A 44106-nucleotide genomic window follows, 5' to 3' on the forward strand; every position below is an offset into this window, starting at 1 on the left:
TTGCACCGCATGCTCAGGGATCCCGGCCTCGAGCCCATACTCCACGATATTATATGGCGCCGCAAGTGTCGGGACAAGGAATGTTCCCCTTTCAAGCATCATATCGATTGCTTCATCATCCAGGTAAATTCCATGTTCTACCGTTGTGATGCCGGCACGGATCGCATTTTTGATTCCCTCCACTCCCTGTGCGTGCGCTGCTGTTGTTTTCCCTGCGTTCGATGCTTCTGTACAGGCGCATCGCAGTTCATCTTCGCCAAGCTGAGGGGAGTTTGGATCAACACCGGGTGTCATTACGCCTCCGGTTGCCATCAACTTCAGAAGGTCTGCCCCTTTTTTCAACTGGGTACGAGCCGCTTTCCGAACCTCGTCGACTCCATCTGCTTCAATCGCCATCGTATGCCCATGGCCGCCTGTCATGACGATGGGTTCCCCTGAAGCAACGATTCTCGGTCCCTTGACGACCCCTTTCTCGATCGCATTACGAAGCGCAATGTCCACATTGTCTTTGGAGCCGACGTTACGGACCGTCACGACCCCGCTCTCGATTTGCTTTTGAGCATTGCGATAAGCCTTATAAGCATCGTCCGCTTCTGTATTTCCGAGGCTGTCAACAAAAGGATCTGCATTTCCGTCCATTGTGAGGTGAACGTGGCAGTCGATCAAACCGGGCACACAGGTTAAGCCTTCTCCATCGATGATCTGATCTGCATCCGCATTCTGCGCCAGATCACCGATTGATAGAATTGTTTTATTATTAAAGAGAATAGTCGTTTTTGTTAAGGTGGAGCTTTTCCCATCGAATAGCTGAATGTTGGTTATTTTTGTTTTCATAGTTACCTCCAGTAGTTTAAGAGTTTTCGGGACAGAGGGACAGGTTCATTGTCCCTGGGACACGGGACCTGTCCCCTTGTCCCGGTTATGATAGTGTCCCCATAAGCACGCTTGCAATAACAATGGATGCGATGGTAACAGTCGTAAATCCACCTACCAGCATTGGAGATAAGATTTCATTAAAGATATGCTCCTGCTCTTCTTTCGTTTCTCCCACACTTCGGCTGACCTCTTCACACACAAGGTAATCTCCAGGGAATCCGTACATGGCTGTCAAGGCAACCGGGATTCCTTTGTCTGCATCCCATTTGACCAGCTTCGCTCCAAGGAAACCTCCAAGGATGATCCCTGCGGAACCAATTACTAGAATCATGGCCACAGCCGGCAGGTTTTGTAAAAACAAGCCGAACGTTACTTGATTCATAGAAGGAATGATAACGAAGATGACACCGACCATCCCTACCCCGAAGGAATTGGCCCGCTCCATCATTTTATCGCGGTAGAAGCCGCTCAACGTTCCAACTAAACCAATGACAAGCGCCCAGATACTGTAGTGAATTCCTGTAAGGTTTCCGGCAACGACCGCAATCGAGCCGCCCAAAAATAATTGAAATAATAGAATAGAAGAAGTTGCATAACGATCAGGAATCCAGCTCTTCTTCACAGGCTCTTCTTCAGCTTCTTCTGCTTTGTCAAATGGTTCTTGTTGAAGAGCAGCTTCACTTGCTGCAGCAACATATAGCTGACTTCCCATCTGCTCCTTTACTTTAACTGCATAACGACGCAGGAAGTAAGTCGTCAACGGTAGTCCAATCAAGCTTTGAAGAGAAAGGACAAGAACCGGGATCGTTATAAGAGCTGTTAAGCCTAATGCCTGTAATTTTTCAGAAGTTACAACAAAGGCGATGATTCCGCCGGTAAGAGGCCCGGTTCCTGCCGCCGCTGTGTTATAGCCGAAGATCGGAGAAACCGTCAGCAGGATGGTCCCGGCAGCAATAACGATTCCGAGCAGGGCAATAACGACCGATTTATACTGCTGTCTGATGATCTTCATAGGAATAAGTGTCCCCATATGTACAATTAATGGTGCGATCAACACTGCTCCAACCGTGGAAAAAGTGGAGTTTGCAACAAGTTCTTTCGGAATGACACCGACCCACATTAAGACAAGATACCCTAACAACACAACTAACAGCATCGGCACCCTTGCCCTGGTCTTAATGGAGATGACTTCCCCAACCGCAATCAAAGCAAGAATGAACATCGTGGCTACAACTGGTTCATTTAACAATTAAATCCCTTCCTCTCCATAAATTATTGGGGCCGTCATTCCCTCTGGACTTAGACTAGTTCTGTTCTTTCTGCACGGCCGCAATGTCTGTGTATCTTTTGCAGCCGGCATATACCTGTTTTACTAGCAGAACAGCAATATCTTCCGCTGGATTTCCGTCAATGACGATTAAGTCTGCTAGCTTCCCAGTTTTTCATCAGCTCAAGTTCTAATACATTCCCGCGTTGGTAAACAGCATCACAGTCCCCCATTCCTATCAATTAACAAACCACCTCTTTAAATAATCTGTTTCGCCACCCCCTATTTCTGAATTATTTAAATTGTTTGTAAGTTTATCTTATTTCGATAGAGGGGGTCAATGGTTTTTTTAAAAAAATAAAAATATGACGTAGAAACAGGTCCATTATCCCCGTTGGGACACGGTGGGAGGTTCCTTGGAGGGACACGGGGACAGGTTCCTTGTCCCGCCCCGGACAGAGGGCCTTCTCCCGGTAAAAAAGCATGGTCTACACTGGCTGATGCTTTTTTCTTTCATTCAGTCTCTGTTCCTGGGACAAGGGGCCTGTCCCTACCCTTACAAATCTTTGCTGCACTTTCCTACGACGCTCCTGGATACATATCTCCTCCCAAAAACCCTAACTCATGTATCCACACCACGCTCCTGGATACATATCTCCTCCCAAATCTATCAACTCATGTATCCACACGACTCTCCTGGATACACATCTCCTCCCAAAAAACCTAACTCATGTATCCACACCACGTTCCTGGATACATATCTCCTCCCAAATCTACCAACTCATGTATCCACACCTCGMTCCTGGATACACATCTCCTCCCAAATCTATCAACTCATGTATCCACACGACGCTCCTGGATACATATCTCCTCCCAAAAAACACAACTCATGTATCCACACCTCGATCCTGGATACACATCTCCTCCCAAATCTATCAACTCATGTATCCACACGACGCTCCTGGATACACGTCTCCGCTTAAAAAACACTGGTACCCGGGGACAGGTTCATTGTCCCACCACCGGGTAAAAGGAACTTCTCCCTGTAAAAATCAGGATCCACATTGGCTGATGCTTTTTTCTTACACTCAGCCAATGGGACACGGGACCTGTCCCTCTGTCCCCTTAAAATTTTGAAGAATTATAAGTGAGAGCCCTCTACTATTATTTTCATAGAGAAACAGCAGGGACATGGGAAGAAATCTCTGTCCCGGTTTCAGGCAATAAAACTAATTTCCGCACCCAAAACTTTCCACTATTTGCTATAATAAAACTATAACTGACAAAAAGTTACATAGCATTCCGGCAAAATCAAAACTTCGAAAGCGGGGTAAAGAATGTCTTTTCTTAAAAATGTCCTCAATGTCCTAACGGATAAAAGAGAACTAAAAGAACCCAAAATTTATAAACCGTTTAATGAGAATTCCTCTATAATTACGGCACTAACCCGACTGTCAGAAGGAAAGGATCCCTCCGTCGACCTAAAAAAAGCACAAAACCACTTGAAATTATTCACTATAGGTCAAACAGGAGAGATGAATGTATTATTTGAATTGCAGCATTCTATGCTCCCGTTGGTGATTCTGCACGATGTCTATATCGAGTATAAGGATTATTCCGCTCAATTAGATTTTGTGGTTCTGACCCATAAATTCATCATGATCATTGAAGTGAAGAAGTTGTTTGGCAATATACAAGTTACGGATAAAGGCGAATTTCAACGAATTATTACGAAGAACAACAGAGTGGTCAACAAAGAAGGAATGTACAGCCCGATTAATCAAGTAGAACGCCACGTAAGCATCATTGAAAAGCTGCTTAAAGAAGAAGGAGCAATAGAAAACTGCCCTGTTAAATATGCTGTTACTTTTGCCAATCCAAAAACGATATTACAAGTCTCCAAGAATGCCCCGGCAAATATCCAATCCAATGTTCTGCGCTATGACCAAATCAAGCACTTTATAAAAAATGAATTAGAGAAGAAGTCACCCGTATTCATGTCCGACCAGCAGCTATATGGAATAGCCGATACGATCCTAAAATTCAGCAAAGAAAAAGTGTTTAACCAGGAGGATTACTTGATAGAAAAACCTCAGATATCACCGCAGGTTGAATCTGCCACTTCTCCTTCTGAAAGGATGAACAACCCAAAAGAAGATACCTTAAAAGCAGCTCTGACAGAATTCCGCTTAACACGTTCCAGGGAATCCAATGTGAAACCCTATCATATTTTCACTAACAAAATTCTTGACAGCATGCTTGAGAAAAAACCACTCACGACCGAACAGCTTTTAGAAATTGAAGGCATTGGCCCTAAAAGAGTCGAGGAATTCGGTAAGGAAATAGTATCGATCATCCAGTGCCACAGCACCGGAAATTTTTCAGCAAAAGAACCACCCACCAGCGTAAAAGCAGCTGTTCAACCAAAAAAACAAAGCCCTGAACAAGTCAGATCAGCTCTAACCCAACTCAGAACAACCCGTTCAAAGGAATTGAATGTTAAACCATACTATGTCTTCACAAATAACACCTTAGAAATGATTCTTGAAAAGAAGCCGGTCACCATGGATGAACTTTTGAAAATAGACGGAATCGGACCAAAAAAAGCAGAAGAATTCGGTCAGGACATTATTAATATACTTCAGAGGAAATAGGTGCCGTGGTTGGACAAGTAAAACATCCCTGCCGAAAATCTAAACGATTTCAAACCTGTTCTATCGTTTAGTAAGAGGTATTAATTTTTGAAGCATTAGGATTCTAAACTGAAAAATGGTGTTATTTGTAATAGATAAATTTCAAAAGGGGTTGAGGATATTGGGTGCAAAAAATAGAGTGATTGCCGGTGACTATGAAGGAAGTATGATTAGTTCAACATTTGGAGTTATCACCCTTTCTATAGGATGGACAAAATCTATTGAATTGGACAAAAAGAGTATTGAAGATTATGAATTAATCAATGAAAAAAGTAGAAAGAGTGCCACAAGTGCTGTGGGAAGAGCTTTTGTTGGCGGAGTGGTATTGGGACCTGTAGGATGGCTGGCTGGTTTATCTGCAAAATCTAAAGGAACACACGTTGTAGCAATTCAATTTAAGGATGATAAAAAGAGCCTTATCGAAATTAACGATAAAATTTATCATGCACTAGTAAAGAAACTGTTTTAATAAGGCTCTTTTCGCATATATTGCTGCTTTCGAAAAAATCCTAAAAGCCGGACTTTCACTTGCTACTATGGCTTTTCGCTCTGAACGAGCGAGAAGCTCTTTTTCTCTCTTGCTAAAAAGGTTATTCTGGTTCATTATGCGCTATTTTTAGAAATTAAGATCCAAAAGCCACAAAGTAGATTACGAGAAGAGCCTTTAATAAAGGTAGAGTGAGCAATTCACATCTCTTCATTTTAGCTGTTTCTCAAGGCCAGGTTCCCCTTTGTTTCAAACCAGAAATACCCATCAAAAGAATTCTCGCCACCTGCATTTGCGAGAGCCCTCAATCCGCTTCTTTCCCTAGTGCATCCTATCCCTCTCCATCTACTAGGCGGGAGGAACCTGTCCTGTCCTGTCCTCACATCTCGGGGTGTCACTTAGACCAACTTATAGAGACATGGTAAGGAGGATCAGGTTCATTGTTCTCTATTACTCTTCCTATGAGTTTTAAAAGAAAATAGAAGAAACTGTTGATTGGAATTATTCGGAAGGACAAGGAAACTATCCCTGTACCCCCTTACCTAAGTAATGTTGGATTAATCGTTTTCCCCCCTTAAATATCTTTCGAAAACCTCAATCATTTCATCTTGATGTTTTTGAGCAAGTTGATCATTCCATATCTCATTTTTATAAATTATATCCATTTTTAATGAATCTACTTTATCACGGTTATAATTTAAAAAGCGTTGTCTTTTTTCATTGAATGGCAGATTACTATAGGATGAGTTTATACTTCTGGATACCAATGCCAAATTTCCAAAACAATTGATCATGTATCCTGACACCGTATTCCTATCCGCAGGCTGCTGCGTTCTAGGAGAAATATGTTCAACTGAATTCTTGGCGGTGATTTTAAATTCTTTCCACTTTTCTTTCTTTTTATCAGAGGTCTCCCACAAAATAAACTCAAGTTTATAAAACCAGTAATGTGGAAAAGAGACTCCTCTTGGAGACTTTAAGATGTTCGTATCAAACGGTACCTTACGCCATGGAACTTCTATAAATCTTTTTGTCCTTACTATTAAGGATTCCTTCTCATCAGAACAGAATAAGTGATTATCCAAATGTTTTAGGTATTCAAAGCTTTTTTGTCCATTGTTATGTACCAGATAGTTTAAGTATGGTGTGAGCCAATAATGGGTTGTTATTTGTTGGGAGTGGTACAGCATACTTTGCAATAATGCTTCCCCCTCATTCCTATTTGAAATGATACGTCTCATATAAAAACGTTTATTACTTTCATATTTATCTATCTTACAAATTAAATGAATCTCATCCTCATCTTCTTCAACCCATTTGATGACATGTTTATCAAATAGATAACGAACCTCCCATAACAACTCAATAAACTCCTTTACTTCTTCTTCCCCAACTAAACTTAGTTGAAAATGAGTTGAGAAAATAGATAACAATTCTTTATCCAATATCTTATCTATGTCCTTACTTCCATTGCTCGCAAGAAAAATACGTAATGTATGCTGAAGAAGCATAGGAAACGTAATGATGCTTCTCGCCCTATTCTGCGGGCTCCCAACATCTGGGGTCTCGTCGTCTCTATCCATAACAGTTTCTTCTTCTAAAAGGATTTGTTTAAGAGACATGTGATCAAACGAATTCCTTTTTTTATACTCCATGGCTTGCAGTACCTTTTTTGGATCTTTTAAATTTTCTTTTCCTTCTTTTGCCGAAACTTTATCATACAATTTAGATGTATTTATCTTAGCTGCGTCTTTAATGTTTGTCTCCACATATTTATTCATATCAGAACAAGCGGTCCATAGGTGCCCGTATTTTAGTTTTTCTTCATCAGATGAAAGTTTTTCTAATAGCCTTGCTTTCAAAATTTCATGATGCTGAAGCTGCACCCCTCTGTTATTAATAACCTCAAAAAGTTTGTTCAAATCTGTTTGCTGGGGAACCTCTGTCATAATGAGGTAAACATTCTTATAGATAAAAGAGGCGATTTCACTCAAAATTTGTTGATTCATAAATCTTCTTTTATAATTTTCAATGACGGCTAGGGCCCCTTTAATATGCTCTGTCGCCCCATCATCCTCTATTTGGGTACTGATATATCTCGAAAAAAAGTGGTTAACCTCTTCTCGTATTGCAAAGTGAATCCTATTTCTAGTTCTATTATTTTCTGCTATCGAAATAAATGGGGCTAACTCATTGGAAAACACAATGGCTATCATCCAAAGTGTGGTGAAGCGTTGTTGGCCATCAATTAAGTCATACACTTTTACATCTTCTGTTTTCTGATTTTCTACAACTAAAACACTTCCTAAATAAAACGACTTTTTTTCAGCATAGGAGCTTTTAATATCTTCCAATAAGGTTACCACCTGTTCTTCTTCCCAAACATATAATCTTTGGTATATAGGAATCTGAAAGAACTGATGATGTTTTACCAATTCATCTAAGGTTACCTGCGTCGACTTAATCATTGTACCTTCTCCTTAATCCAAGTTTCCTTCCCAGTAAAATCACTTTTTCCATAATAAGCGAGTACCCGGTCCTTATACATACCTTGAACACCTTTTCCTCTGACACTCTCGTCGGATAGGTAATACTTCAAACGACTTCTGGCTTCTTCCTCTAAGAATCGGATCACTTCCTCCGGTGTAAAGGAATGACTGATGATATCCAGCAAATTATTTTTTCCTTTCACTAAAAAATTCATCGCTGTCTCTTTAAAAACTAATTTTAATTCCAGACGAATGGAGCCCAGGACATGATCTAACCATAAAGCAAATTCCAATAGCTTTTTGGATTGAAACTTTTCAAAGTACATAATAGATGCGAGAACAAATATTTCCCTTAGATATTTTGAAGTTTTTATCCATACCTTTTCGTAAAAATATCGGTATGCCTTCAATTCATGGTCTATTTCCTGATCAAAATACATTCTCTGAACGATATCAGCATATTTTTCAGAATAAAGAAAAAAGCCAAGTCCTTTACTGATTGGTTGTCTCATTGCAAAAGGCATATCTGCAGGATTTTGGCCCATCATCACTGACCCTATATCCAGTTTAAGTGATCGGTTTTCTGTTAGCATAAGTTGCTGACCGAAAACATTACTAAAATTGGGATACAGAGGGACTTCGCTTTCTTGTTCTGTTTTGATCGTATTTTTCATAAACTCACTCAATATATCGTCATAAGATTCTTTTCGAATCACTTCTTTATTTTGACCACGCCAGTATCTAGCCCGCCATAAAATACTTGAAAACAAATCCGGCATAAAATACTTTTTATTCCTAACTAGAGGATGTTCATTATGATTTTGAATTCTTTCCCAGTTCGACGCACACCTTTTTTGAATAAACTCACTTGTAATCTCTCGTAAATGATAGGCTTTTAGTAGATCAGTCGCATTGAGCTTAACACCGCGATTATTTTGTGTATCAAAAAATGTAAAAGCCAAGTCTTCTGAGGACGTAATAATAAAAGTGAATTGGATCTCGTTTAGTAATGTCGAAGGTAACTGCCAATATTGGATACTCTCCCTTAGATAGGTTTGGATCTCTTGAATATTTTTAATTGACAGAGCTGAGTTAAATTGTATATTCAATTTGGTTTCGTCTATAAGGGTACCAGTAAGTACATAGTAAAGAATACTTAACGTGGTTATTCGCTGCTGACCGTCAATGATAAATAACATTTCCTGTTCTGTATTTTCATGTAATAAGATACTTCCCATATAATAGGGGGTGTCTATATTACTATTTATGTAATCTGATAGATCCCTCACTAGATCCGTAACCTTTTCCTTATCCCACATGTACGGACGTTGATAAGTATCTATTGCAACAGGGTAATTTGCATTCTTTGTAAAAAAAGATTTGAAACTATCAACTCGAACTCTTACATCTTTAGCCGAACTTGTTACAGGCATAATAAAAAATCTCCTCTTTCAAATGGTGTAACTTCAGTATAGACCATTTCGCTCCAGCATATGGAATATTATGTATGAAACGAGTATATTTATTATATTGTTCAGATGATTATATTAAAAAGGGAAATGTATTCGAATGATGAGACAATCTTTGGCCCGTAAATATTTAACTCGTCTGAGGATGAAGATAACAAGGAGGATGCTGTTCAGAAGCGGCCGTTAGGATATGGAGCCTATGCCCACTAAATGCTCTTATTATCATGGAGCCAGTGTAAATTGGGGAAACAAAGGACAGTTTTTATACAGTATAAGAACCGCCCCTCTACTCTTTTATTCAAACGGATACTTCAACCCCCACTGCCCGCGGATACTGTCCATCAGTTTCATGATTTCTAACGATTCATCCAGCGTCATTACCGGACTTTCTGTCAGCCCTTGTCTCAGGCATCTTCCTACCTCTTCTATCTCAAACGCATAGCCCTTCGATTTCCGGTCATCCGTGAAGGTCTCTGCTTCCTTGCCGTCCTTGTATAGGGTGGCTGATTTCGCACTTAAGAAAGAAGGAATACGAATAGACCCTTTTGTTCCGTGTATGGAAGCTTCCTTGCCTAATTCCACTCTTAAGGCTCCATTTAGGGTGGCGGTTTTTCCAGAAGCATAGGACAGAATAACCGAAAACTGTTCGTCCACACCTGTTTCACCAATATGAGCCGTACTCAGGATTTTTTCAGGGGCTGTGCCAAAAATCATAGAGGCAAATGATATAGGATAAATACCTACATCCAGCAGCGCTCCTCCTCCAAGATCCGGATTAAGCAATCTCCACTGAGGATCCCAAGGTGCACGGAATCCTAAGTCACCTTTCATTAAAAGAACTTCACCGATCTCTCCATTTGCTATCCATTCTCTCACCTTCACGATTGGAGGCAGAAAACGAGTCCACATCGCCTCCATTAAGAAAAGCTTTTGATCTCGCGCAAACTCAATGATTTCTTCCAGTTCTCCGCTGTTCACGGTAAACGGCTTCTCGCACAGCACAGCCTTCCCCGCGCGAAGACACGCCAGCGCATTCTCTTTATGAAAAGGGTGCGGCGTAGCGATATAAACGGCGTCTACTTCCGAATCCTGCAATAGTTCCTCATAACTGCCGTAGGCACGAGAAACCCCGAATTCTTCAGCAAACTTTTCCGCACTCTCTAATGACCGCGAACCGACAGCCGTCCTTTCTGTATTTTCAGCAAAGGCTAAGTCTTTCGCAAACACACCCGCAATGCCGCCTGTTCCCAAAATGCCCCATTTGATTATTTTCTCGTTCATCTCTGCATCCGCTCCTTTAGTATTTTGCATCTAATCCTTCTGTCTCCCATTATCTCATTCCTTGTTTGGGTTTATATACATCTAGCTGTGAATTTGCCCATCTTCCTATTAAACGCTCATTTTAACAAGAAATTTTCAGCTCACAGTTCTAAAGGGTTATTCACCAACCATACCGTCCTTATCAGCATCGTGCATATAAGGGTATAACCAATGATCACTTGTTATCGGCATACTGAAACCTGCTTCTTTGGCTTCTTTAATGGTCACCTGTCCATTGCCGTTTGTATCAACACTGGAAATATCATTTGTGTGTGAACTGGTTTGATCAGAAGGCTCACTGCCTGTTAAACCGAGTGATTCGTTCACTTCATCTGGGTTCACATTTTCGAATGTATCAATGATCTCGTTACCCATTAAGGTATAGGTATACTGATAACTTGAAGGAATCTGCGTTTTTGTATCGGGATAGGTGATAATGGCTTCAAAATTAGTCGCTCCACCTGCGCTGCGGATCACTTCTTCCATATAGGCCTGATCACCATGCCGGTTGAGCGTACTGTCTTGTGGAGTAATATTATAAGCATTTGATACACCCCCGAGAGAATCAGCAATAATATGTCCTTCATCTAAAAGGTCACTTTCGACTCCAGGAACCTTTGCCTCATCAGAGTAGTATCTGCCTGAAGATAATACAGGTTCATTCCTATCATCTTGCAGGAGGATTTCGTCAGCTATTACACGTACAACCTGTCCGTATTCATTCGTAAATGCCCAATATTCACGGTCTCCATAACCAATATCAACAACGGCGTTGGGTTCACGATATCCTGATAAATCACCACCATCAACTTCAATAAGCTTGTATTCTGAGAAAGTTTCACTCTTTGGTTGTGCTGGTGGTGTTTCTTCTACTACTAGTTCATCAATGACTGTAGTGCCCGTTTCATTTTCTTCTATATTTATATCTGCAGCCACTGCGGCTGCTTCTTGTGAAACTGTTTTTCCACTTGTGTTGGATGGATCTTCTGCGTTTGAACAACCAATCATCAAGATGGCTGTTAAAAGGATCATTTTCTTTTGCATTTCAGAACTCCTTTGTAATAGTTACCCATTTTCCATTCTAAAAACAAGAATGGAATGTATTTTCAGTTGATATTCAATTCGAAGTCCACAGTACGATACTTCAAATCAAAACCACCAGTCTTACGGAAGGTTTTCACTGCGGCTGGAAGCCTTCCTTACCGGCCTCAGCCTTAAAAGCTTCAATGAATAAGCTTCTCTGACTCTTTTTTTTCACTAAAATTGGAGAAATAGGCGGAAATATTCCGCTTATTTAATTCCTAGCAGGAAAAACAGCTAAAATAAGCGGAGAAATTCCGCTTATTTGTTTGAAAAATGCGCAAATGGTTCGTTTCGCTGTGCTTAAGCGGAAAAATTCCGCTTATATATATCAAATCGTATTCAATTCCGAAGCTTAACCGGAAATATTCCGCTTATTATAAGGTTTATTCATATCCCTTACAAGGGATACCTCCTGCCAGAATGGAATGAAGTGATAGGGAACAGCTTTTCCTATCATAAAAGGTTATTCTTATACCAAGCTATAAGTTCTCTGGAATCCCCGGCATAGCCAGGTTTTCAGGAATAGGAATAAAGGATCGTGAAGTTGCAAATTGCAACTCGCATTAGTCAGATTTCCATCCTTAACCCTATCTCTTCTTTCAATATTTTATAGATCTCAATAACAATATCGTATTTCAAAATAAAGTCTGCAGCTAGAGTTGGATATATCAAGTTTTGTACAATTAAAGGAATAAAAAATCCCGTCTCATTATTTGAGCAGGGATTTCCGTTATTCAACAGCTTAGATAGGCTTACTGCAGGATAATAAACTATCTTTCACAAGCGTAATTATCTTTATCTCTGTCCATTTTAAGTTGATAGGCAGGATGATCAGAAGCTACGCCATTGGGATATTTCGTTCTCAGCTCAGTACAATTGGCAAAGACCTCCGATCCCCCAGTTGAAGCTGGGACGGCCTTCGCCTCTTCTGCTGCTTTTGCCTTGGCTTCCGCCTCTGCTTTTGCCTTCGCTTCCGCTTCTTCCTTGGCCTTGGCTTCCGCTTCTGCTTTTGCCTTCGCTTCCGCTTCTTCCTTGGCCTTCGCCTCCGCTTCTTCCTTGGCCTTCGCCTCCGCCTCTGCTTTTGCCTTAGCTTCCGCTTCTTCCTTGGCCTTGGCTTCTGCTTTTGCCTTGGCTTCCGCTTCTTCCTTGGCTTTGTTCTCAGAACTCTTTTCCTCATTCTTAACCTCTGCTTTTGGAGTTTCCGCACTTTCAGATGAACAAGCAGCTAAGCTACAAAGAAATAATAAAGCAATCAAACCCATCAAATACCTTTTCAAATCAATATCCCCTTTGAAATTAATCTATCTCTGTATAACAATATCATGTTTTTGTAATTTTTTTACTATTACAGAAAAAATAAAAGTTGTAACTTATTGGAAGTTAAATTTTCAATTAAAGGCTCTTTATTCTACTAAATAAAGACTTTTTAAAGCCGCAAAAAAGGTAACTGAACGTATGTGTACATATCGACTATAAAAAAATGAAAATTCAGGTGTCCTTTTCCCTCCCTCCCCTCTACATAGAAGGTGAAAGGAGGTGAAGCAAATGGCAACTGCAGATTTAAGAACAATCAAACTGAAAATGATGTTTGACAATGGAGTGGACGAGAAAGGCAAGCCGAAAATCTCAAGCCGAACGTACGGCAACATCAACTACTTATCCACACCAGACGAAATTCTTCAAGCAGCCCAAGCATTGGCGGGGCTCAGCTCCAGGCCGCTATGGCTGGTAGAGAAGAATGACAGCTACGACATCAACGCTTAAATTGTGTTGAAGCTTTTTAAAAAGGAGGTGAAATGAAATTGGCTAAAGCATTGGAATTGCAATTTATTACCCAGCTTGGCAAAACGGCGCGTGTATCCATCGATGCACCAATTGAGCCCGTGGATACTGATAAAGTGAAACAGGTAATGGACACATTGATCGCCACGAATGTTATCCAGAGCAGCAGCGGCCCGCTTGTAGCAGCTGAGGGAGCTCGTGTCATCGAACGCAATGTCACGGAATACGAAGTGTAAAAAATGAAAAGGTGCCCGGTGGCTAATGCTGATGGGCACCTTATTTATTGAAAAAAGGAGGTGAACACAGTGGAACAATCGATTTCGTTCATTTCAGAGGTAGGCTTTCCGATTGTCGTGACCATGTATCTGCTTCATAGAATTGAAACAAAGCTTGAAGCGGTCATTGATTCGATCAGAACGCTGCCGCAAGAGATGAAGAATCTATAGTGAAAAGAGCGCTAACTTGATGACTTACCATCAAATTAGCGCTCTTTAAATGGGCAAGCCGGCTTAATAGTTACCTGATAACTATAGAACTCCCCATCGCCCCTTGGCATGCTACAACGATACTTTACTAAAACCTTATTTAAAATCCATCTCATTCAGGAGTTTTAACTTAGCCACTGAACTAATATCGAAATATGCCTAAAAGAATATTTTTGTCGAAATTTGAAGAAATAGCACTAAAAATCGCCTTTAACCCCGTATTACTCCACTACCGCATTTATTTACAGACCAACTTGATGTAGTATCATTTAATCTATTACACCAGTCATAACAGCGAGGTATCGTATGAACATCAAAGATAAAGTACTATATAAAGGAAACGTTTATTATATTTTTTGGGTTTACAGCAGCGGATACCTGGAAATCCGTTCAGAAAAAGGCAGGTTTGAGCTTGTAGAGGAGACTGACATCAAAGTGGGATGAGGGGAGGGGAGGGGATGGGTGAACTGTCCAGCGTGAGTGGTTATTTCTCAAGCTGTTTATCAAGACAGAGGGACAGGTGCATTGCCTCAGGTGAATATCTAAACAATATCAAAACTGTTCTATCGTTTAATAACCTTTTTAAATCGGCAACCGTACAGGCAGTCTTATAATCCTAATTTCCGCCCTGTTGCTTAAATAATGGTGTGGAACTGTTTGTTAAACCTGCAACTCTTTTCTCAAAAAATTCTCCGATTGCAGATGCTTGCAATTGATAGCTATTGGTCCCTTCTTATGCTTTATGAGGAACATATCTACCAGTCATCTTTAGGAAATGAAAGAATTGCTAATGAGAAATGGGAAAACTATATCACGAAAATTAAGCCATTAATAGAAGAATTGCAGGAAAATAGAATCTTAAGTAAATTACATTGATTTCATATTTGTTATGAAGGATAGACATATGGATGATTTTCAATCGGTTATTAAAGTAGACATGAATATGCCAGTGTAATAAATATAGATAAAGTTTCTTTAGAGGCTAGCTATTTTAGTTTAAATTGTTTCTTTTGGATATCCCTTAACACGCACGGTTGAAAAAATCATTCCTTCACACTCACGCTTACAATAGGAAGAAATATAATGGGACGGAGGTACAGGCACATTGCCTGTCCACTAGAATTCAGGCATTTCTCTTTTCACCCTTCATATCATCCAGCAAAGAAGTAAGAAGAAGTTGCCAAGTGGAATAATACGGTATCGTGTAACCTGCCCCTGTTCCCCACAAATAAAAGACATGTCGAAATAAACATGTCTTTTACCAATAAAGAAACCACCGCTGCTTCTAATTTAAAGAACAGCGTATCCCTCCATCTCTTAAGCACGAAATAAAAAACGTCCGATTCTTTGGGTATTTAAATGGAACGAGGAACCTGTTACTTGTATTCCTTTCTTTTAAGTATCAAACTTCAACTAATCTTAGGTCTTCAATATACTTCTTTATTTCATACATATATTTATCTATCTTGATTTTGAGGGAAGCAATCCCTTCCGAATCTATTCCATTTGCAAAAGATCCTACAATTACTGATTGAATATTTTCTTTAATTTGCTCATCTTGAGTAGAATACTTCTCATTGATTGCTTTAAAAATTTCTTTTTTCTGTTCTTCTTTTACATTTTTAAAAATGTCATCAATATTTTTTTCTGCTAGGCTTTTGTCTGATTTAAATTTTAAGAACGATGACACAGCGCCAAATGTTGCACCTATCAGTAACATCGGCGGAAGGAAAGCTGTAGCTGCCATACCTATAGTTACAGTAGAAGCTGCTGGTCCTAACGCAGCGGCATAGAAAGCTGAAGCAGCACCGGTTGCGCCTCCCAGCCATGCTCCTTTGGAAGCACCTGTCATGAGGTCAGATTCACCTTCATTTAACTTCACTTCATTACTAAGTTTCATCTCCAACCGTTTTTCTGCATTATTTTTATATTCATTAATTTCGAATAGCACACTACTCTTCACTTTCTCAACGGCTTCTTTCCACTCACTAATATATAAATTATCTAGGTCTGTTACTTTCTCATTTATCATTTTTGAAAAGCTTTGTTGCGAGAAGATAGAGGATATTCGCTGTTCTACTTCCTGCATACCTTTTTTCAATTGAATAATATTTGATTTTCTAATCTTGTTTTTTAGATTCTCTTTTTCTTCTTTCAGAAATTCTGTATCATACCATCTTTCAAACTCATACAGGATATGATCATGAATTCTTCCGCTATATGTATTTACCTTTAATTGAATTTGTTCTATTTGCTCTTCAATAAAGCCTAATGTTTTTAAATACTCTTCGTGAATTAATAGATCCCTATTCATCAATGCTTGAGCTGAGTTAAATAACACACCTTTTTTAACCTCTTGTGACTTGCCAGCAATATTTTGATCGAGATAACCAATTAAATTAGAGAGGCCCGATTCACCTAGTAAATCCTTATCTTTTAATTGCACAGCCCTATTTGCTCCTGCAGCAGATATCGCAATGATTTCTTCCACAAACAACCCCATTTCTTCCTCTAAATATTCAATCAGCACTTCTGGATCTTCATCTATTTCATCGATTCTGTTTATTACAGCTACTATAGGCTTTCCTAAACGGTTCACTTCAATTAATGCTTCTTCTACATCAGCTTGACCGAGATGATGGCCATTAAAGACCCAAATGACAACATCAGTTTTGGCAATATATTCTTTAGTGCGGTTTGAGTTATCATCTGTTATCGTTTCAAGTCCAGGTGTATCTACTAGTGTAAATTCCTTTAATCCTGATACAGGGAAGCCAAACTCTACTCCCAGGCAGTTCTTAAAGAAATCCTGATTATTATTGTTTCTTGCCAACTCAGCAAATATTTTTTCCGGTATGTCTTTCACAGTTCTATCATTTAAAAGAATCTTTCCATAAGGAATCGGATTGTATTTGATTTCAATGACCGTTCCAGTGGCTTCTGCTATATCGGACGGGGACACATTGCTGCCAGCTAAAGCATTTAGCAACGTTGATTTGCCAGCTTTTACTTCTCCCATAATAACAACCTTTAAAGAAGAGTCCATGTTCTCAACTAACTTACTCATTTTTTCTTTTTCAGCAATCAATATGTCTTCATCTATTGGAACAGGTGCCGGTACCCCACCCCTTAGCATCTGTTGTAAAGGAGACTCAAGCATTGAATCCTTGGCATTAATAATTGTTTGTATGGTACTCATTTATTTCACCTCTAGATATTCATCATTTTTTTATCATAAAGCAATAATGTTTTTATACTTGGATAAACAATCGGTCTTTCAATCTTTTCGTAGAGTTTACTGAGTGACTTTTCTACCTCTAAACTGGATTCATAAGGTCCGTGAAGGCTGCTAAAGGAATTCTTTAAATTATTGGTTACAATTTCTTGGGCCTTATTCTTGTTCCCGTTAAGGTCACGTGTTATAGAATTTTTTATATCCTTCACGTGATCATTAATAGCTTTATTCAATTCTTTTTTTACCCCGCCGCTTTTAAACAACTTTGCTAAACCTCTATTGATTCCCAGAACACTCGTGAGTCCTGCAAGCAAGAGTCCAACAGGACCGAAAATCAACCCTCCGATTGCAGCGATACCTGCTCCAGACGCAAAACTTAAATTGTCTGTTTCTAAACTGGCAGAGTTTATTTTGTAAGAAAAGCTCCCCCGAGTAATTCCATCAGCATCATTGAATCTTTTATTTATAGCAGAGGGGTCAATAAATTTATACTCAGTAAAGACTACCTCTGTGACTAACTGCTTCATTAATTCCTCTATTTCTCTAGTCCAGTATTCAAGGTAACTCTCCAGTTCCAACTGCAATTCATCCAGACAAAATAAATAATCTTTGATATAGTTTTCTCTTTCATAATCAGATTCCAAATCAAACAAGGCTTGGGCATGATTATTAATTCTATTTTCTGCACTTTGCAAAAATGTGTTAGCTATGTCATTTAGTTTGGTCTTAAAGTTTTTTTGAATTGAAGAATACTTATTTGTTATGGTTTCTTTTCTTTCACGGTATTGTTGCTGTTCTTCTCTTAACCTGGTCAAGTAAGCTTTAATCGAGTAATTGTCGTCCGTCACCTCATGTAAAATCTGTTTATAACTTACTTCTCTGCTTTGAAGCTGTATTTTTTGTGCATTTACGTAAAAGTGTGAATTAATGGCTTGAATTAAAGTCTCTATTCCACTTTCCCCTGTCTTTTGTTTATCGTTTCCTAGAATTCCTTCCAATGCCTGCTTGGCAGATATGCAAATGAAATTATCAAAATGTTTTCCAAAGAGTTTATTTGCCTCTGCCAGAACATGTTGTTCTGCTTCTTCTCCACCCTTATTTCGTACTAAATCAATTCTGTTTATGACTGCAATAATGTTATCCGTTTTCCCTCCAACTTTACTCAATGACTCTTCTAATTCAGTTACCATGTCTTTAGATTTCTTAGCTGCTAGTGAAGTAGCATCTAATAACCATATAACCCCATCGGCTTTATGATAATATTTTTGTATGCTGACGATTGTGTCTCCTGATAAGTTTTCTTGTACAAGTCCAGGTGTGTCAACCACCATAAAATTCCGCGATAGAGCTTTTTTATCAATCGGCCATCGCACTTCCACTACGTTAGATTGATAAAGGAATTCTTTTTTTAAATAATCTTCTGTTTCTTTAATTGCTTCTTTAGTCTGCAAATCCGAGAGAACCTTCTTCAATTCCGCTCTTACTACCTTTTTGCTTTTCTTTGTCTTTTGCTCCTCATCTTCTATAAATAACTTTGTATCCTCCATTGATTTGTACTCGGTTACTCCATGTCGGTAGATGATAGTACACTGATTCTCCCTTAGCGTTGAATCGTATACATCCACTTTCCATGTCTTTGGCCTTACATCAATATCAGCTACACTTTGTTCGATCAAGGCATTGATCAGTGTCGATTTTCCGTAATTACCCATACCGACTATAAATAACTCAAAGGTTTTATCTAGTCCCTCAGTTAATTCTTTTAATCTAAAATTTAGAGCTGTTAACTCCTCCAGCACTGGCAAAACAAGCCTCGCACTATCAGTGTGCAAATGAGAATTTATGTTGCTATACGTTGTTTGTAACTCATCCTGCAGATTGCCAAAGTGATATTTCATTCTACTCTTCAGAACATGTTTGTTCTTTTTAGCCACAAGGTTCTTAATTCTTTTATTCTTCAAGGAATTTTTGTGCTCATGAAGTGTAACCATTATTAATTCCTTTCATTTAATTAATTTGATTGCTAGAAAAATATAGAAAATAAAACGACCAGCCCCAGGCCAATTATGATTTTGTTGTGAGATGCTATTTTTTCTTTTAGAGAATTCACTAAAATGTTCGAGTCATTTTGTAATGCTTGAATATCCTTCTTGATTGATAAAATTTCAGACTTGTAGTTAGTTATAGTTTCAACCAACTCATTCTTAGTTGAATTCAAGTCTGCATTGACCTCTTGTAAATCCAAATGCTTTTGCTCAAGGTCAATTACTTTCTTATTATATTTCTCATAAATGTCAACCAATTTTTCATTAACAGAATCTACTATTCTGTTAGACATGGCATTATACACATTGCTGATATTGCTATATAGTTTCTTCCTGGTTTCTTCCAAATCATCTATTAATTGAGCTGCTTGTTCTGATGTTTCTTTAATTTTTGGTAATTGTATTTCATGCTGCCTGTATAATTCATCAAACTTAACTATGATGTGTTCCTTTATTACTTTACTGCTAACTTCACTGATAATGGATTCAGTGCTTTGGTATAATTCTTTTTTGGTTGTTCTTATTTCCTTTACCAATTCTCTTAGTTCATTGGAATTATCATCTAGTAACGGGAGCTGTCTTTCATATTCTTCTTTAATTGTCTCCAGCTTCTTAAAAACAGTTTCTTCTATTGCTCTGTTACTTACTTCAGAGATAATTGTGGTGATGTTTTCATAAAGATCTTTTTTGGTGTCTTGCATTTGTTTTGAAATCTGGACAATTTGATCAGTCGATACTTCCAATTTAGGAATTTGAGATTCGTATTTTAAGTAAATGTTATCCAAAGGTGTCGAAATAATGGATGACATAACATTATCAGTTATTCTTTCACTCAGCTCTTCGATAATATGCTGGAATTCCTCATAAAGGTTTTCCTCTAGCTCATCGATGTCTATATATTTATTTTTTATATCATGATTCATATCTAATACTTGTGACATAAGCTTCACACCTTTTCAACTTTATAATTTAATCCCTCATTCGTTTAAAAAAAGACACAGTTCAGAAAAATGAGTTGTATAGAACGTCATCTATTTCCTCATTACTAGGCGGGCAGGGTGTAAGGAGAGTTTCTGTAAGAGCCTTTTTACAGATGAAGGCACTGCCCTGGGGATCACCCCACATACTACAAAGTTTAATAAGTAAGGAACAAAGAGAATTGATCTAACAATACTTTTATCGACTTCAAAACCCAAATATTAACACTTTATAGCTTGAAAGTTTTACTCTCTGACAATACAGCACTACATGTCTTTCGCTGCTCTTCCCACCTTACTTAGCTCAGGGAAAATAAATGAGACATGTCGTGATGTAACGGGTTCGGTTTGGAAGTAGAAATATCAAATTAACACTATATTTAGGATAGTAATTCGCATATGGATTGGTGTCCCGTTTTTCGCTTATATATAAGTTGTTTACCGATTTCAATATATGATTTAGCCAGTGAATCCACATACAAATCAGCAAGTATCTGATAGCCAGCAGGTACCTGCTATTTAATATGTTGATAACAATGTTAAATTGGAATGTAAAAAGGTCAGCGGATATCACCTCTGACCCTACAGTTTATTCAATTAAAGCCCCGCTTGTTGAAGAAGCATATTATTCAATTACAACTTCTTCTGCAAAACATATACGTGGGAGTGGTTCTAAACAGAAGTCAGTAAGATTAGCTTTTAATGCAACATTCGGCTTTAACATCTCAAAACTAAAATGTTCTTCATTTTTATTAGAAACCTTAGTGTTTTCATCAATCGTAACCCATAATTCTTCTTCAGTATCTTGTATCTTTTGTGTTAAATCTATCAACACTCTTTTATGCTCGTTATTTACTTCAGTAACAATCCCTACAATGTCGTAATTTTCATTGTTTGTTTTATTTGCGGTTTCTTCATTCTGTTTTGTATTACTATTATTTTGACTTTCACCTTCACTATTTTGTTGACAGCTGAACAATCCAATTGATAATAATATGAAAGACAGCATTAACAAATTTTTTTTCAATTTCATCACTCCTTTATTAAATTTGAAGACCAACTATTATGATTGTTTCAACAATTTACTAGGCATTTATTCAACAAAACTGCCTTTAATTGATGAACAAACTCTTTATCTATATATTAACATAAAATTCCATTTCTCCTTGAGTAAGGTGTTAAAAGGGTTGCGAATAGTAATGAAAAAAAGGATGTCAATAACATCCCTTCTATTGCTGCCAATTATCATTTTCTACTTCTGTTCTGAACTCGTTAGCCGCAATGACATGTCTCTTTTATCTGCAGGACAACCGGTGGCGAAGGGATGGAATGGGCTGCCTTCCTTTTTAGTCCATATAGATGGCAATGCAACCTAAAATATTCACAGGCAAGAAGAGTAACGGAACCAGTCCCTCTGCCCTCTACCTATTATCACTTCCTCCACCCCAAATATCACGCCCTCCTGTGTGCCCTGTGTTTTGATGAAGGTCCTCGTCCACTAATTGGAGCACGCCTGGTTGTTCAGCGTGATGCCATACAAATCCATCAGGTGTATGTCCAAATTTCAGTCCTGCTACCTCTGAACTGGTTAATCCAAGCTTGTCTGCCAGGTCCGGATCTGTTTGTATGGATTGATACAGGGTGTCATTGGCTATGGAAAAATGAATTTCATCCGTTGCTAAGTATACGTCTTCAGCAAGAACGACACCAAATTGTGATTCGAGGGACAGAGGGACAGGTACATTGTCCCGGTCATTAAAGGATCCAATAAAGAGGTATTTCTCTCTTACTCTTCCTGGCAATCACCAAAGAACTAATGGCTGTCACTTGGAACAATCTAAGGAACCTGTCCCTGTGTCCCCTTTATTCTCATGGGATATGTAACCTCGAAGCAGCAGAAATGTACTTCGGTTTAGATATGTATAAAGTTGGGATCGTGTCGGTCGCGAGGTATGCAGCCTCAAATTACTTAGGGTGATACGACGGGTAGGGTCTATCCCAGATTGTTTATCCTTGAATACAGCCATAAAAAAACAAGACACTTTGTAAGCACCTTGTCTCTGTTACTAATTATGAAAATTGTAATGATTCACCAATTAATTTTCGCGGCACTGACTAGATTTCCTTAGTAAATAAAGTGGTGCTTTCACACCCTCTGATAAACTGTAAAAAACTGGTGGGACAAGGAACCTGTCCCTGTGTCCCTGTCTGAGCTTGTAGAGGGTACTGAAATCTGCGCGGGGTGAGAAACCTGTCCCTACGCCCCCTGAAACAACCCATACTTCACTTTAAACCGGCCGATGATCTTCATCCAGCTGGCACTGAACACCCATATGAAGAAGACATTGCAGACAGCATGGGCAAGGTCAAAATAAAAGCTGGTGCTGTAGTATAAGAGTATGGCCGGCCAGTTGAATTCCTGGAGGACACCGACAACGAACCACAGATTCATGATCCACCCGAATCCAATTCCGGCAATGAACCCAAAGATACAGCGCCCTATTTTATTCTGCATGAATCTGGTGTTTCCGAGAAGTCCTGCAGTGAGGCCAATCATACCCCAAGCATACATCTGCCAAGGCGTCCACGGGCCATGTCCAAGAAACAGATTGGAAACGATGGCAGCCAGCGTGCCGACGACAAATCCGCTTTGCGGCCCCAACACCATGGCTGCCATGATGATGACAAAGGTTGTAGGTTGCACACTAGGAATGGATGCAAAAGGGACGCGGCTGACAGCGGCGATTGCGGCGAGTATGGCGATTACGACCAGCTCTCTGCTCATCACCTGCCTCGCAGAAAAACGAATCATAAGCGGGAAAAAGGAAGCTGCCATGATCAACAGACTCAATGCCAGGTAATGCTGCTGGTTAACCAATGGAAAACCAGCGAGAAGGACGAAAATCAGAATACTAATAGCAATCAAGATCGGCTTTGAACGTGCCATAGGCTCTTCGCCTCCTCTAATGTCACGACTGGGCTCACATGGCTGTTTCGTGTCACCCTATTCACGACGGTCGTATAATAGGTATTTTCGTGAAAAAAATCTCTCGTTCTCTCCGTTACGGTAATCTCTCCTTGGAACAGCATGCTGCATCTGGTTGCATGGTTTGCGGCAAATTCGATGTCATGAGTGACCATGACGACAGTAAGGCCTTCTTTTACCAGAACAGAGATAATTTCTCCGAATGCTTTTTTTGATTGAGGATCAAGTCCTTTGGTCGGCTCATCAATCAGCAAAATTTTTGGCTCCGCCAGCAGGCTGCCAATCAGAGCTGCCTTCTGTAATTCCCCTCCGCTCAGATCATACGGATGGCGGTCCTGCAGATGCCGGATATTTAACTTTTCCAGGAGTTCCCGGATCCGCTCTTCAGCATGGGCCAGGCCATGCTCCTCCGCTATGTGGTCAAATTCCTTTTTAATTGTATCCTGAATGAAAAACACCTTTGGATTTTGAGGAAGATAGCTCACTCTTTCCGGGAAGCGTTTTTTCACCTTTTTTCCATTGAACTTTATCCAGCCGTGCTGTGCTTTCAAAATGCCGCCGATCACCTTCAGCAGGGTGGATTTGCCGGTGCCGTTCGCTCCGACAATGGCGAGCCATTCTCCTTCATAAATAGTAAGATTCAAGTTATGAAGCACGGGCGCAGTATGTTTATCATACTGGAAATCAATTTCGTTCAGTTCAAGGATGGGAGAGTGGAACACAGACGTTTCCCCAGCGGGTTCGCGGCACTGAATAGTCTGGCCTTGCAGCCACTGTCTCGTTTCTTTTACATTAAGAGGAACATTTTCTGTAAGTCCGCCCGTATGAAAATCAAGATATAATAGTGCGGTGCTTGGCAAGAAACTCTTCATAATTTCATGGTTTCGAAGAGCCTGCACCATTCCTGCGGGTGCCATGTCATGCAGCAATTCTCCATTTTCAAGCATGATGACTCTGTTTGCGACGGTAAACAGCTCATCCAGACGATGCTCCACGATGACAATCGTAATGCCGAACTCTTCATTCAGGCGCTGCAGCATATGAATGAACTCTTTTGCGGCAATCGGATCAAGCTGGGCAGTCGGCTCATCCAAGAGCAAAACCTTGGGCTCGAGCAGCAAAACCGCAGCTAAGTTGACCAACTGCTTTTGTCCGCCCGACAGCTCATCTGTCCGTTTGTGCAAAAGATGATTCAACCCGAAGAAATTCACCATTTCAGCAACTTTTTTCCGCATTTGCTCTGTTGTGAATCCCAAATTCTCCATACCAAAAATAAGTTCTTCCATCACATTGTCCATGGCGATTTGGTTCTCCGGATCCTGAAAAACCATCCCCAGGTCCTTGGCTTTCATCCGCAAATCGAGATCCTCCATCGGTCTTTTTTGAAAGGAGAGGGAGCCCTCTAATTTACCATGCGGGGCAATTTCCGGTTTAAACAGGCGAAGGAGGGTGGATTTACCGCTTCCGGAAGGACCGCAAAGGACGACAAATTCCCCTTGCTGCACACTTATGCTGATGTTGTTTAAAGCTTTTTCCTCAGCTTCGGGATACGTGAAACTTACACTACGTGCCGAAAGTATTTCCATTTGACCATCTCCTTTCCTTCCGTCCAGACTGGAAACCCAATAAACAGCGACCAAATACCTAAGTAAAACCATTCTCTGCCGTATAACCACACTGGTTCAAGGACCGGCAGCAATGTCATTACCCCGTCACCCAGCCACCAGCCAAACAGGACGAGTGAACCGCTTACCAGAAGAAAGGCAAGGGCCATCCAGTCCCTTTTTTTCATATAAAATGGCTGATATTTACTGCGTTTGCCAATGCCATAGCCCCTGGCTGTCATGGAGTCCGCCGTTTGAACCGACTCTTCCAGCGACCATGTCAAAAGAATTTGCAGAAGCAGCATTCCTGTCCGGGCCCTGCTTTTCCAGGATCCGATCTTGATAGACATCCCCTTCACAGCTTGAACATCACTGATTTCATTAAGTCTTTTCCTCAGCAGCGGAACAAACCGCATGGACAACATGATCAGCAGCGCCCACTGCGGCAGGATTCTTGAAAATAGAAACACGAATTTATCGGGCGTGATAACTAGATTAAAGGTAATGAACAGTGTGAGGATTCCGACAAGGGTCAAGGAAATGATTACTCCCTGCCATACCGCCTCCAGAAACACTTGATTTTCAAAAAAATAAAATAAAATATGATTGCCGCGCCGATTAAAAAAGGGTGTCAGAAGCAAAGTAAGGACACCCATAAAAAAAATCGGAATCACCCATTTTTTCAATTCCCTGCCCCCGTCAAGCATCCAATTGATGAGGATAAACATCAAGGCGGATGCTGCCAGGAACACGGGATGCTGATACAGCATGATTCCCGCTATTGCCAGGATATAATATAGAAGCAGGATAACAGGATGAAACGATCGAAATCCCCGTATCATTTTGACTCAACTCAATCCTCTGAATTAGCTATTCTGTATAGTTCTTCGTGTAATGCCACTTGATAGCCTGTCCCGGCTTAACTCCGTATATGCCAGTACTTTTATCTAATGTTTTCCCATCAACGGACACTTCCCATCCGCTCAGCGGCCCCTGGTCCATTTCAAATAAGTTATCAATACCTTCAACATAGGCCATTGAATTTGACCCCCGGACACTCAGTTGAATGCCTTTGGCTTTGGTGACCTTCTGTGTGACAGACAGAACCGTATCACCTTCAGATATCTCTACTGCTGTCACAGGAAGGATAGTCCCCTTCACATCCGGAGCAGCGATGGTGATCGTAACGGTTTGTTTTGGCTTCTCAGGCTCTTTTGGAGGATCCTGTTTTGGCGGGGGGGTTGTTTCTTCCTGCTTTGGCGGAGAAGTTTTCTCTTCCTGCTTAACAGGCTTTTCCTCTTCTTTCTTTTGAGAGCTGGAAGAGGACGTTTCTTCCTTAGGTTTCTTTGCCTCGCTGCTTTCTGTTTTAGACGGTTCAGCCCGCTCCTTTTCAGCGGTTTTTTCGGAAGGTTCCGGCTTAGCAGGAGTATTGGTGGTGGTTGAATCCTCTTGAACAGACTGGCTGCCACTTTCCTTCTCGGAAGCTTCCTCTGTTTCCTTACTGTCATTCTTTCCATCGTCCATTGAGGCTTCTTTCTCTATTTCGGTCTTTTCCTTATCATCTATTGGATCCTCGGAAGCATCTTTTTCTGCTGTTTCTTCAGACTGTTGTCCGCTGGCATTTTCACCCGGTGCCCCGACCTCGTCTTTCGCACATCCGGTCAGTACCAACAGGAGCAGCATCAGCGCCGCAATAATCAATCGTTTCACCCTTCATCCTCCTCTCCTTACAATGAATGAGGGTAATTCATCCATAAGGATAAATTACCCAATTATCAATTATGCAGTTTTTCTTTTACGGTTAAGGTAGAAAAGAATGAAGCCGATCAACAGCAACCCAAGACCAGCGATCATAATCGCCATCGTGTTTGTTCCTGTTTCAGGCAGTTTCTCTCCTGCTTTTTTCTTAACTGGCGTTGTTTTTGCAGCAGATTCATCATTTTTGGACTGTTCTGGTTGAACTTCCTCGTTATCATCCTGATCACTTGGTTGTTCAGTCTGCTCTGGATCAGATTCATTTGGCTGTTCCGTTTCAGCAGGCTGTTCTGGATCAGCTTCACCTGGCTGCTCCGTTTCAGGCTGCTCTGGATCTTCAGGAGTTTCGCCGCTTTCCAGATCAAACTGGTAAACCAGTCCGCTTCCGTTCACGAAGTTTTGGTAGGCTGCCAAAGCCAATAACGCTTGCTGAGTCGACATGGAACTGGAAGCTTCATCATCTTGCAAATGACTGAAGCCGCCGTCAGCCTGTTTGAACTTCAATAAGTGCTGAAGAAGATTTCCACCCTCTTTAGTGAAGGCTTCCCCGCTAGGATCCACTCCTGCAGAAGCAAGACCTATTATCACCTGTGAGATGGATTCGCTGGCATCTCCTCCATTTGAATCGATGTTATATCCGCCAGTCTCTCCCTGAGCTTCAGAAAGATACGTAACTGCACGATCCATTGCTGCTTTTACTTCAGCCTGTTCCTCGTAAGGAGCTAATGCAGCCAATGCCATTCCGGTAATATCCGGGCTTGGAGCCGAACCAACGAAGCTCCAGCCGCCGCCATCCAGTTCAAGTTCCAGGATAGCTTCCACATGTTCCTCCCTGAAGCCTTCAGGTGTTTCATATTGCCCGCTGTCAACTGCCAGCAGTGCATAGATATTCATATTGATCACTGGATTTTCCAAGCTGGCATGGCTGACTAATGCGTCTACCAGGTCATATCCTTCTATAGAAGATGCACCCTTGCCTGCTGCCGATAGTCCCATGATTACTTTTTCCAAATCATAAATATTACGGAAGTTTCCTTCTACCGATTTCACTCTGTCTTTCACACTTGTTACATAAGAAGCTGGGATTTCTTCATTGGCATTCGCCAGTCCCCACACCCACCACTCGTTTCCGTAAGTGACAGATACATCAGTAGTTTTAATATAAGATAAAATATTTGCGATATTTTCATTAATGACTTGATCTGTTATCGGATCCGCTTCTTCCGCTGGTTCAGTCGGCTCCGGATCTGCAGGTTCTTCCGGTTCACCCGGCTCCTCAGGATCTGGATCAGACGGCGGTTCATAGGTGTGCAGTGTCAATTGCACGTGATCATCCGGCTGGATCGTATAATCGACGATACTGCTGTTTAAATCACTGCCATTTACACCTGCACTCCAATAATCATTGGCGCCCAACTCTGTATTTCCGAGATTATTGATATACGTAAAAAATGTGTTATCAATTGTAGCTTCCACTGATAAATCATGTTTAGCAGCTGCCTGAATTAAAGCGCCGTACGCACTGGCTCCTTGCATCAGCTCCACTGATTCTTCAGAAATCATTTCCGCTCCATCTTTCCCGATGACTGAAACTTTGGCGGTTACAGAAGGACTTGGCCATTCTGTAATAGCAAACAGGTAATGGTCCCCGTTGGCAGCCTTATGGGAGGAAGCGCCGACCTCTGCACCTATTCCGTTAATATTGAAAGACCAGTAAGCATCTCCTGTTGGAGAAGCCCCTCCAATGCTCGTAATAAAAGCCCCATACTCACCCATGGCTGCTTCAATTTCTGCATCGTTCTTTTCACCGGCTTCCTGCAATACATCATAAGCCGTTTCCCCTTCTTCTATCTCTACGGCCATCAATGGCAGAACAACCTCACCATTTTCATCAATTGCTTTGATCGTCACGGCGTTATCAAGTGCAGCCGCATTTCCAGCAGGCAGAACAAACGCCAAATTGCCAACGATCAGCATGAGTACAGCAAACAGAACCGTCAAACGCTGCATAATCCCCTTGTTCATTGAAAACTCTCCCCTTATATGGTATTTACGCAAAAAAAATACACCCCTTCTCCAAGAGATGTGTGTACACAGCAGGTTCCCATTCATTATGCACAAGACAGCATAATGCCAGAAACGTTGTACACCTCCCTATCCGCGTAGGTCGAATGGCGTCAAAAATAGGCAGGTCTCCTGGCTCATGATCATCGCTTTCTATCACCTTCCCATCATTAGACAGTGGTATTTTAATAGAAAACTCCCATATACAGTGGCGGGACCGCGCCGGAATTTCACCGGTCTTCCCTTTTAATGATTTACTTCCATAGATTCATAATCTAAACAGTAAATCAAACCTATTCTTTCCGTATTCAGTTATACCTAGCATAGTGAAAGTTGCAGAAATTGTCAATAGAGGGACGGAGGAGGACTTTCCCTTTGTCCCTCTATAATTGCAAATAGCGTCGAACTACGCCCGGGGGTCAGACCCCGATATCCAAATAATAGGTACCTATGTTAGTATGTTGTATAAGAGGGAGCTGCTGAAGCAGCAGGTAACCTGATTTTGTTCTACGTTTCTTTATTAAAATTTAATTCCGTGATAAAGGATGTTTTTAAAATGAAAAACAACCACAAGAACATAGTCTTATCTGTAGTGATACCTTTGGTCATAATAGGTGGGCTTGTAATTGCATTCGTGATGGCTTTACCTTTCATCGGAGTGCTGGGTTTCACTTTGTTTACAGATTTTGAAAATAAGAGCCAAGAAGAGAAAACTACTGGAGAAGTTCAGGAGTACCTAACTGAAAAGTATGATGGTGAATTTGTGATTAGCGTGGAGTCAAGTTTTGAATTAGGGACAGAAATTGAGGTGTATCCTAAAAATCACCAAGATTATAGTTTCTATGTCGAGAGAAATTATAATTCTACCGATCCTCTGTTTCATGATGAGTTAATTTATACAATTGCTAAAAAAAAGCTTATGGAGAGAGTAGCAGCAGATTTTCCGGAATCCTATGAGGATTTCTATATAAAGAACATAGTTGTGACAAATAAAGATTGGACTGTCAATGTAGATAAAGAACTTCCCAAGCTAGAGGAATTACCAGTCAAAATGGATGTCTTATTAAAAGGAGAATCCATAAGCAAAGAACTAGACCTTGAGCATGCATGGTTGCTTTTTAATAAGATGAAGGAGATCGTTCAATCACATGAGGGTTCCATCAATCAAGTCGCTATCAAATCGGTTTACCCAGGTGAAAACGGGTACAAAGGATTCAAGGAACACCACTTTATCATTCCTATAGAAAAGCTTGATGCTGTAAAAACATCTGAAGATCTACTGTTATTTAAGCAATAATTACTCATAGTATCCTATTCACTCAGGAAATCCCCCCATATTGACGGTGGACTGGTCTAAATAACTGAAGTCGAAGGATATTATTCCAATTAATCAGGCAGATGAAATGGTGTCCAAGATTAAGTAAATGTTGAAGGCCTTAAGGGGATAAGCACTATTCACAAATATCGGATAAACGAATAGCAGCCCCTGGTGTGTAAATCGCCTTTATCCTTTAGTATCAAAGGGATAGGGTGATTTTTGTTTTGCTGACTTTTAGTGGCGAAAGTTGGATAACGGTAAACTCAACTTAATGTTAAGCCAAAAGAACAGTTCACGAAGTAGAATTAGCTTTTGAATACAATACAAATATTAATAAGTGTGATTGGGGCTATTATTCTTTTAGTCTCCAGCCAATGTGGAAACCATTGAAGTAACTCTGGAAAATCTAGGATTGGCTGAACTAACGAAAATTCTCTGGATCTCTCAATACGGTGAACTGTCACATGAACTCTCCCCATACTTTCCGGAGTGAATATCAAAGGTTACTTAACATGGTCTCTTTGATAAAAAAACCGCTTTCCTTCTGCGTTTAGAACCATTTTTTAAATTTATATTAGTATTATAAAGGGGACGAAGGGGCAGGTCCCTCGCTCCGTCCTTGCTAAGACAATACATTGAAAAGGAAAGAATCACACCATTCCCAGCTAGCCAATGGCACAGAAAAGAGACATGCCGCAACAACGACGTGTCTCTTTTTAAAGTTGAAGCTGATGATCCTATGCCAAGAACAGAGCATCCCTCTAAATCTTGATCATTGAATTTTAAAAAAGTAGTAAGGTAATTGGGGAATTGGGTGGGACAAGGAACCTGTGTCCCTAGAATAGAAAGACTTTCGACAAATCTCGGGGCGTCCCTGTCACCCCTAATGCACCTGCACCCTTTTCATCATCGCTACTTGCAGAAGGGCCATTGCAAATATGTTGACGGCCGATATCACGCACCAAAAACACAATTCCTGAATAATGAACATGCTGATGGTAAGAAGATACACCGTGAACAAGCAGGCGGTGAGTACACTGATGAGTATCAACTTTTCGAGCCATGCTTTTATATGGATAATGGTAACTAGGCAAAGGACAACGAGATAACTATAGCCCAATAATCCTATCTGAGATACATGAATACCTGCTATTTTAGAAAATGGGCTTTTGTTAACCGCATCACATCCAGAGCCGCCTAGAGGACATGCCAGCGAATCACTGACTTTCATAGAAAGCACTAGATAGATACACAATCCCATCCCGATAAGTGATAGAAGAATTCTATTCGTTCTTAATAGTGTTAATAACATCGCTTAGCTTTTCCTTAGTGAGGATCCCCGTAAATGCCTGGTCATTAATGATGATAGTGGGTGTCGATTGGATTCCAGCCGCCTCAGCCTCATCGTCTAACAACCGTTGTAATCCTGAATGGTCATGCCGCTTTAGTTTTAGGGTTTCATTCATCTCCTCTTGCAATGCTTCACTGTCATTTTCGTCCCAGTCACTTGTATTCTCAAAGATCACTCTAATATTCTCCAGTAGATCTGTATCTCCTATATTTGGATCAATAAAATGGACTGCCTCGTTACCAAGCGGAAACTTTTCCAGCGTAATCGGCTTCCATATATATAGAATTTCGTTTTTCTCCACGAGCTCTTTTAAGGTTTCATGGAGGTTCTGGTTGTTTTCCTGACAAAAAGGGCACTCGAAGTTGGAATATTCCACAATTTGAACGTCTGAATCCGGATTACCCATTACAAACCCCTTGTCAGAAATCTCTGCAGTATCAATATGGGCGGCAACCTGAGATTTCACGAGGACCATCCCCGTTATGAAAAGAACAGCCATTACACTTAAACCAATCAAGGATTTAATGTATTTTTTGTTCATTCAACTTACCTCCTTTCCGTATAAGAAGTATTACACTAATTAGAAGGGTCAGGAATGTTACAGTAATGCCAATGACATACCATATTCCAGTTGAAATACGGATGAACATGCCATCCTCGCTGACATCAACGATAAATAAGTCAAACACACTCATTGTCTGGATCGTCATAAGTGCGTAGCCCGTAATGCCGCCAAAAATCATCATCATCAAAACTAAGCTAATGAAAATAGATGCAATACACGATTTAATAATGGTCCCTGTCACTACAATCACCTCCCCGTGCTATTATTTCATCAATTTTTATTGAAACCTTGTTAAATAGCTTTGTTAAAACAGATAGATATCCTCGATGCTGCACATACGAACAAACAGGTATGGTTGCCAACCAACCGTTTACTTTAGCGAACATAAGTCATTTTAAATCTTTACTTTGAAAAATGGAGAGAAAAGCTTTTTTCCATCGCTGCAAAAAGGAAATAGATTGATCAGATGAATGAAAAAGATGCTCGAAAGAAACAACCAAAACAGATAGAAGAAAGGGTCGCTAATAAACATCCCCGCCCATGCCATGATGACCCCGACACCGGCAGTTGCAAGAGGGCCGCTTACCCCTATTGATGCTTCATGTTCCGTTACCGGCCTGACCAGGCGAAAAAGCAAGGGTCTGAATTCAAAGTGTCCCAGTTGATCATTACTTGTCAGTTTTCTTAGTGTAAATAGATGTGTTGCTTCATGAAGAGCAAGACTCAAGGAGAATAAAAAGACAGCTATAAAGGAGAAAGCTCCGGCAATCATTGTTGTTCCCGGCAACAGGAGCATCAAGCAAATGGTATTGATCAGCGCTAAAAGATACATCCAAATTAACTTATATTGAAGAAGAAGCAGGGTTTTGACGGTTAAAGAAAGGAGTGATGTGCCATGGATCTCCACTCTTGAGTTGGACGGTTCCACTCTTCTGAACTGAAGTAACTGAACTAGAGTCCCCAACAGCTTCTGAGAAAGTGAGTTGTCTATATTTATACAATGCTGACGATTTAATATCCTCAGAAATTGCATGTAATCTCCTTCGATCTTTTCGTAATCGACATTCACGAAATCCTTTTCAAGTTCCTCTGAAATCATATGAATGGATTTCTTCCCGTCAATTTTTGATAGAAATAAATTCCCCACTTTATCTATCTTATGCTCACGGCTAAGGGAGGCATCTTTTATACAACGATTTTCGACTTTCACACCCGGCGGAATCGAAGGGATGCTAGACGGTAAGATCATGGGTATCCCTCCACTTTTCAAGAATATACGAGACAATAAACAAAGTAAGGATCGTTATGCTTATGATGACGATGAGGTGTTCCTGAATAAAGCCGATGTAGTTCAATACTGCATAGATTGCAGGTAAACCTATAAAGATGGAGAAGGCCGCGGAAAACGCCATGGCAAATGGATGATCCTTCGTGTAGGGGAAAATGATTCCCATACAGTAACTAAAGCTCATTGCTAATATACCTGCAGGTGCATAACGGATAAAATCCTTAAACTGTATATCGAGAGTGCTGGAAAAAATAAGACACAACAAGCTGCTAAAAAACAGGATAAAAATAAAATTAGCAAGCCACTTTGCAAAAATCCACCCATAGGCAGGATAGGAGAGAATCCTCTTCATCCATGTCATTTGCAGCCCTCTTCCATAAGAACTGTTTGCAAAAGCACCGCTTGACATCCAAGCGAAAATGATAAATACAGTCGTATAGGGCTCCAAATCAAGGGAAGAAAAGTGGTCAATTGTCACTATAAATACGCTTAAAGCAATCATAAAAACAAACATTATTAAGTGTTCGTCATGTCTGAAGATTTCTTTTAGTTCTTTTACAAATATCGTAAGAAATCTATTCTTAGGAAAAGGGATTCGTCTGAGAAACATTATATTACGGCTCTCAGAAATACGGGACGGCAAATTGGCAAAAAGCATTAAGGCAGCCAGGCTGATGACAGGCAGTCCGTTTGCAAGCAGGACTTGTAGGAAGGACACCTCTTCAGGATTGATGATGGCAGCTACATTGAGTAGGGAAAAGTTTAAAGCATTGATTGCTGCAGTATCCACCGATAACCATTGATAAATTGTTACAACTAAAGTGATAAATAGAGCCAGAACAGGTGCCAGACTAAGAACACAACTCATGGATTTATTAGCAAGACCCGAAATGTTCAAAAGCCTTCTTAAGGAAAAGGAAAAAATTTCATAAAAGACCAGTGTCGCAAAAGAAAAAAAGATGATATGTATTAGAGCCGAATAAATCAACAGAACTACCCCGCCTGCAGTAAATCCCATTCCGATTCCACTGGCTATGATCAGGGGCAAGGTAAACACGCTTATAAAAATCGTGATACTTCCGATGAAAGGAAGATAATAACCTAATTTTATCTGCCATAGCTTGACAGGCATCCAATGCAGGTTCTGCTCAATGACAGAACGTTCAGGTGACATCATGTGAAAAAAAATTAAGATGAAGGACGTATATAAAGCGATGGACATAAAAATGGGGGATAGCAGCCCATTAATAATCCTGTTTGTTTCTCCCTCGGCCATCAATCCATTTACAAGAGGATATACTTGGCTGTATGCAAAGATGCAAAGTAATCCAAAGATCATCAATCCGATTAGAGGAATCAAGTATTTTAGGAATGTTATTTGTTGAAATTTATAAAAAGCTTGATTCTTCCAACTGAGCAGCAAAATCCTAGAGATCATTAATGATTTTTTCATGCTCGAAGCTCCTTTGCAATAGTTGAGAAGCTTGAAGAAATACATCTTCCAAATTATCGGTATTATAGCTTTTAAGAAGTTTTTCTGTACAACCCATTTCGACCATTTCACCTTTAGATATAATCCCAACCCTGTCACATAGTTCCTTTGCCAAGTGAAGGTCATGGGTGGATAGCAAAACAGAAACACCCTGCAATTTAATATGTTTTATGATTTTTTTTACAATTAGTAATGCTTCCGGGTCAAGTCCCCTGAAAGGTTCATCTAATATCAATAATTCTGGATGATGCATTAGTGACGCAATGATTTGGAGCTTTTTTTTCATTCCGTGAGAGTATCCTTTGATCATTCTGTTAGAGGCATCATTGAGATCGAATAGGGACAGCAGCTCATCACGCCTCTTTATGGAATCCACTTCATACATTTTCATAACAAACTCGAGATATTCAACTCCACTAAGAGTTTCTGGAAGCAAGAGTTCATCCGGAACATATCCGAATGCCTTCTTTGCCGAATCAGAAGCTTTGGTTTGACCTTTTATTTTCACGGTGCCCTCAGTAGGGGTTATCAGATTGGTAATGATTCCGATGGTGGTTGTTTTCCCCGACCCGTTCGGACCGATCAACCCAAAGATTTCATTCGGCTTAATGTTCATTGTAATTCCCTTCAATGCATGAACATGTTTTCCGTAAACTTTAACCAAATCCTTCACTTCCAGCATCATGTAACGTACAGCTCCTTTTGCTTAAAGATAAAAGAGAGGGGAGATTGGATTCCCACATTCAACCCTCTCCTTTTTATTACTCAAGCTAATTCCAACAACCAACTTGGTAATAGCCGCCACCTTTATTGTAAACGGCTCCAAGACCACCGCGAGCATACATGAAACACCATGCAAGTGCCCCAAGCATAAGAGTTGCTCCCAAAGCTAAAAGGATGAATGCAGCAACAACATACCAGACCAGGTTGTCATACTCGATTGCTTCTGTACTCATTTCTAATTTTGGAGAAGTATAGTTCATTCTTTTCACCCCCTAATCCTGCTAAGCTCAATCGGGATAAGTAAAATGACTTCAGAAGAATGTTCTGGAGCTTGCATGTATAAAGTAACACTTTTATTCCGAATTTTGTTAATAGTTTGTCTATTTGGTTCTTTTGGAGGTTTATTTGATACTTTTAAGGTGTATATTCTGCTTGAACAAAGAAGAAAGAACTAAGGTCATATGAGGGTTTCTTTTAAAGTGTAATATTTTCTTTTGCTAAGAATAATTTCCTTTTTGCAGTTCGTTACGGAGATATTATAGTTGTTTGTAAATGAGTCGGGATATATCTTTATTATCTTATTTACTGATACTAAGTAAGATTGATGTGATCGGAAGAAGTTAAAATTATTCAGCTTCTCTTCAAAGTACTTAATTCCTTCATACGATTCTATTATTTCTCCACTTACCAAATGAATGAGTGTTTTCCGGCTTACCCGTTCAAAAAACAGGATTTCATCAATATCCACTAGCATATAAGATGAATTAATCTTCACCCCTATCTTTTTAGGTGTTAAGAAACCGTTTTGCATTTTGGTAATCCGGAACAATGTGCGCTGAAGTCTGAGAGGATCGATAGGAGTAATCATGAAGTCAGCAGGATAGTATTGAATGCAATCATAGGCCAGATCAATGGTATTGGAGCAGAATATTAAAGAGATATCCTGATTAATATCTTGAATATTTTTAGCCAGCTCCATTCTGCTCTCTGAAGAATTAGTAATTTCAATAAGAGCAGCATCGACTTTCCGTTTCTTTATATAGGTTATGGCTTTCACTTCATCAGAAAACCACTCTACCTCCAAATTCTCTTCAAATTTAAGCACAAGGGTTTCCAGGTGGCTTAGGGTTTGGGGATTTTCATAGATAATAATAACATTCAAGTTATCCATCTTTCATCTCCTTTACTGCACCTAACCGTATTTCCCACTGTTTTTCCATTTTCCAGGGGATTAGTGAGTTCATAATACCATTGATTTTCCAAAAAAACTTAGAATATTCCTATAAGAATATATCGGGGGCTAATAATAATGCCCCTTGGTTGGCCACTTAGAATGGTAAGGTGGGACGGAGGGACAGGCCCCTCATCCCACTCCCATTTAACACATAAAAAAAAGAGAGGCATGTCGCTATATAAACATGTCTCTCTTTTTTCTATGTGACTCGCAGCTCTGTATATTGTATAAAAATGGTGGAACACGGAACCTGTCCCTATGTCCCCCCATACCGTTCAAACTGTTTGGAACGAGCTTCCTAATACCTGCCGAAGATTCCTTAACATGCGTTGGCTTATAACGTTCACCGATTGATTGCAAAGATAAGAGAATATCCATACGATCATAAATAGGACCTGACAACCGATTTCTGCAGGATTGCATTTGCTTTTGGGAACAGATGCAGTAGTAATGACGAGACGATCCCAGGTATCCACAAGGACAAGGATTCGTGTCCCCAGTAGGATTAATCCAGAAATAGAAAATAAAAAAAGAGAAGTAACAAAAAAGGAGAGAAAACAGAAGAAGAAAAGAAGAAGAAAACCAATAACCTAAACTTCAACAAAAAAACCAAAAATTCTCCAGCCAAAACAATAAAACACCCCAAAACTTCCGACAGATTTCGGGGCGTCACTGTGACCACAGAAACAATTACCAATGAAATACCAGCCAGACTATACTAGACTTAAATGATACAAACATATATTAGGAGGTATAATGTGAGAAATATTATTTCACTATTGGCGGTTTTGGCTCTTATTTTTACTAGTGGCATAAGTACCTCAGCAGCCGACATGAACTGCAGTGACTTTTCAACTTGGAAAGAAGCCCAGGACTTTTTTGAGTCTGAAGGTGGTCCGGAGTCTGATTCGCATGGATTAGACAGGGATGGCAATGGATTGGCTTGTGAAAGCTTGCCTGGTTTTGATTCGACTTACGACCCACATGAAGGCAGCAACGGGATTTTTACGGATACTGGCGGATATTGGGCAGAAGAGGATATTAATTTACTGTACAATATGGGAATAGTTTCAGGATTGCCTGATGGCTCTTTCGGTATTAAAAAGAGCATCAACCGTGCAGAGGCTGCTGCCATCATTACAAGACACTTGGATCTGTCTCTAACTAAATCACCTTTTAACGATGTGCCTAGTAACCATTGGGCGAACACATCTATTGGGGCTGTTGCAGCTGAGGGAATGATGAGTGGTTACAAGGACGGAAGTTTCCAGCCAAATGAACCAATTACAAGAGCAGAAGTTGCCTCTATGCTTGAGAGAGCATACGAGTTGACTGGGAAATCAGCCATCTCATTTACTGATATTTCTTCTAAACATTGGGCTTATGGCTCCGTTCAGGTACTCGTTAATAACGGTATAACCAGTGGATATCCTGATAACACTTTCAAACCTAAGAGGAATGTAAGCAGATCAGAATTTGCTTCTTTTGCAGCAAGAATTATTCGAAATGAGAATACAACTATTGCAGGCGGCGAAATTGCCGTCTCTTCTATTGATGTGGGGCAAGGAGACAGTATTTTACTTGAAACATCAAACGGAAATACCATGCTGATAGATGGAGGTCATCGCTATGCTTCGGATGAGGTAATCTCCCACCTGCATAGAAGAGGTGTCTCAAAGATTGATCTCATGATTAATACACACCCGGATGCCGATCATCTTGGCGGGTTAATTGGGGTGCTTGAAACCTTTCCGGTTGGCAAAGTAATAGACAGTGGTAAAGTTCACACTACTCAAACCTATAATGACTATTTAACTATAATTGATGAAAAGAATATTCCTTTTGAAGTTGCACAAGAAGGTCAATATCTGGACTTTGATGAGAATGTAATCATTCAGGTGCTTAACTCCGGAAATGATAGCAGCGATTTAAATGAATCATCTATCGTGCTAAAAGTCATACATGAAGATGTCAGCATACTGCTTACGGGTGATGCAACAATAGAAAATGAAATGGAAATGATGCAAAATTATAATGTGGATGTCGACGTCCTAAAAGTAGGGCACCACGGATCAGATACTTCTTCATCCAAAGAGTTCATTAGAGCTGTATCTCCTGACGACTCAATAATATCCTATGGTGATAACTCTTATGGTCACCCTGATTCTGCTGTTGTCCAAAGACTTAACAGTGTTTATTCAGAAATCTGGTCAACCTATCATGAAGGCAGCATCCTGTTAGAAACAGGCGATAATGGCTATAGTATGATGAGTGGTGATATGTATTAATGAAAAAATATACAGTAGATTCCATTGAAAACAACTTGGTTACACTTCTTCCTCAACAAGATGAATCACAAGGAATTATTGTATCTTTGAGTGATTTTACTGAAAAACTAAAAGAGGGAGATAAACTACTGGCAGATATTAATACAAGCGGATTACTATTGAAGTATCAATTGTTAAAACGCGAAACCCAGGAAGAAAAAGAGAAGAATGAAAAGTTACTTTCAAAAATTTTGAAGAAAAACAATACTTCTGATTAGCAACAGAGATATTAGATGAACCCTTTACAGTAGTAAAACTCAACGTAAAGTACTTCTCAATTAAAGTGATTTTCAGTAAAAAAGCTCAGCCTAAAATCATGCTCCTTACTGGAAATCACTTAATGGGAATGTCACTCCTCATCTTTAACAAGGAACCAGCAACCTAAACTTCAAAAAAAATCCAAAACCCTCCAACCAAAACAAAAAAACACCCCAAAACCTTCGACAAATCTCGAGGCGTCACTGTGACAATACTCTAGCTAACTTTAAATTTATCCATCGAGGATCCCAGCAAATTAGAAAGGCTCTTCTCGAAGGCGAATGTCGGGAAGAAGTTACTAGCGGTCATCCTCCACTTTAAAATTGTCCCATCCGTCAACTGAATTTCGACCACCCTCTTACCACCTTGTATAATTGCATTATCAGTGATTAAAAAGTTGTTTGTCGATTTATGCCCTATTATATATTGCTCAATATCGTTCAAGTTGAAAGAATAAACATCATCGTTGCTCATGTTTAAAAATACTAGTTTGTTCGAAGTAACAGCTAAATATCCTTTACCACTATATTGATTTTCACTTTTCACAAAGCTGCCTGAAAACTTAACTTCCTCTCCAACTTTGTTATTAATATTATCATTCAGTTTGTTCTTAAGGAGCGATTCTAGAATAAATGGCACACCGAATAATAGAAATAAACCTAGCAGGATAATGCCGCCGCCTTGCCCGAATAAAAGCATTATCAAACCATACACAATCACAAACACCCCGGTAAAACCACTAGCAATTTGCCCCAAAAGCAGTAGATATAGCATATTATTTTTCCTCCTGATATCATTTTGTGAATTCTTCAAATTAGTAAAACATAATTAAATAAAAACGAAGAAGATTTTCGAATAAAAATGCCGAACAACAACCCCTTTCATTCAATCTTGAACTGATAGTAGTCATTCTAGTTCTATCTGCCCAATAGACTCAATTTTGGAGAACTTTTAAAACGTGCCATAACCCACTAATGTGATCCAACAGTTGTGATGATTTTTTCTTTTCACAATAAGCACATAGTCCTCCCCACACAAAGAAAATAGTAAAAAAAGACTATTTAATTATATAATATTTTCCATCGTTTTTGTAATAAAATTTTCATTTATTACTGATTGAGCTGGAGCGACCCGTTTTCCTTTTGGTACTCCTTACCCCATAATTTTTGCATGATATAAAATTTAACGTTTAGTGATGGTAAATGAGCTTTCAAAAGACAAACTATCACGAGCCTAGCGTCCTTGAATACGAAAGAGATACAAAGCTCGTTTATCTTCTAATCTCAAGTGTTGATTGAAAAGAGAAATGGCCTCTAAAGGATAGGTCCCATGATCCCTTAAGCTCAAAATGGTTACAAAAAGGATATTACGCGATGGCATGCTCCTTCTAAAAACAGGTTGAATTAACAATTCTCTGCAGATCACCAATCGTCTGAATGGCGCAGCCTAATAAGACCGCCTCTACTAATTGTGAAAAAATGGTGTGATAATGAACTGTCCCTGTTGTCCATGAACGATGACCTGTCCCTGTGTCTTTATTCCCCATCTAGTTAATTTTCACAAAGGTCCTTGCCCAACGTGTATTGACTTCCATGAGATCGAGAACACCACTCATCCTGCTGTAATAGAAATTGAGCACTAAATCGGTCTCATCAGGGTTAATTGTTACATATTCATCGCCGACCTCATAAAAACCGGAATGTAAATCCGGGATTCCTGATACTTCTACATAGCCATTATCAAGAAACTCTAAAGTCTCTCCATCTTCCGTTTCCCATTTTCCAAGGATACTCCAGTCTTCAAGGTAAAGATTATAGGGATCTTCCTCTACTTCGGAAGTTTCTTCTTCTACCACAATTTCAGAAGGTTCATCTGCATCTCCCTGTACTTCTTCCATTTCTTTTGCTGGTTCCTGTAAGTCTTCCACAGGCTTCACTTCCACAGTGGATGGAGATGGTTTACTCTCTGTTTTTTCTATATCATTTTCTTGTTCATTAGAACCCTTACTGGAAGAATTGCTGTCAGCATAGGATACTGCAACTTCATCACTCTCGGAAATATCACTCGAGCTTGAGGTGCTTTCTTCGCTACTAATTGACGATTTGGTATTTGTTTCGTCACCATTACTATTGGAGGTAGCAGTAACTGCCTCATCAACGTTTGATTCGCTGCATCCAACTATAATCAGTCCACAAAAAATTACATGCAATATAAACTTTGCTTTATTCATAATCAATTCCTTTCATCTGCCATTCTTTTCTTGTCGGGAGTACTCGAATATCACCCTCTAAATAACTTAAAGAAATCTTTTGTTCACAATATCAATCTGAAAAATATAAACACCTTAGCTTTCGATTAGTAAATCCAAAAGTAAAACAATAAGTTATCATTCTTTGTTATTAAAATACTCTTCTTCCATAGCATACAATTCAGCCATAAAGCCTACGAATCTATACCCGCGCTGCAACTCTACACTATACTTCATTACCTTTCCTTCATCTGATATTTCAATGATTAAAAGACTTTCTTGTTGATTAACAGCATTTATAAAGGTTTCATAATGTTCTTCTCGAGTTGTAAAAACAAATTTATCAGTACCATGATAAAATGAAGAATCTTTTTCTCCAAACTGATTCAGTTCAGGTCTTGAGTGATAATCAGGTTTTGGCAAAGCCAGCCTTTTATCATCATGAATAATAGCTTTCACTTCATAATTAATACTTAAATCATATGCATCATCATTTACTACTTCATAATACAATGAGTTCGAATCTTCTACTTTAACCCTAAAGCGAAAACGCCCATAAGGTGATTCGGCATGCGAGCCGTTGTACTCATATGCGAAGTGTACCTTATCTGAACTCTCTTTAAAATCAAGATCATTTTCAGCAAAATTTCGTACAATGCTGATAAATTCCTGGATGAAATTTATATCATCCTTTATACTTTGCTGTTCTTCTGATGAGAGAACGTCCAAAGCTCGAGAAAGATATTGATCTGCCTCCATTACCTCACTGGCACTTTTATCATCAAACCCCTTAATCTTATCCAATGCAGCTTTAATATTAGCTTCTGCCCATGCCTGCCTTGCTTTTCCTGCTTCCTCCTTTTGCATACCTTCGTGAGATAGCAGACTAAAAACTGCACTTAAATCAGTGTTCTCTGGAGAGAATTTGCTTTCTCCGCTATAGATAATGTAGTAAGAAAGAAAATCTAGTATGATTTCTTCTTTTAATACCCTTGATTGTGAATATTGTTCCTCAATTACCTTACTTATCTTATTTAAGATATGTATACCTTCTTCTATCTTTTGCAGGGAAACCCAGGCTTGATCTTCAGTCATATCTTGAACCAAGTCCAGATAGTATTGGTTTTCCAACTTTTGAGCTTCAACATAATTTTCTGTGTCTTGTTCTATTACATATTCCCAGTTTGAAAAAGCCTGTTCATATTGTCCCTCATTGTAAAAACTCAATCCATTATTATAATGTTCATATGATTCTTTAAAGCGGTGAACCTTATTACGAAATTCAGTTATGTAGTCTTCCAGATGTTTAAAGTCTTCAAACAATTTAAGTTGGGCGATTGCTGATTCGAATTGTTTATTAGCTATCTTGTTTTCTACACCTTTTTCAACAATTTCTTTTATTTTATTAAAGAACACGTTCTCGTCTTCAACCTTACCTTTTACCAACAATTCATCCATCTGCGTTATTGCTTCCTCATATTCTTCATCTTCCAATAGTTTAAAAACTGCTTGTTCGTTACTACAAGCTGATAGCACTACTGCCATAAATAAAAATAAAATCAATAAAAAACTATTCTCTTTTTTCATAAAACCTTCCTTTTGAAATTACTTTAATAAGAAAGCCCAGCTGGGCTAGTGTCGCTAATAATTTTGATGGTCTATTATGTAATCGTTATCAATTAATAGGTATTTGTAATACTCTTTGAAGTTGGATTCTTCTTAACTTAATAAGTACTTATGCTTTCTCCTTTCTTTAGAGCTTCATGACAGCTGCGATAGTTTACTAAATAACGATACTTCCTACCTATATCTGCTTTTGGAGCCTAGTACCAGCATTAAAAGCAATCCTTTCTTATCCCCCCTAGCAAATTAACTATTTTGATAAGTAACAATTGTAACATATTAGGTTATTTAATAGGTCGTTTTTCCTAAATTGAGGGGTTCTTTAGTGAACACTTTGTACAAACCTTAATGGATTTGCTTTTTAGATTGTGCTGTTGTTTTCAATACCTTTTGACATGTTGTTACTGATTTCCACTTCAGTTGCCCGACTCCTCGGGACGGCACATAAGCCTTCTCAGCTCCGCCTGCGGGATCTCACCTGTCCCTTAAATCCCACAGGAGGTCGCACACCTTCCGCTCCAACCAAACGTAAACATGTTTGCTTCTAAAACAAGATCCCCGAAGTAACACCAGTAAGATTGTGAATGGATAAATTAGTTGCATTTAACCTGAATAACAACGTCACCAGCTAACAAAGCCTTTGGATTAAGGTGGTGCCAACCATCATGGCGGTTTACCTTAACTCAAATTCCAATCGAAAACGGGCGTTCTATCTTATGCAAAAAGTAGCAGGGTATAATTTGTGGTTGGGACAAAGGAACATTTTGTCCCCCCTGTTTCGATTGTTAATGCTGTCTAAAAACGTCCATATGTTGACGGTATTGTTTGTCCGGGGATTGACGGATATAATGTCCTTAATCACCCTGAAGAAAGGAAAAGACGCCTTCCATTATGCCGGCCATTACCAGTGGCGCGACGGAAGACGTCCCTCAAACAATATGATTGTTGTAAATGATTATATCATAGTGGAATCCGCCGATAAAAGCGTTTTTTATTAAATGTGCAGAAAAGGTTCCTTGTCCCTGTTGTAATCATCAGGACTTCAAGGTCATTGGTTCAAGG

At 39.7% G+C, this 44106-nt stretch carries 40 protein-coding genes and 1 riboswitch (1 of these 41 cut by a window edge); of the genes, 11 read left to right on the forward strand and 29 right to left on the reverse strand.

Annotated features, from left to right (window positions below; genetic code table 11):
• Together FZC79_RS18715 and FZC79_RS18720 are read right to left on the reverse strand one after the other, a co-directional pair.
• On the reverse strand, positions 1-834 hold the 5' portion of the coding sequence (locus FZC79_RS18715) for a metal-dependent hydrolase family protein (protein WP_148948275.1). 375 nt of this gene lie to the left of the window's left edge; the window shows 834 of its 1209 coding nt (coding positions 1-834); it begins with the start codon at positions 832-834; its stop codon lies off the left edge, out of view.
• 85 nt (positions 835-919) lie between these two features.
• Positions 920-2125 carry a hypothetical protein gene (locus FZC79_RS18720; protein WP_148948276.1) on the reverse strand — a complete coding sequence of 402 codons (1206 nt, stop codon included), beginning with the start codon at positions 2123-2125 and terminating at the stop codon, positions 920-922.
• Positions 2126-3480: 1355 nt separating this feature from the next.
• On the opposite strand from FZC79_RS18720, the gene FZC79_RS18725 reads away from it, so the two are divergent.
• Positions 3481-4797 carry an HRDC domain-containing protein gene (locus FZC79_RS18725; protein WP_148948277.1) on the forward strand — a complete coding sequence of 439 codons (1317 nt, stop codon included), beginning with the start codon at positions 3481-3483 and terminating at the stop codon, positions 4795-4797.
• 160 nt (positions 4798-4957) lie between these two features.
• Entirely contained in the window at positions 4958-5305 is a 348-nt protein-coding gene (locus tag FZC79_RS18730; RefSeq protein WP_148948278.1) for a hypothetical protein, read from the forward strand.
• A gap of 575 nt (positions 5306-5880) precedes the next feature.
• On the opposite strand, the gene FZC79_RS18735 is transcribed toward FZC79_RS18730, so the two are convergent.
• From FZC79_RS18735 to FZC79_RS23480, 5 genes are all read right to left on the reverse strand, one after another.
• Positions 5881-7791, reverse strand: a complete 1911-nt coding sequence (locus FZC79_RS18735; RefSeq protein ID WP_148948279.1) for a DUF262 domain-containing protein — start codon at positions 7789-7791, stop codon at positions 5881-5883.
• Positions 7788-9245 carry a DUF262 domain-containing protein gene (locus tag FZC79_RS18740; protein WP_148948280.1) on the reverse strand — a complete coding sequence of 486 codons (1458 nt, stop codon included), beginning with the start codon at positions 9243-9245 and terminating at the stop codon, positions 7788-7790. Before FZC79_RS18740 ends, FZC79_RS18735 begins: the two co-directional genes overlap by 4 nt.
• Positions 9246-9575: 330 nt before the next feature.
• On the reverse strand, positions 9576-10592 hold the full coding sequence (locus FZC79_RS18745; protein WP_435873956.1) for a Gfo/Idh/MocA family protein: 1017 nt from the start codon (positions 10590-10592) through the stop codon (positions 9576-9578).
• Between the two features lie 126 nt (positions 10593-10718).
• Entirely contained in the window at positions 10719-11645 is a 927-nt protein-coding gene (locus FZC79_RS18750) for a DNA/RNA non-specific endonuclease (protein WP_148948281.1), read from the reverse strand.
• An 809-nt stretch (positions 11646-12454) separates the two neighbouring features.
• Positions 12455-12961 (reverse strand): excalibur calcium-binding domain-containing protein, encoded by a 507-nt coding sequence (locus FZC79_RS23480; protein WP_148948282.1) that lies wholly within the window; start codon positions 12959-12961, stop codon positions 12455-12457.
• A 268-nt stretch (positions 12962-13229) separates the two neighbouring features.
• Here FZC79_RS23480 and FZC79_RS18760 point away from each other — a divergent pair, with 268 nt between their 5' ends.
• The 4 genes from FZC79_RS18760 to FZC79_RS23360 all read left to right on the forward strand — a co-directional run bounded on the left by FZC79_RS18760 (position 13230) and on the right by FZC79_RS23360 (position 14395).
• Entirely contained in the window at positions 13230-13448 is a 219-nt protein-coding gene (locus tag FZC79_RS18760; RefSeq protein WP_148948283.1) for a DUF1659 domain-containing protein, read from the forward strand.
• 32 nt (positions 13449-13480) lie between these two features.
• Entirely contained in the window at positions 13481-13702 is a 222-nt protein-coding gene (locus tag FZC79_RS18765) for a DUF2922 domain-containing protein (protein ID WP_435873957.1), read from the forward strand.
• Between the two features lie 69 nt (positions 13703-13771).
• A complete protein-coding gene (locus FZC79_RS18770) occupies positions 13772-13912 on the forward strand; it encodes a YvrJ family protein (protein ID WP_148948284.1) in 141 nt (46 codons plus the stop codon).
• A 345-nt stretch (positions 13913-14257) separates the two neighbouring features.
• On the forward strand, positions 14258-14395 hold the full coding sequence (locus FZC79_RS23360) for a hypothetical protein (RefSeq protein WP_187442880.1): 138 nt from the start codon (positions 14258-14260) through the stop codon (positions 14393-14395).
• 958 nt (positions 14396-15353) lie between these two features.
• On the opposite strand, the gene FZC79_RS18775 is transcribed toward FZC79_RS23360, so the two are convergent.
• From FZC79_RS18775 to FZC79_RS18820, 10 genes are all read right to left on the reverse strand, one after another.
• A complete protein-coding gene (locus FZC79_RS18775; RefSeq protein ID WP_148948285.1) occupies positions 15354-17150 on the reverse strand; it encodes a dynamin family protein in 1797 nt (598 codons plus the stop codon).
• A gap of 11 nt (positions 17151-17161) precedes the next feature.
• A complete protein-coding gene (locus tag FZC79_RS18780) occupies positions 17162-19177 on the reverse strand; it encodes a GTPase (RefSeq protein ID WP_148948286.1) in 2016 nt (671 codons plus the stop codon).
• A gap of 32 nt (positions 19178-19209) precedes the next feature.
• On the reverse strand, positions 19210-20172 hold the full coding sequence (locus FZC79_RS18785) for a hypothetical protein (protein WP_148948287.1): 963 nt from the start codon (positions 20170-20172) through the stop codon (positions 19210-19212).
• A gap of 661 nt (positions 20173-20833) precedes the next feature.
• Complete coding sequence (locus tag FZC79_RS18790; protein ID WP_148948288.1) at positions 20834-21235, reverse strand: hypothetical protein; 402 nt, start codon at positions 21233-21235, stop codon at positions 20834-20836.
• A 394-nt stretch (positions 21236-21629) separates the two neighbouring features.
• On the reverse strand, positions 21630-22010 hold the full coding sequence (locus FZC79_RS18795; RefSeq protein WP_148948289.1) for an HNH endonuclease: 381 nt from the start codon (positions 22008-22010) through the stop codon (positions 21630-21632).
• A gap of 455 nt (positions 22011-22465) precedes the next feature.
• The gene (locus FZC79_RS18800) at positions 22466-23155 is read right to left on the reverse strand and encodes an ECF transporter S component (RefSeq protein WP_148948290.1); all 690 of its coding nucleotides are present in this window, start codon (positions 23153-23155) and stop codon (positions 22466-22468) included.
• Positions 23131-24780 carry an ABC transporter ATP-binding protein gene (locus FZC79_RS18805; protein WP_148948291.1) on the reverse strand — a complete coding sequence of 550 codons (1650 nt, stop codon included), beginning with the start codon at positions 24778-24780 and terminating at the stop codon, positions 23131-23133. Before FZC79_RS18805 ends, FZC79_RS18800 begins: the two co-directional genes overlap by 25 nt.
• On the reverse strand, positions 24753-25640 hold the full coding sequence (locus tag FZC79_RS18810) for an energy-coupling factor transporter transmembrane component T (protein WP_148948292.1): 888 nt from the start codon (positions 25638-25640) through the stop codon (positions 24753-24755). The genes FZC79_RS18805 and FZC79_RS18810 overlap by 28 nt, the downstream gene beginning before the upstream one ends.
• Positions 25641-25668: 28 nt before the next feature.
• Positions 25669-26508: a DUF4430 domain-containing protein gene (locus FZC79_RS18815; RefSeq protein WP_148948293.1), complete on the reverse strand. Its 840-nt coding sequence runs from the start codon at positions 26506-26508 to the stop codon at positions 25669-25671.
• A gap of 69 nt (positions 26509-26577) precedes the next feature.
• Entirely contained in the window at positions 26578-28578 is a 2001-nt protein-coding gene (locus tag FZC79_RS18820) for a DUF4430 domain-containing protein (protein ID WP_187442881.1), read from the reverse strand.
• 144 nt (positions 28579-28722) lie between these two features.
• A riboswitch (cobalamin riboswitch) is annotated at positions 28723-28924 on the reverse strand.
• Positions 28925-29173: 249 nt separating this feature from the next.
• On the opposite strand from FZC79_RS18820, the gene FZC79_RS18825 reads away from it, so the two are divergent.
• Positions 29174-29914, forward strand: a complete 741-nt coding sequence (locus FZC79_RS18825) for a hypothetical protein (RefSeq protein WP_148948295.1) — start codon at positions 29174-29176, stop codon at positions 29912-29914.
• Between the two features lie 904 nt (positions 29915-30818).
• Here the strand turns inward: FZC79_RS18825 and FZC79_RS18830 are convergent.
• From FZC79_RS18830 to FZC79_RS23670, 9 genes are all read right to left on the reverse strand, one after another.
• Positions 30819-31247, reverse strand: a complete 429-nt coding sequence (locus tag FZC79_RS18830; protein WP_148948296.1) for a vitamin K epoxide reductase family protein — start codon at positions 31245-31247, stop codon at positions 30819-30821.
• Complete coding sequence (locus FZC79_RS18835; RefSeq protein WP_148948297.1) at positions 31219-31827, reverse strand: thioredoxin domain-containing protein; 609 nt, start codon at positions 31825-31827, stop codon at positions 31219-31221. The genes FZC79_RS18830 and FZC79_RS18835 overlap by 29 nt, the downstream gene beginning before the upstream one ends.
• Complete coding sequence (locus FZC79_RS18840; RefSeq protein ID WP_148948298.1) at positions 31808-32092, reverse strand: hypothetical protein; 285 nt, start codon at positions 32090-32092, stop codon at positions 31808-31810. Before FZC79_RS18840 ends, FZC79_RS18835 begins: the two co-directional genes overlap by 20 nt.
• Before the next feature lie 153 nt (positions 32093-32245).
• Positions 32246-33100, reverse strand: a complete 855-nt coding sequence (locus FZC79_RS18845; RefSeq protein ID WP_148948299.1) for a PqqD family protein — start codon at positions 33098-33100, stop codon at positions 32246-32248.
• Entirely contained in the window at positions 33084-34592 is a 1509-nt protein-coding gene (locus FZC79_RS18850; RefSeq protein ID WP_148948300.1) for a hypothetical protein, read from the reverse strand. Before FZC79_RS18850 ends, FZC79_RS18845 begins: the two co-directional genes overlap by 17 nt.
• Complete coding sequence (locus tag FZC79_RS18855; RefSeq protein ID WP_148948301.1) at positions 34567-35316, reverse strand: ABC transporter ATP-binding protein; 750 nt, start codon at positions 35314-35316, stop codon at positions 34567-34569. The genes FZC79_RS18850 and FZC79_RS18855 overlap by 26 nt, the downstream gene beginning before the upstream one ends.
• An 85-nt stretch (positions 35317-35401) precedes the next feature.
• Positions 35402-35614 (reverse strand): hypothetical protein, encoded by a 213-nt coding sequence (locus tag FZC79_RS18860; RefSeq protein WP_148948302.1) that lies wholly within the window; start codon positions 35612-35614, stop codon positions 35402-35404.
• Between the two features lie 197 nt (positions 35615-35811).
• Positions 35812-36525: a LytR/AlgR family response regulator transcription factor gene (locus FZC79_RS18865; protein WP_148948303.1), complete on the reverse strand. Its 714-nt coding sequence runs from the start codon at positions 36523-36525 to the stop codon at positions 35812-35814.
• Between the two features lie 237 nt (positions 36526-36762).
• The gene (locus tag FZC79_RS23670; protein ID WP_353733620.1) at positions 36763-37056 is read right to left on the reverse strand and encodes an ATP-binding protein; all 294 of its coding nucleotides are present in this window, start codon (positions 37054-37056) and stop codon (positions 36763-36765) included.
• Between FZC79_RS23670 and FZC79_RS23675 the strand changes: the two genes are divergently transcribed.
• The 3 genes from FZC79_RS23675 to FZC79_RS18880 all read left to right on the forward strand — a co-directional run bounded on the left by FZC79_RS23675 (position 37018) and on the right by FZC79_RS18880 (position 39133).
• A complete protein-coding gene (locus tag FZC79_RS23675; protein WP_252183391.1) occupies positions 37018-37182 on the forward strand; it encodes a hypothetical protein in 165 nt (54 codons plus the stop codon). The two genes, FZC79_RS23670 and FZC79_RS23675, sit on opposite strands and share 39 nt — an antisense overlap.
• 164 nt (positions 37183-37346) lie before the next feature.
• Entirely contained in the window at positions 37347-38876 is a 1530-nt protein-coding gene (locus tag FZC79_RS18875) for an S-layer homology domain-containing protein (protein ID WP_187442882.1), read from the forward strand.
• Positions 38876-39133 carry a DUF3006 family protein gene (locus FZC79_RS18880; RefSeq protein WP_148948305.1) on the forward strand — a complete coding sequence of 86 codons (258 nt, stop codon included), beginning with the start codon at positions 38876-38878 and terminating at the stop codon, positions 39131-39133. Before FZC79_RS18875 ends, FZC79_RS18880 begins: the two co-directional genes overlap by 1 nt.
• 256 nt (positions 39134-39389) lie before the next feature.
• On the opposite strand, the gene FZC79_RS18885 is transcribed toward FZC79_RS18880, so the two are convergent.
• The 3 genes from FZC79_RS18885 to FZC79_RS18895 all read right to left on the reverse strand — a co-directional run bounded on the left by FZC79_RS18885 (position 39390) and on the right by FZC79_RS18895 (position 43008).
• Positions 39390-39947 (reverse strand): hypothetical protein, encoded by a 558-nt coding sequence (locus FZC79_RS18885; protein WP_148948306.1) that lies wholly within the window; start codon positions 39945-39947, stop codon positions 39390-39392.
• A gap of 772 nt (positions 39948-40719) precedes the next feature.
• Positions 40720-41403 carry a hypothetical protein gene (locus tag FZC79_RS18890; protein ID WP_148948307.1) on the reverse strand — a complete coding sequence of 228 codons (684 nt, stop codon included), beginning with the start codon at positions 41401-41403 and terminating at the stop codon, positions 40720-40722.
• A 156-nt stretch (positions 41404-41559) separates the two neighbouring features.
• Complete coding sequence (locus tag FZC79_RS18895) at positions 41560-43008, reverse strand: hypothetical protein (RefSeq protein ID WP_148948308.1); 1449 nt, start codon at positions 43006-43008, stop codon at positions 41560-41562.
• A 776-nt stretch (positions 43009-43784) separates the two neighbouring features.
• Here FZC79_RS18895 and FZC79_RS18900 point away from each other — a divergent pair.
• On the forward strand, positions 43785-44042 hold the full coding sequence (locus tag FZC79_RS18900) for a hypothetical protein (protein WP_187442883.1): 258 nt from the start codon (positions 43785-43787) through the stop codon (positions 44040-44042).
• The last annotated feature ends 64 nt before the right edge of the window (positions 44043-44106 follow it).

The organism is Rossellomorea vietnamensis, from assembly GCF_008180615.1.
Lineage (GTDB): Bacteria > Bacillota > Bacilli > Bacillales > Bacillaceae_B > Rossellomorea > Rossellomorea vietnamensis_D.

Bases quoted from the DNA above. Each gene is read 5' to 3' on its own strand.
- FZC79_RS18760 (WP_148948283.1), top strand. From the start codon at position 13,230: ATGGCAACTGCAGATTTAAGAACAATCAAACTGAAAATGATGTTTGAC.
- FZC79_RS18810 (WP_148948292.1), bottom strand. From the start codon at position 25,640: ATGATACGGGGATTTCGATCGTTTCATCCTGTTATCCTGCTTCTATAT.
- FZC79_RS18775 (WP_148948285.1), bottom strand. From the start codon at position 17,150: ATGAGTACCATACAAACAATTATTAATGCCAAGGATTCAATGCTTGAG.
- FZC79_RS18835 (WP_148948297.1), bottom strand. From the start codon at position 31,827: ATGAACAAAAAATACATTAAATCCTTGATTGGTTTAAGTGTAATGGCT.
- FZC79_RS18830 (WP_148948296.1), bottom strand. From the start codon at position 31,247: ATGTTATTAACACTATTAAGAACGAATAGAATTCTTCTATCACTTATC.
- FZC79_RS18745 (WP_435873956.1), bottom strand. From the start codon at position 10,592: ATGCAAAATACTAAAGGAGCGGATGCAGAGATGAACGAGAAAATAATC.
- FZC79_RS18785 (WP_148948287.1), bottom strand. From the start codon at position 20,172: ATGTCACAAGTATTAGATATGAATCATGATATAAAAAATAAATATATA.
- FZC79_RS18885 (WP_148948306.1), bottom strand. From the start codon at position 39,947: ATGCTATATCTACTGCTTTTGGGGCAAATTGCTAGTGGTTTTACCGGG.
- FZC79_RS18855 (WP_148948301.1), bottom strand. From the start codon at position 35,316: ATGATGCTGGAAGTGAAGGATTTGGTTAAAGTTTACGGAAAACATGTT.
- FZC79_RS18765 (WP_435873957.1), top strand. From the start codon at position 13,481: ATGAAATTGGCTAAAGCATTGGAATTGCAATTTATTACCCAGCTTGGC.
- FZC79_RS18780 (WP_148948286.1), bottom strand. From the start codon at position 19,177: ATGGTTACACTTCATGAGCACAAAAATTCCTTGAAGAATAAAAGAATT.
- FZC79_RS18860 (WP_148948302.1), bottom strand. From the start codon at position 35,614: ATGAACTATACTTCTCCAAAATTAGAAATGAGTACAGAAGCAATCGAG.
- FZC79_RS18880 (WP_148948305.1), top strand. From the start codon at position 38,876: ATGAAAAAATATACAGTAGATTCCATTGAAAACAACTTGGTTACACTT.
- FZC79_RS18850 (WP_148948300.1), bottom strand. From the start codon at position 34,592: ATGAAAAAATCATTAATGATCTCTAGGATTTTGCTGCTCAGTTGGAAG.
- FZC79_RS18865 (WP_148948303.1), bottom strand. From the start codon at position 36,525: ATGGATAACTTGAATGTTATTATTATCTATGAAAATCCCCAAACCCTA.
- FZC79_RS18725 (WP_148948277.1), top strand. From the start codon at position 3,481: ATGTCTTTTCTTAAAAATGTCCTCAATGTCCTAACGGATAAAAGAGAA.
- FZC79_RS18895 (WP_148948308.1), bottom strand. From the start codon at position 43,008: ATGAAAAAAGAGAATAGTTTTTTATTGATTTTATTTTTATTTATGGCA.
- FZC79_RS18750 (WP_148948281.1), bottom strand. From the start codon at position 11,645: ATGCAAAAGAAAATGATCCTTTTAACAGCCATCTTGATGATTGGTTGT.
- FZC79_RS18800 (WP_148948290.1), bottom strand. From the start codon at position 23,155: ATGGCACGTTCAAAGCCGATCTTGATTGCTATTAGTATTCTGATTTTC.
- FZC79_RS18825 (WP_148948295.1), top strand. From the start codon at position 29,174: ATGAAAAACAACCACAAGAACATAGTCTTATCTGTAGTGATACCTTTG.
- FZC79_RS23360 (WP_187442880.1), top strand. From the start codon at position 14,258: ATGAACATCAAAGATAAAGTACTATATAAAGGAAACGTTTATTATATT.
- FZC79_RS18820 (WP_187442881.1), bottom strand. From the start codon at position 28,578: ATGAACAAGGGGATTATGCAGCGTTTGACGGTTCTGTTTGCTGTACTC.
- FZC79_RS18805 (WP_148948291.1), bottom strand. From the start codon at position 24,780: ATGGAAATACTTTCGGCACGTAGTGTAAGTTTCACGTATCCCGAAGCT.
- FZC79_RS18740 (WP_148948280.1), bottom strand. From the start codon at position 9,245: ATGCCTGTAACAAGTTCGGCTAAAGATGTAAGAGTTCGAGTTGATAGT.
- FZC79_RS18845 (WP_148948299.1), bottom strand. From the start codon at position 33,100: ATGATCTTACCGTCTAGCATCCCTTCGATTCCGCCGGGTGTGAAAGTC.
- FZC79_RS18890 (WP_148948307.1), bottom strand. From the start codon at position 41,403: ATGAATAAAGCAAAGTTTATATTGCATGTAATTTTTTGTGGACTGATT.
- FZC79_RS18735 (WP_148948279.1), bottom strand. From the start codon at position 7,791: ATGATTAAGTCGACGCAGGTAACCTTAGATGAATTGGTAAAACATCAT.